Here is a 57,671-nt window from a genome sequence, read left to right as displayed (position 1 = left end):
CGGATCTGTATCCGGATACAGATATACCGGATGCAGCTGGTTGATTACCACCGCGTTATAAACCGATTTGTGGCAGTTCCGGCTCATCAGCACCTTATCTCCCGGACGGGTAAGGGCGCCAATACCGGCCAGAAGCCCGGACGTACTGCCGTTCACCAGGCAAAAGGTCCTTGCACCGCCGTAGAGGGCTCCCGCCTCCTCTTCCAGTTCCTTTAAAATCCCCTCCGGATGAGAAAGATTATCAAAGCCATCTATTTCTGTAATATCAATCCGGCAGGGATCGCACATCCCCATTAATACTTCGTTTCGTTTATGACCCGGCATATGCATGGGATAATAATCCCCCTCACCATATGCACTCAGGCGCTCATAAAGACTGTCCATTTTCCACCTGCCTCTTAACGATTCACTTCCCTGCGCGCATAGACATATGCCCGCCCTTTCATGCCAATCTGCTCCACCGCTCCCACGTAATTTAGCAGATGCAGTGCTTTTCCCGCAATCCGATCCGTGGTTTTCGCCGCCGCTTTATAATCCTTTACCGTAAATTCTTTCCCCAGTTCCGGCATCATATAGCGCTGATAATCCGCAGGGCCTTTTAAGATAATCTCCTGGATCAGCTCCCTGGGAATCCGGTCATAGCGGGAAGATCCCCGCTTTTTGTCCCGGCTCCAGCCGTTGAGCAGGCGGAATTCCTCCATATCCAGAAGCACAATCTTAAGGGTCAGGTTCTCCTCTGTCAGAAAAGGCTTGATCTTATACAGTTCATAAAACGCGTCCCAGGGTCTCCCCTGTTTGCCGGACTTTCTGGGTTTTGACATCGTCCCGTCATCGTCAATCCAGTATATCCATTTTCTCGAGGGAATAGGATAAATGACGGTAACCGGATAGCTGGGAAGAAATACTTCCAGCTTCTTTCTGAGGCGGTCAAAGGAGCGGGTCTGAATTTCCAGGATCTCCCCGTTTCCAGTAACCACATCCGCATAAAAGCCGTCCACCTTCTGTTCGTGACGGCTCTCATCCGGCTCATAATACTGTTTCAGCACCGCGTGGACGGTCTTCTCCCCCAGCGTGCCGATTCCATTCTTTTGTCTTTCCTGAAATACAATCCTGTCACAGGCTTCCCGAAATTCCACGCCTTGTTCCTTCCTCTCTAGGAAGCAGGCTCTGCTGCCGCGCTTTTATTTTTCTGCTCACAGATAATGCCCACCGCACTGGCAATGATAATCAGTGTGCCGATCAGATGGGAAATTCCCGGCATCTGTCCAAACAAAATCATACTATAAACCAGGGTAAACAGCGGGATCAGCAGCAGGAATACCTTCACAATCCAAACCGGGAACCGGTCCAGACAGATATAATATACCATGTAAATTAAAAACTGCATCACACCGCCTATCGCAATGCACACTCCGATATTGGAACTGGTAAATAGTGTTTTCACTTCCCCCTGTACCCCTATAATCAATGAGGAAGCCAGGAAGAGAAGCATGGTTATAAAGTTATTATAATACGCAATTATATTATTGGAAACCTTATGTTCACTGTGCTGTACACTCTTGATCGTAAAAGCGTTCATCGTTACAAAGAAGGCGCTTAATATAAAGAAAATACTGCCGGCATCAAATTTCAGATGGAGAGGATTAATTCCCAGTATCATAGCAACACCGGCCAGCATAGTAATTGTGAACAGCCAGTCCTTCTTGGTGAATTTTTCTTTAAAAATAATGACGGAAGTAATATTTGCCATCAACACATCTGTTTTCAGCAGAATAGTTCCTGTGTTGGCATCGGATACCTGAAATCCCATAAAAGATGTGGCATCTAACAGATAGCCCAGAATACCGATCAGGATCAATTTCCACCAAACACCTTTTATAGAAAACAACTTTTTTATTTCACCGGTTTTGACAATCGCCACCGTCAGCAGCAGAAACGTCAGGAAACGGATCGTCATGCCTACCACAAAGGGGTGAACCGCTTTATTTGCGATATTCAAAACTGTAAAATGGGTCGACCAGATCAGCGCCAGTAAGACCAGAAGTCCATATTTTTTCATTTGAAATTCCATGCTTTTCACAGCCAGGCCGTGAGACTGCCCGGGCAGATTTTAACGCCCTCTTCTAAAACAGGGGACTCCATTCGGGCATGCATGGCCTCCATCTCATAATTTTATCCCTGTTTTTTATGTATTCTGCATCAATACTTTGAAAATATTTCAACCTATTATTTCATTTTTCATTCTTCCCTCTTCCCCTTTTTGTTTCGCTCTATCTCTCATTTTAGGCCGTTTTTAAGCCTAATTGCGAATTCATACTGTTTTTTATTGTAGCTTCTTTCCTGCGAAAAGTAAACACTGATTTTTCATTTTTGTCTATATTTTTGGAAGAAACGATTGCGCCGTGCTGCGCTCTATGCTATCATTGATATTAGCAAAATTTTTGCGGACATATTTATAGAAGCAACCTTGCCATCGGCGGATCAGCAAAAGGATGGTAGACAAACGAAAGGAAGGTATCTCAAATGGATAGCGCAAAAAAAATGATGTTGGAAGAAAAGGCCAAACAAATCCGTTATTTGACCGTAGACTGTATCGCAACATTAGGTCAGGGTCATATCGGCGGCTCTCTTTCTATCGCAGATCTGCTTTCTGTTCTGTATTTTGATGTAATGAAAGTAGACCCGGAAAATCCGAAGATGGAGGGGAGAGACCGGTTGGTTTGTTCCAAAGGACATGCCGGTCCTGCTGTGTATGCGGCTCTGGCGGCGAAGGGATTTTTCCCGCTGGAAATGTTACATACATTAAATAAGCCTTACACCAATCTTCCCAGTCATTGTGATATGAACCGTACACCTGGTATCGACATGACAACCGGTTCCCTGGGACAGGGCGTGTCCTGCGCCATCGGTATGGCAAAAGCAGCCAAGCTTTTAAAAGAAGATTCCTATGTATATGCTATCATCGGTGACGGTGAAAGCGATGAGGGTCAGGTCTGGGAGGCCGCTATGGCCGCTTCTCAGTTTAAACTGGATAACCTGATAATTTTCCTGGATCATAACAACGCTCAGATTGACGGAACAACCGAGGAAGTTATGAGCCTTGGCGATCCCGCGGCAAGATGGGGTGCCTTTGGTTTCAATACCTATACCGTTGACGGGCATGATGTGGAAGCAATTGACGGCGCAATCGCCGAAGCAAAGGCCAAAAAGGGTGCTCCTTCCATTATCATTATGAACACCGTAAAGGGTAAAGGTGTTTCTTTCGTGGAGGGCACTGGAGTCACCTGCCATTATATGACCTTCACACCGGAAATGAAGGAACAGGCGCTGAAAGAGTTATCTTAACAATAGAAGAAGGCTGAAAGAAAGAAAAGAGAAAGGGAAGAGATGCGGACTGCCCTTCTTTCAGCCTGTTTTTATAGAAGCCAGCTTTGTTAGGCTTACGTGGGCAGATTCTGCAGTAATTGGTTCTGCAGAATGCATGGGTATAAAATCATGGCAAATAAAGAAATGCGTGTCGTTTTATGTGAGAAAATGATTGACCTGATGGGTAAAAACGATAAAGTTGTGATGGTGGAATCAGATCTTTCCCGTTCCAACGGTACATTCGATGTGAGAAAGCATTATCCGGACCGGGTCGTTGACTGCGGTATCGCCGAGGCGAATATGGCCTGTGTGGCGGCCGGCATGGCTTCCTATGGATTCATTCCCTTTACGACCACCTTCACCGCTTTTTCATCCAGAAGAATCTGTGACCAGATTACTCTGTCTATTGCTTATGCAGGCAATAATGTTAAAATCATCGGTACCGATGCCGGTCTTACGGCTGAGTTAAACGGCGGTACCCACATGAGTGTGGAGGATATCGCAGTGTTACGCGGTATTCCTAACCTGGTGATCCTGGATGTCGTGGACCCGGTTCAGCTGGAGCAGGCGATTGACGCCGTTGCCGTATATGAAGGTCCGGTTTACATCCGTATGAGCCGTAAACTTGTGGAGGATGTATTCGATCCGGCCATCTATCATTTTGATCTGTTTAAGGCAGATACCATCAAAGAAGGAAAAGATGTCTCCATCTTCGCCTCCAGCATTATGGTTGCTCAGGCTCAGAAGGCAGTTGAACTTCTGAAAGCAGAGGGTATTGATGCTGAATTAATTAATATCCATACCATTAAACCTCTGGATACCCAGACGGTCATTGCATCCGCTAAGAAAACCGGCGCAGTAGTCACCTGTGAGAACTCCAGTGTAGTCGGCGGCATGGGTTCCGCAGTAGCGGAAGCGCTTGCCAAGGAAGCTCCCACTCCCGTTGAGATGGTTGGTATTCAGGACCGCTTCGGCCAGGTTGGATTCCTGCCGTTCCTTCTGGAAGAATACAAAATGACGCCGGAGGATATCGTGGCAGCAGCCAAAAAGGCTATTTCCAGAAAATAATTAGCTTTTATTTTATAAAGGCCGCAGGCAGGGTTTGCGGCCTTTATAAATCCAATAAATATTTAGCCCCTGCTGCATCGCTGTTGGCAGAAAATACTGGAATCTTTTCATACTTTTGTCCATGAAATAGCTTCAATCGCTTTTATTTTTATGGAAATCCACAGTTTTTCAGAATAGGTGATGACTTTTCAAAAAAATGTGATACAATCAACAGCGAAAGAGGCAAGTTAAATTTTTAACAGTGTATAGACACAGCAAACAATGCCGGTTGGCTTCCTTAATATATAAATTCAGACGGTGTTGTCTGCTGTGTATATAGTTTTGCGGGGATTTCATCCTGCGGCAGCATAAAGAAACTATTGAACAAGCAAGGAGCACGGTATAGGGATAACACATCTCTTCCTTAATACCCGAATTTGTGGGGAAGCGTCACAAATTCAATTACTCCGCACCGCCTGGTGCGGATCTCCTGTTGTAACGCTTCGGAATGGAGGATATTATGTGGAAATATTTTCACCCGACAACTGTAATCTTTGAAGACGGCGCAATGGACCGTATCGGTAAAATTTTAGAGGAAAACAACTTAAAGAACGGTGTATTAGTCAGCGACCCTTTCTTTGCACAGAATGGGCTTGCCGACAAGATTATGAAAAATTCAGACGGACGCCTGATCAGCATTTACTCTGATGTAGAGCCAAACCCCACTGTTGTAAATGTAGATAACTGCGCGAACGTTTTAAAAGAGCAGAAAGCAGAATTTGTGCTGGCTCTGGGCGGCGGCAGCGCAATGGACTGCGCCAAGGCAGCTGCTACAACCTGTAAAACAGATGACTCTATTGTAAAATATCATGGAACCGGCGTTGCTCTTCCGGCTGAACATCTGCCTCTGATCGCTGTTCCTACAACCGCAGGAACCGGCAGTGAAGTAACCGGTGTTTCGGTACTGACCGATCATGATCTGAACAAGAAGGCCCCGGTTGTCAGCAACAATTTCTATCCTACTTATGCCATCATTGATCCTCAGATGACCCTGTCCGTACCGCCCAGGATCACTGCTTCCACCGGTCTGGATGTACTCTGCCATGCTGTTGAAGCATACTGGAGCGTAAATCATCAGCCGATCTGTGATGCTATGGCAGAGCACGCAACCCGCCTTGTGTTTAAATATCTGCGCCGTGTGGTGAAGGATGGCTCTGACGTTCATGCCAGAACCAAAATGTGCCAGGCTTCTGTTATCGCGGGCCTTGCGTTCAACCTTCCGAAAACCACTTCCAGCCACGCCTGCTCTTATCCTCTGACCAGCATGTTCCACATTGCACATGGCGAAGCCTGCGCGCTTACCCTGGACTATTTTGCCAGAGTAAACAAAGTAGATCCCCGTGTACAGAATTTTGCCAAGACAGTGGGCTTTGACAGTGTAGACGCTATGGCAGATGAGATTGCTCAGCTGAAGAAAGATGTGGGCGTACTTACCGATCTGAAAGAATTTAATATAGATGAGAAACAGCTGGATGAACTGGTTGCGGCAAGCCATCATCCGAATATGCTGAATAATCCTATTGAGATTACGGATGAAATCCTGTATGATATGTATAGAAAAATGATCTAAGCAGGAATCAGAAAGAATAATAGGAATTAAAATCCGGCAGAGGGCATTGGCTCTCTGCCGTTCTTATATAACCGCATGGCCCGGAAGGTGCCGGCGTTAACATTAGAGGGGGACGCATCATGCCAACAGCCAGCACCAAGAAAATAAGCCTTCTGGCCTCCGCCGGCCTGCTTTTAACCAGTATCATCTGGGGATTTGCCTTTGTTATCGTAAAAAATTCCCTGGATCTGATCCCTCCTATTTATATGCTTGCCTTTCGTTTTACCATAGGCGCTCTGGGCCTGGTTCTGATCTTTCACAGGAAGTTAAAGGCAATCAACATTCCTCTGCTGCGTTCCGGCGCGATTCTGGGTTTCTTTTTGTTTATAAGCTATGCTGTGCAAACGATAGGCTGTAAATATACAACCGCGGGGAAAAATGCGTTTATCACCACCATCTATGTGGTTCTTGTGCCTTTTCTGCATTGGTTTATCAACCGCAAAAAGCCCGACCTGTTCTGTCTGCTGGCAGCAGCTTCATCCTTTGCCGGGATCGCTCTTCTGTCTCTGGATGGCAGCGGGGGCGGGATAAATATCGGAGATATCCTAACGCTGCTCTGCGGGGTAGGCTATGCCATACATTTTGTCTTTCTTGACCGGTACGCCAAGCTCCAGGACCCGGTATGCTTAACTCTGCTTCAAATCGCCTTTGCGGCCATATTTTCCTGGATCTGCGCGCCAATTATGGACGGCGGCTTCCCGGCCAACGCGTTCCAGCCGGGTATAATAGCGGGTATGCTGTATCTGGGGCTTATGAGCACGATGACGGCATTTCTACTGCAGACGGTATGCCAAAAATACACTTCCGCCACTACGGCATCCCTGATACTCTCCACAGAGTGTGTCTTCGGAGTATTCTTTTCCATATTGCTGCTCGGCGAGCATATGAGCGGACGGATGGCGGCAGGCTGTGTCCTCATACTGCTGGCCATTGTGATCACGGAGACGAAACCAGATCTTAAGCGGGCGGGCAGGAAAAAGACGAAGCAGGATACCGCCGCATAAATAGAAAAAACGCACAAAGGAGCCTGCGCGGCAATCCGCACAGGCTCCTTATAATTTCTCAATTACTTTATACATTGGCTTAAATAACACCAATGTCAAGATAAAATTGCTGACACAGTGCATGACATCAAATGGAATCCCGCTTACCCAATAGGCCGCTGCCATTCCGGCTCCCCCTATAAAAAAATAAGGTATGGCGCTGAGCGCCCCGAAGGCCATTCCAAACGCTCCCGCCAGAACCGCCCACAGGACCGCCGATGTATTCTTCCTGCACAGCCAGGTTATCCCCGCAAGCAGGGGCCAGATGTACAGATAAACAACCCACCAAGTCCCTCCGAAGCCGTAGAGCAGTCCCTCCACCGCAACAAAGGTATAAATAACAAAAAGCACCTTTCCCTTTAAAACCAAGGTAAAGAGAATAACAAACAGAGTCACCAGCTCAATGTTGGGCAGAAATGCCAGCGCTTCTTTCCCGGCAATCATGACTCCTGTCATAAGCCCGATCTGCGCAATATCTTTTGCTTTCAAAACCCTCTCCTCTGCCTATGAATCATATCCTTCTTTCAGAGTCAGCTCATAGTGCTCCCCATCTGCAATCATCGTATCGTCCGCACCGGTCATCAGCATCTCTCCGTCCTTCGTGATGCACCACCACTGCTCTTTTGATTCATCCGCAGCAACCCCTCCGACAGAGGTAATATAGAAGCCCGGCTGTCCGTCCTCTCCTTCGATCAGGTCCCGCTCTTCCAGCGCTTCCCGGAGAGAAGGGGCATTTGTCTCGAGCCAGTACGTATCCTTAAGCACATCCGAGTATACGATTTCCACCGTGATTTTCTTATCAAAATCCGTCCCCTTCGGTTTCAAGTTCAGGTACAGAATGAGACATGCTGCAACAACAACCGTCAGTGCAGCTACCGCAATCAGGATTTTCTTCGTATTATTCTTTTTTGTTTCCATATTTACCTCATTTCTTATGTAATGAAAAGGAGGTGCCGCAATAAAAGAATTACAGCCCCCTCCATTTCCTCCTATATATTACTGTTTACCGCTTTTATTTTTTCTGTTGCCCATTCTATCATAATTTTCACTCGCTGGCAAGGAGACACGGAACAGTCTTTGACGCAGCTGTTTCCAGTTAAGAGGCAGCAGCGGGAAAATATAGCTCTTACCCGCTATTGTCTTATTCAGCACAATAGCCAGCACCACGAAAATCAGGCCGCCCACGTAGCCCCATATGCCAAACAGTCCGGTCAGAATCAACAGAATCAAGCGCATGAACTTTAATGCATACCCCAGCTCAAAGCTGGTCTGGCTGTAGTTGGCTATGGTGACAAAGGCCATATACAGCATGGATTCCGCGTTAAACCATCCGGAACTGACCGTATAGTCTCCGACTACAATACCGGCTATTACACTGAGAGGCGTGCTGAGCATACTCGGTGTATTTAAGGAAGCCATCCGCAGGCCATCCACCGCAAATTCCAATATTAAGAGCTGCAAAAGCAGCGGAACATAAACTTGTTCTTTGACCGTAATGAAGGATAGCCATTCCGGTATCCACTGTGGATTGTTCATCAGCAGAAGCCAGGTGGGTGTCAGCAGCAGTGTTACAATATTGATCAAGAACCTGGACAGACGAAGATAGGTTCCGGTAACCGGCGGAAAATAGTAATCATCTGCCGATTCAATTACATCAAAAATAGTAGTGGGGAGAATCATCGCTGCCGGAGAATTATCTACCAGGATGACGATGCTGCCCTCCAGCACAGAGGCTGCCGCCGCATCGGGGCGTTCTGAGTAGCGGAATTTGGGAAAGGGGTTAAACCATTTTCTCTCATACAGGCACTCAGCCAGACTTTCCTGATTCATCGTCAGGGCATCAATGGAAAGCTTCTGGATCTTGTTTTTTATCTCATTTAAAAATTCATGATTGACACGGTCCCTCATATAGCAGATCGCGATATCGGTCTTGGAACTGGTCCCTCCGGACATAATTTCCATGGTAAGCTCTGGGCTTCGTATTCTTCTTCGGATCAATGCGGTATTAAATACAAGTGTCTCTACAAAACCGTCCTTGGAGCCACGCATAACTTTATCTTTATCCGGTTCCTCCACACCCCTAGCAGGGTAAGTCCGAAAGTCCACGGCAATCAGCTGGTCATAGTTATCCACCAACATGCAGGGCACCCCGGCCAGGATAAAATGAACCGTCTGCTCTTCCTCATTTACCAGGCTTGTCTCTCCATATGGAATCAGCTTCTCGATCATCTCCTGGGGCGTGGCAGGAATAGAATCCGGTTTTAAGCCCATAAAAAAGTTCATCAGCCTGTTTAGGATTTCATCTCTGCACAATCCATCTACAAAATAAATGCAGGCTTTGACTCCGCCCATTTCAAATTCCCGGTTAATCAGATCAAAATTCTCATCTACATGAAACATTTCATCTAATTTCTTCTTATTTGTTTGGTAGTCCTTCACTAAAAAATCTGACATTACAATCTATACTCCTCTCAGATACAGTCTGCCGTTTTATCCTCGTTAACTGTTGGTAGTATTTCCAAAAATGGTAAAATTACTCCGTTTCCTGTCCGGTCCGTTCCGCTGAGGCACCTTCAGTCTAAAAGGCCGGCGCAAAACAGCGGAGGACTGCCTGGACAAAGCGCATAAGACCGTTTTTTTTACATTCCTCCGCTTTTACCTGACGGCTATCCTGAAATGTTTTTAACATGTCCTCTTTCAGCTTTAAAAGCGATTCTGTATCATACAGGACCGTCCCACATTCAAAATGAAGATAAAGGCTCCTGTAGTCCAGATTGCAGCTGCCCACCGTGCCTATCGCATCATCACAGGCGAAGCATTTAGAATGAAGAAAACCAGGGGTATATTCATAGATTTTGGCTCCCGCCTCCATAAGATCCCGATAATAGGACCGTGAAAGCCAGAAAACAAATTTCTTATCCGGAATACCCGGCATCCCGATTCTTACATCAACCCCTTTTTCAGCCGCCACTTTCAGTGCGTTCAGCAGGCTGTCGGTCGGTACCAGATAGGGTGTGAAGAGATAAATATATTCTCTGGCTCCGTGAATCATATTGATAAAAATATTTTCGCTCAGGTTTTCATTATCCAGCGGAGAATCCGAGTAGGGCTGTACGTATCCATCCGAGACCACGTTTTTGTCCGGCAGACCATCCGGCAGGAAATACGAATAGTCCTCCTCCATAGGACGGACTGCTTTCCACATCTGAAGAAACATAGCTGTAAAACTCCAAGCTGCCTCTCCCCGCACTCTTATGCCTGCATCTTTCCAATATCCGAACCGTTCAATCTCCCCGATGTATTCATCCGCCAGATTAAACCCTCCCGTAAAAACCGTATGACCGTCAATGCACAGTAATTTTCTGTGATCTCTGTGATTGATCGCCAAAGAAAAAATAGGAAGGTAGGGGTTAAAGGCCAGACAGTGAATCCCCAGCCGTTCCAGTTTCTTATAATACCGAAACGGCAGTCTGCCCAGACAGCCAACATCGTCATAAATCATATAAACACGTACCCCTTCCCCGCACTTTGCCTGGAGAGTCTCAAGCAGCCGGTTCCACATCTTTCCTTCCTGTACAATAAAATATTCCAGGAAAATATACTTCCTGGCATATTTCAATTCCTTCAGAATCGCCTCGTAACATTCCGCCGTCCCAGTGTAGTAGACCGTCTCTGAACCTTTATACACCGGATAGCCCGATACCCGGAAAACATATTCTGCCTGTCTTCCATAACCTTTATCCCAGTGCTTTAACTGTTCCGTAATCTCAGAATCCTGTTTCAGAACATCCATAGACGCACAATATTCCTTTTCCAGTTTTTTTCTGAACCGTCTGACCGGCCGTTTTGTCCCGTAAATTAAATAGAGCAGGCCTCCGAACAGTGGAAACAGAAGGATGGGAATCACCCAGGCCAGTTTGTAGCCTGCATTCTCATTCTTCTGTACGATACCGATAACCGCCAGAATACTAATGATTCGAAATGCGGTTCCCGCCACCCAGCTGAAATGGCTGACCGTCAGCAGAGCATAAATCAGCCATCCTAACTGAACAGCAAACAGCAGCCCTGTAATAACCAGCCGGCTGCACAATATTTTTATTATCTTCATTTATCTCACCTGTTTAAGTTAAAAGAGAGTATCTGTATAGTCTTTCTTATCTTAAAAAATTTATTACCTGTTTCTTCTTCAGGATCTGTCAAAATATACCCCACGCAGGCAGGTGTACTTATCGAAAACCCGCTGATTTCAAGGGTTTATGGGGATTTTAGTCGATGACTTTTTCTTGTCTTAGAAGGGAAGAATGGTATAATTTAGTATATGGAAAACATAGAAAATACATAAGGAGGTATCTTTGTGGCAGAGAACCGTTATATCATCTCAGACGCATCCAAGCAGGTTGATGTAGAGCCTCATGTACTCCGTTATTGGGAAGAAGAATTAGAACTTCCTATCGCGCGGAATGAAATGGGACATCGTTATTATACAGAATCTGACATTGAACTATTGAAAAATATTAAGACTTTAAAGGAACAGGGCTTTCAGTTAAAAGCAATCAAAATCCTTCTCCCCGATCTACATCATCTGGAGGAACTGGACATGCAGGCTATCAATAAGCTGAAAGAGGAACTGAACGAGGAAGCGGCTCCAACCGCTGAAGTGGCCTGCAGCGAACCAGCATCCCCTGCACCGGAAACCTGGGACAAGCTTTCCCAGTTCAAGCTCATGATGAATCAGCTGATATCCGGCGCCTTGCAGGAGAATAACCGGGCATTGTCCGAGCAGGTTATTAAAGAAATGGACTATATGTTCCGTGTCAGAGAAGAACAGGAAGAACAGCGCTTTAAACGCCTCGATGAAACCATTCGCGGCAGCCAGAAACGCCGAAAAGAAAAAGCAGTCAAGTCCGCTTCCAAGGAAAAGAAAGGTCTTTTCCGGAAGAAGAAACAGAAAGCTGCTGTTGCTCCCTGATTCAACATCCGCCTTTATCCTTTTTCATCTCATTCGTCTTCCTTGCCCCGAAATGAGCTGCGTCCGAAAGGCCAGCCCGTTCCGGGGCAATTTAAATTTAGCTGTAAATCAGGGTCAGAACAGGGTGTCAAACCAGTGCTTTGCACTGGTTTTATCCTATATATTGATATGTGAACTTGTTTACAATATCAATATATAGGATAAAGCATAGTACCAACGGTACTTTTGACACCCGTAATTATACAATGAAAAAAGAGCCTGAACTAGTTCAGACTCTTTTTACTGTTTCTATTTACTTAAACTTATTCAGCACTGATCGCTCCAGTAGGACAAGCAGCTTCACAAGCACCGCAATCGATACAGGTATCTGCGTCAATTACATATTTGCCATCGCCTTCAGAAATAGCGTTAACAGGACATTCTGCTTCACAAGTTCCGCAGCAAATACATTCGTCAGAAATAACATGTGCCATAATAGATATCCTCCTTTTTTATTAACAGGACAGCAAATATTGGCTGTCCTTATTTGTACCCCCATTCTATAATATTTCTCTTTATAATACAAGTGGAAAAGCTTTCTGTATCAAAAAAAATACGTAAAATTTTTTCCAGTTTTCATTTATTAAATGTTGACATCGGTTCTGAAAAGTGGTATATTATACAAGCACTGTCGTGATGAGTGCTCTTACATTGGGGTTTTTAGTAAGTGTTCGAATTGATTATTTCGTCTTTGATATCCGTTGATTTACTCCCGATGATTGCGCCCAGATAGCTCAGTTGGTAGAGCAGAGGACTGAAAATCCTCGTGTCGCTGGTTCGATTCCGGCTCTGGGCACTTTTTAAGACCTCAGGAAGCGATAGTTTCTAATAGCTTAAAGCAGGCTTTTGCCTGTTGCTTTGAGCATTTGATAATAATGTGTTTTTGATTTGGTTATACTACAGTTCAGGAGCATTTTTATATGGGATATTAGCTCAGTTGGTAGAGCACTTGACTTTTAATCAAGTTGTCCGGGGTTCGAATCCCCGATGTCTCATTAATAAAACAGGGGTTGTGTTCTTTCGAACACAACCCCTGTTTTATTTAGAAGTAACGAGGGATTCGAACCCCGTGGGTTCACAAGACCCGATGTTCCCTTTCTATTTGGCTGCTGTATCCACCAGTTTCCCGACAACAAACATTCTTCCGTTTTCCACTTCATAAGTACAGGTTGAAAGAATCATTATCTGATCATTCCCTGCTGCCTCTACTCCCGTTTCGTATAAAGCAAGTTCATGCACTTTACCGAGAAACTCTTCGTTCTCTTCTTCGCTTCCGCCAGTATACCGATGATAGGGCAGAAAGTTTCTTCCATTTTCATTGGCATCCGTCACACAGACAGCAAATATTTCAAATTTCCTGCTCCCAGACTGGTCTGTATAAGTAAAATAAGGATAGCGTTCTCTGAATTCGGGCTCCCGGTATTTTTTCAATTCGCCAAACATCTGGCCATTCTTCATATGATGTCCATACAACACCGTATTAAACGGATTACCTGACAGTTCGGCGTCAGCATCCGCAAATATTGCGCCATAACTGCTGACATTTTTATTAATGTCATGATTTAGATAAAATTCATTGTTATCAGTCTGTACCACCGGATAGTCCACAGACGTGCCCTCCGCCGTAATCCAGCCTATGATCTCATCATTAATGAGCGCCAGTTTGTCAAAGTCAATGTACCGCGGGCTCCAGTGTTCATCTGTCTGTTCCTCCCTGACGGGCTCATTCTCTTCCTGCAGCATCGGCATCTGTTCTGGTACCCGGACCGTCTCAGATACCAGCTCTTCATATATATTACTGTTTTTTTTGGCTTCTTGATGGTATCGGATTAAACGTGCCGCTGAGAACAGGAATATAACTAGCAATACGGCCATACTCAGATTTATGATCAGGTTCTTTGTTTTTTTGTGTTTCATGTCCGGTATCTTCTCCTTTTCTCTGTCCCTATTATAACGTAGATATCAGATCATTTCTACAGGGGGTTTTACCTCCTCTGGAAAGCAGGGTTATCCGCTTTCTTCCAGCCACTCACAAGCTTGCCTTCTCTTCGTTCCGGCTCGCTTTGCGGCTGCGCTTCTTTTCTTCCAGCCACGCTTAAGCTTGCCTTCTCTTCGTTCTGGCTCGCTTTGCGGCTGTGCTTCTTTTCTCCCAGCCACGCTTAAGCTCACAATCCTTCGGATTGTTTCGCTTTGCGGCTGCGCCGCATACCGCCAGGAACCCCAACCTCCTCTGGAAAGCAAGCTTTCCCGGAGGTTGGGGTTCCTGGCGGTGCATGGCTTGTTTATTAAAAATCTATAAACCCGTTTACTTTCTTTATGTTGTATTTTAAAATAGTGGTTAGAGTGCTTTTTTGCACAAGAAGGAGAACGATTGTTATGGCAAATCAAGTAAAAAAAGAAACAAATTTAGGAGAAGGCTCCGTAGGCAGGCTTCTTTTTAATTTGGCTGTTCCTGCTATTGCGGCACAGTTGATCAATGTACTATACAATATGGTTGACCGTATGTACATTGGACACATTCCGGAGGTGGGCGCCACTGCTCTCACCGGCGTGGGTGTATGTCTTCCGGTTATCATGATTATCTCGGCGTTTGCCGCTTTGATTGGAAGCGGAGGCGCACCCCGTGCAGCTATCATGATGGGCCGCGGTGATAATGATTCGGCAGAAGAGATTATGGGTAACTGTATTTCTACCCTTACGATTCTTGCTCTTATTCTGACTGCTGTCTTTTTATTTTTCGGACGCAGTATTCTGATGATATTCGGAGCCAGCGACGTGACGATTTCCTATGCTCTGGACTACATGAATATCTATGCGATTGGTACGATCGCGGTACAGTACGCGCTGGGTCTGAATCCCTTTATTACTACACAGGGCTTTGCAAAGACCAGTATGCTGACCGTTGCAATCGGTGCAGTGATTAATATTATCCTGGACCCGATCTTAATTTTTGGTTTTAATATGGGTGTAAAAGGCGCAGCTCTGGCTACTATCATTTCACAGGCTGTCTCCGCCGTCTGGGTTGTATGGTTTTTGTGCGGTAAAAAGTCCATTTTGAAAGTCCGCAAAAAACACCTTCATGTCAGGGCTGGTGTTATTTTACCGGTGCTTGCCCTGGGTGTATCTCCATTTATTATGCAGTCCACCGAAAGTCTGCTCGCCGTTTGTTTTAACACGTCTCTGTTAAAATACGGCTCCGATCTGGCCGTGGGTTCTATGACAATTTTAACCAGTGTTATGCAGTTTGCCATGCTTCCGCTGCTGGGTATGACCCAGGGGGCGCAGCCGATCATCAGCTATAATTATGGTGCCGGCAAGGCAGACCGTGTGAAAAAGGCTTTTCATCTGCTGTTTATCAGCTGTCTGGCCTACACTACTCTGCTCTGGGCGCTGGTTATGATCAATCCCGCGATGTTTGCAGCTATTTTCACCAACAATGCACAGCTGATCGAAATGACTTCCTGGACACTTCGGATTTATATGGCCGTTTCCTGTATTCTGGGCGCGCAGATTGCCTGCCAGCAGACCTTTATTGCCCTGGGCAACGCTAAGGCTTCTCTGTTCCTGGCGCTGCTGCGGAAAATTATACTATTGATTCCGCTCATCTATATTATGCCGAGTATTTTTTCGTCAGACAAAGTAAAGGCTGTTTTTCTGGCGGAGCCGATTGCCGATACGATAGCAATTACGGTCACTGTAATTATGTTCTTTGCTACCTTTAATAAAACATTGAAAAAACTGCCGTCCCATCATCCGGAGGGGGAAAATTAACGTGAAGCAGCAGCTTACCAAAGAATTCTTTAAGCAGGCTGTTCTCCGGGGCAATGCCCAGGAGGAAGAGTTTGTATCGGCTATGCGCAGCTTTCAGGAAATGATGATGCTCTATGAGTGTGCCATCAAGGAAGTTCGCACCAAGCTGGAAATCCTGAATATTGAATTTCAGGCCAATCATAAGCGCAACCCTATCGACACCATCAAAAGCCGGGTTAAGAATCCCATGAGCATTTTTGAGAAGATGGTCCGGAAGGGCTATGAACTGTCCCTGGAATCTATTCGGCTGAATTTGCATGACGTGGCCGGAATCCGTGTGATTTGTCCGTTCATCGACGATATTTATTTTGTAGCTAAAATGCTTTCTTCCCAGGATGATTTGAAAATAAAAGAGTGGGAGGATTATATACGCAAGCCCAAGGAAAATGGTTACCGGAGTCTCCACATGATCGTGGAGGTTCCTGTCTATCTGTCGGACCGGAAGCAGCCTGTACAGGTTGAAGTGCAGATCCGTACCATAGCTATGAACTTCTGGGCCAGTCTGGAGCATCAGATTCATTATAAAAAATTTGATGATGATAGATCGGCTTCCCCGATTATTCAGGAGTTAAAGGAATGTGCCGATACGATTTTTGAAACGGACACCCGTATGCAGGAGATTAAAAACCGGCTTGAAATGCTCCAGTCTGCCGCAGAGAATTCTATTTCACGGGACAATGAACAATAAACAGGGGCACACTTCGCGAAACGCCTCATAAAAAATGCGGGAACCTTCCAGTTAAGGTTCCCGCATTTTTTAACAGCTTTTCATTCTGCGGGTGAATACAGTGACAGCGATCAGAACCGTCATGAAAGCATATCCAAGCACCCACCACAAATGCCCGGACACGGCGTTTCCTGCCAAAAGCATGCGCTGGAGTTCAACGGAATGGGAAAACGGCAGAACATCCGCAGCCTTTTTAAACACCCCGCCCACCAGATTTAAATCGAACCAGGCTCCTGACAGCCAAGCTGCCAGATTGGTGAGCAGCGGTCCGCAGATTCCTGACGCCTGTTTATCATTAAAGACCGTACCGCACAGCAGGCCAAGCGCGATAAAGAAGAGCGAAACCGGTATTGACATCAAGACTGCATATACAACATGAACCGTTATTTTTAATCCCAGAAACGCAGCCGCACTATAGCATACTATTGTCTGGGCAAATCCTATTGGCAGCAGAGGAAGCATATAGCCGCAAATATAATCCGCCGCTGTCAGCGGGGTCGTATACAGCCGCTGAATCAGGGCTCCGGATCTGTCCTTGGAGACCAGCATGGCGGCAAACAGCGTCATAAAGGACAAGCCAAATACCGCTATACCGGGAGTCAGCTTTTCAATCTCGAATAGTGTCACAGGTATATTTGCCTGTATCGCAGTTAGAAGAAGCAGAATACCAAGCGGAAATCCAATGCCAAAAGCCATATATAAAGGGTCCCTCAGAATTTCCTTTAGCGTTCGTCCCGCAAATGTCATCATTCTCATATTGCCTCTCCCCTCTCCACCAGCTCGACAAACGCATGCTCAAAGTTATCCGTGCCTGCTTTTTTCTTAATTTCATCCACTGAGCCCACCGCAAGTATTTTACCCGCCTTCATAATGGCAACACGGTCGGACAGTTCTTCCGCCTCCTCCATATAGTGGGTTGTTAAAATGACTGTTATTTTTCCTTTCAGTGAGCGTATAAATCTCCACAATTCCTGGCGGGCCAGAACATCCAGCCCCAGTGTAGGTTCATCCAGAAACAAAATCTCAGGCTCAGAGATCAATGCCATGGCAATACTGAGTCTTCGCTGCCATCCGCCCGAAAGCTTTTTGGCTTTTTTCTCTGAGATGGACATTAAATCAAACTGTTCCAGCATATTACTTGCTTTGCTTTTTCTCATACCTTTATCAAGCCCATGTACTCCGGCCATGAGTTCCAGGTTCTCTTTTACCGTCAGATTGGGCGCAACCGCTGTCTCCTGAGGCGAAACGGCGATGATTGCCTTGACCGCCTGTGTATCGCGGGTGATACTCTTCCCATTTAAAACCGCGTCTCCTTCTGTTGGTCTGGCAAGACAGGATAGCATTTTAATAAGAGTTGTCTTCCCGGCTCCGTTGACGCCCAGCACAGAAAAAAGTTCTCCACCCTGAATTGATAGATTGACATGATCCACCGCCGTCAGGTCTTTGTATTTTTTGGTCAGGTCATTTACCTTGATTTCATTCATTCAGTTTCACTCCCCCTGTTCTGGTATCTCAATCGCATCCCCTCATAGGCATCGCTGAGCATCCTGCTGATCATAGCCCAATCCCAGCTCAGATACGATGTGGCGATTGTGACAGCAATTCCGTGGGCATAAAGCCACATTTCCACATGGAACAGATAGGCATCGTCCTGGCTTAGTCCTGTATTCTCCGCGATCAAAGCAATCAGGTCCGATAGCTTCTCTCTTTCTTCTCTTATCTCCTCACTGGTCCGGTCACGCATAAACAGCAGCTTAAATAGTTCCTTTTCTTCCAGCGCAAAGCGGATATAATAGATTCCGCTTGCTTTATACGGAGGGTACTGCGGATCGCTCATCCCCCGTTTCAGAAATTTCTGATACCGATCATCCGCTGCAGCAATAACTGACTCCCGGAGTTCGTCCATCGTACTGAAATTGCTGAAAACCGGTTGTGTGGAACAGTTCAGTTTTGCCGCCACCGCCCTCGCATTCAATGATTCCGCACCGGCTTCACGCACAATATCTAATGCCGCGGCAATAATCTCCGGTTTTGTGATCTTTGTTTTTGGCGCCATCGTACCTTACCCTCCATACGCTATTATATATCGTTTGTTATATATCATTAGTTATATTAACATATTACCATAATATTGTCAACACACCAGAAGGTAGGTTGTTGCATGAGAAAAGTGCAGGCTGCAGCATCTTTCGCTGCCTCCTGCACCTATTGGTTTATCATGGAAGTAGATAAGACTCCCACCTTTATAGGTGGTGAGTAAATAACAAATTCGTCTTGGTGGGAGCCCAGTCTCCTTCCAAGATAAAGCCTCCGGCGGATTGCAGAGCCGCACAGATGTATTATGTCATGCAAAGCATGACGTGCGGCTCGCAGCAAGTACGCCGAGGCGTACTTGAATGTTTAATTTCCTTCCAGGTTTGCAAACTTGGTAAACTGAGAAAGCCATGCCAGCTTCACCGTCCCCGTAGGACCATTTCTCTGCTTTCCGATAATGATCTCAGCCACGCCAGCTTCCTCTGTATCATGGTTGTAGTAATCATCCCTGTATATGAACATAACAACGTCCGCATCCTGCTCAATAGCACCAGACTCACGCAGATCCGAAAGCATCGGACGCTTGTCCGGACGCTGCTCCACCGCACGGCTTAACTGAGACAAAGATACAACCGGAACACTCAGCTCTCTGGCAAGCGCTTTCAGCGACCGGGAAATATCCGAAATTTCCTGCTGTCTGGACTCGGTCTTCCGGCTTCCGCTCATCAGCTGGAGGTAGTCAATAATAATCAGCCCCAGATTGTGCTCAATCTTGTATTTCCGGCACTTGGAACGAAGCTCCGCAACGCTGATACCCGGCGTATCATCAATGATTAGATTGGAATTACCAATGGTGCGGGCACTCTCCACCAGCTTCACCCAATCCTCATCCTGCAGGTTACCTGTACGGATTGACTGGGAATCTACCTTGGAGTGCATGGACAGCATACGTTTGATCAGCTGATCCTTGGACATCTCCAGGCTGAATATAGCGGTGGGCACGTGGCTTCGGATTGCCACGTACTCAGCAATATTCAGGACAAAGGCCGTTTTACCCATGGACGGTCTGGCCGCGATCAAGACCAGGTCCGAAGGCTGCAGTCCCGCCGTCTTATAATCCAGATCATAAAAGCCTGTGGCGATTCCTGTGACACTTCCCTTATTCTTTGCCGCAGCCTCGATGCTTTCCAGGGAATGAATAACCAGATCCTTGATGTCTACGTAATCTCCGGCATCCCGGTTCTGCACTACATCAAAGACCTTTTTCTCCGCATCCTCCAATATCAGATCCAGCTTATCCTTACCCAGATAGCATTGGTTGGAGATATCCTCCGTAACCTTGATCAGTCTTCTTAACACAGACTTTTCGCGTACTATTTCGGCATAGGAACGCACGTTGGCAGAGGTCGGTACTGCCGTAATCAGATCCCGGAGAAATTCTGCACTATAGACTTCCGGCGGAAGAGACTTTTCTTTTATTTTATCCTGAAGCGTTACCAGATCTGCCGGCCGGCCCTCATTATAAAGTTCTACCATTGCGTCAAAAAGCGCCCCGTACTGACTCTGATAAAAATCGTCGCCGGAAATCACTTCCGTAGCCACGGTTATCGCATCCTTGTCCAGCAGCATCGAGCCGATCACCGACTGCTCCGCCTCATTGCTGTAAGGAAGAGTACGTTTAATCAATGCTTCATCCATATTTTTTCTCCTGTCCTGTCTCATCCTCCGATGTTTCGGGTCTTATCTATGACAACAAACGACGGCACGCTTCGCGGGCCGTCTTATTGTAATACAAGCACCGGATCTGTCGCCAAGTCCGGTGCCTGCCAGCTAAAAGCATGCTTTTATCTTTCTTCTTCCACTTTCACTTTCAGTTCCGCCGTTACCTTAGGGTGCAGTTTGACAGGCACATGGAATACCCCAGCGCTTTTAATAGGAATCGTCAGCTGCATTTTTTTCTTATCAATCTCCATTCCCAACTGATCCTTAGCCGCCTGTGCAATTTCTTTCGTAGAAACGGAGCCAAAAGTTCTTCCGCCTTCTCCGCAGCGGATCGACAGAACCACTTCCTTGGACTTGATTTCCTCTCCAAGTGCTCTGGCCGCCTCCAGTAATTCCTGCTGCTGCTTTTCTTCTTTCGCTTTCTGAAGCTTTAAATCATTCAGGTTTTTGGCTGTAGCCTCCACGCCTAATTTTTTAGGTATAATAAAATTCCTTGCGTAACCGTCATTAACCTTAACCTTCTGACCCTTTTTCCCCAGGGTCTTTACATCTTCCAATAATATAATATCCATAATTATAAGTCTCCTTCCTGCTGCATCTGATCCAGAACTGCCTTGACTTTCTCCTTGGCCTCTGATAAGGTACAGTCTTTCAACTGCGCCCCGGCCACACTCGGGTTGCCTCCCCCGCCAAGCTTCTCCATAACCAGCTGTACATTCAGCTCGTCAATTGATCTGGCACTGATATATATTTTATTGTTAAAGGGTGTCAGAACAAAAGATGCCTTGATACCCGTAATATCCAGAAGCTCGTTGGCAACCTGTGCCCCCAGAATGGTAGGACTCTCCACGCCCACATGGTCGCAGTCTCCGATTGCATAATGCTCCAGATAAATCTCCGTATTGCGTATCGCCTCTGCTCTTGCCCGGTATTCCGTCATATCACTGCGGAAGGCTTTTCGTATTCTGGTAACATCCGCCCCGTTTCTCCTAAGATATGCCGCCGCCTCAAAGGTCCGGACACCTGTCTTGGTAAGGAAATTATCCGTATCAATCATAATACCGGAATAGATGGCATCCGCCTCGGTCTGCCGGAGTTTAATACCCTCGCCTGTATATTGCAGAATTTCCGCCACCATCTCGCAGGCGGAGGAAGCATAGGGTTCAATATAAGACAGGACTGCATTCTTAACCGCTTCGCCTGTTCTTCGATGGTGATCCAGCACCACAATGGTGTTGGTCATACTCAGAAGATCCGGGCACTCCGTATAATTCGGCCTGTTTACATCCACAATGACCAGCAGCGTATTCGCCGTCATGAGCTCCTTCGCCTGTGCACTGTTAATAAACATATCCTCTTCATAATCCGGATTATTCGTAAACCGGTCAAGAACCGGCTTTACACTTCTTGTAATTTCATTAATAACAATATAGGCCCGCTTATTCAGCGTTTTTGCAATCCGGTAAATACCGATCGCCGCACCCAGGGAATCCACATCTCCGATTGCATGGCCCATAACAACCACTTTTTCCTTGGCCTCAATCAGCTCCCGCAGGGCATGGGCCTTTACTCTGGCCTTCACACGGGTATTCTTTTCAACAGAGACATTCTTGCCTCCATAATATAAAATCTTCTCCCCGTCACGGACAACCGCCTGGTCTCCGCCCCGGCCCAGCGCCAGATCAATAGCTGCCCTGGCACTCTCGTATCCTCCCAGATAAGTCTCTCTGTTAACGCCGATACCCACACTTAAAGTAACGGCAATCTCATTGCCAATACTGATCGAACGGACATCCTCCAGCACCGCAAATTTATTAGCCTGCATCTCACCGAGATATTTGGCCTTAAAAATCAGGATATATTTATCCTTCTCCAATTTTTTCACGATACCGTCATAGTTCTGCATGTATTTATTGACCTTACGGTCTACCAGAGCGATAAGAAGCGATCTTCTGACCTCATCAATACTCTCCAGCACTTCCTCGTAATTGTCAATGTAGAGAAGGCCGACAATCATCTTCTCTTCTTTATTTTCTTTAATATAGTGCATCAGTTCCGTTTCATCGTGCAGATAGATGGCAATCACATTGGTATTATTCTCAAATACCGCCATGTCATCTCCCCTGCGTCCCAGCGACAGATCTTCCTGTCTCAGCCGCATCCGGCGAAGCACTACATTGTAGCTCTTATCCTGAATTGTAGTATGAATCTGTGTATCAAATTCCGTGTCCGGAATCTTATTCCAGTCAATCCCGGTTATCACATGAGAAATATTCTTCTTAGCCTTTGCCTGATCCTGGATTACCTCCATAAAATCGTCATTACCCCACAGCAAGCGGCCTTTTTCATCTAATATACCAAATGGCAGTTCCAGTTCCTTCAGCAGCTTCGTCTGAAGGCAGTGATAATTGCCCGCAAACTTAACCAGATCCTTCAACACCCTGTTTCGTCTGCAATAATAATAAACAACCACAGCGATCAGGTAAACGGCAAAATAAGCCGATATTAATGCAGCAAACCGCTTGTCCACAAAAAACGCATGGACATCCAGCACAATCCACACCACAGCTACAATCACCGGCCAACGGAAATACTGGTTCAAAGCTCCCTTTATTTTGTTTTTCTTTCCATCCATACTGCTACTCCTGTATCGGAAAGCATGCCCGATCACCATCGGACATAACCAACCTCTCTCTGTAAAACAACTTCCCGCATCTAGCCATAAAAGCAGAACACCTCCGGCAGCTGCGTCCCCTTCCGGAACAAATATCGCTCCGGCACGATATAATACCTTTCGATATTCTTCCGATATTATATCATTAAAGCGCGATTTGCACAACTAATACCATTCTTCGTTAGGGTGATATGATTCCTGGTGTGTTTTCTACATTAATGTGGTAAACTATAAGGAATAATCAAATTAAAAAGGCAGAGAGTTCTATGAATAATATATTTATAAAAGAATTAAAAGAGGAAGAAATAAAGAAAGCGCTGGCATTAGTCTGGGAGGTATTCCTTCAATATGAAGCTCCTGACTACAGCCAGGAAGGTATAGACGAATTCTATAAAAGTATCCACGACTATAACTATTTAAAGAATCTTCGTATCTTTGGCGCTTATGTAAATGATGTATTGGCTGGGGTCATTGCCACCCGCAGTGAGAGCACCCACATTGCGCTGTTTTTTGTCGATAGAAAATATCACAGACAGGGAATTGGAAGGCATTTGTTCCAGACAGTTATACAGCACAATTCAAGCGGTAAAATAACCGTGAATTCCTCACCCTATGCTGTTCCTGTTTATCATAAACTGGGGTTTCGTGATACCTCAGCGGAGCAGATCGTAAATGGTCTGAGGTTCACCTCAATGGAATGGAGACCCTAATCCTGCAAAGAGGGCAGTATGACCTGTCCGGTCATACTGCCCTCATATCACTCTTTCTTATTCAGCAGTATACGGCATCAATGCAACGTGTCTTGCTCTCTTGATGGCTACTGTTAAAGCTCTCTGATGCTTTGCGCAAGTTCCTGTGATTCTTCTCGGAAGGATTTTACCTCTCTCGGAAACGTATCTTTTCAGTTTAGCAACATCTTTATAATCGATTCCTGTATGATTCTTATCTGCACAGAAAACACAAACTTTTTTTCTTCTGCGGCCCATGCCTCTTCTTCTCATCGGAGAATCGGATCTGTCGCCTCTGTCACTCTTATTATATGGCATTGTTATGACCTCCTATCTGCTGCCGTCTAATTAAACGGCAATTCTTCGTCTATTCCATCCGGAATATTCATAAATCCATCACCGACAGCCTGACTGGGCTCCGGTTTCTGGGTCTGATAATTATTATTATTGTAGCCGCCGGCATTCGCAGATGCATTCTTGCTCTCCGCAAACTCCTGCTCTTCCACTACAACTTCCGTCGTATACACTTTCTGGCCTTCCCGGTTAGTATAAGATCCGGTCTGGATTCTGCCGCAGATCGTAACACGCATGCCCTGTTTAAAATAAGACTCTGCAAATTCTGCAGACTTACCAAACACAACACATTGGATAAAATCAGCATCCTGTTCACCGGAACGCTTAAACCTGCGGTCCACAGCCAGTGTATATCTGGCAATTGCAAGTGAATTCTCACCCTGAGAATAACGAATCTCGGGATCTCTGGTCAAACGACCCATTAATACAACTTTATTCATAGAGGAATTCCCTCCTTACTCTACGCCTCTTGTTTCACGCACAAATATCTGATGACGTTATCCAAGATACGAATTCTCTGCTCTAATTCACCTGGGCATGTTGGTTCTGCGTCAAAGTGAATAAAGTAATAGAATCCTTCCTGCATCTTCTGAATCTCGTAAGCCAATCTCTTCTTGCCCCACTCTTCCACATCAACGATCGTACCGCCAAATCTGGTGATATACTCTTTCGTTTTTTCTACTGTGGCAAGTCTTACTTCATCATCAATTTTTGCATTCACAACTAAAGCTAATTCATAACGATTCATAGTTGTCTTGCACCTCCTTTTGGTCTCTGGCCCTTCATCTTCGGCAAATTCAGCCGTCATAAGAGCAAGGAATTGTTCAATGTATCACAATTAAAAATAATACCACAGCATTTTCCAATTTGCAAGGAGAAGTTAAGAGAAGAAGGAAGAAGGAAAAATGAAGAATGAATAATGAATAATTAAGAACGTAAAAAGGAAAAACGAATAGGGAAGAAGGAAAAAGCAATGAAACAGGATCGGGCGTCAAAACAGTGCTCTGCACTGGCTCTATATCATATATGGATAGGCAAGCTTGTTTGCCTATCCATATATGATATAGAGTATAGCACCAAAGGTGCTTTTGACACCCTAATCCAGCGAAGCAAAGAAAAGAATATTCGCATTACTCAATCTTCATTCTTCATTTTTCACTCTTCATCGCCCTTCCTGATTCCCCTGATATTCTTTTCTACCTGCTTTCTCGGTATCATAATCTGATGGCCGCAGCCCATACACTTAAGACGAAAATCCATCCCCACGCGCAGTACCTCCCACTCGGAACTGCCGCATGGGTGCTGTTTCTTTAACTTAATAATATCACCTAACTGAATATCCATAAAACACCTCTCTCATGTAACAGGAAGAATGAATAATAAAAAAGGAAGAACGTGGCAAGAACTAACTTTAGCCTCATTTTCATCCGATAATCATTCTTCCCTCTTCATTTTTCATTTTCATTATTCATTCTTCACTCTTCATTATTCACTCTACATTATTCACTATTCACTCTACATTATTAACTGCCCTTCCCATCACTTCTCCGATCTTCTCCTGTATGACCAGGTCCGCCATATTTTCACGTCCGGTATCCGAGCGATTGATCAAAACAAGCTTATGACCGTTATAATAGTCGATCAGCCCTGCTGCAGGGTAAACGACCAGTGATGTTCCGCCCACGATCAGCATATCACAGCTGCTTATATATTCTGCCGCACGGCGCAGGGTTTCCTGATTTAGGCCCTCTTCATACAGAACCACGTCCGGTTTTATCGTTCCGCCGCAGCTGCATTTGGGAACACCATCTGTGTGCAGTATATAATCCAGATCGTAAAATCTATGGCATCGTTCGCAGAAGTTCCGGTGGATACTGCCGTGCAGTTCCAGCACTTCCCGGCTTCCCGCCATCTGGTGCAGCCCATCAATGTTCTGCGTGATGACTGCTTTCAGTTTGCCCAGCCGTTCCAGTTTGGCCAGAGCCAGATGCGCCTGATTTGGCCTTGCGTTCGGTACTATCATCTTGTCCCGGTAAAACCGGTAAAATTCCTCTGGATTTCTTTTATAAAAGGAATGGCTGATAATCTGTTCCGGCGGATAGGAATATTTCTGATGATAGAGGCCGTCTGTGCTCCGAAAGTCCGGAATTCCGCTCTCGGTGGACACACCGGCGCCGCCGAAAAATACAATATTGTCACTTTCCTCCATCCAGGCTTTTAACTGCGATATCTTGTCCTCCATTTCTTCAGCCCCTTTTCTCTTTTTTCTTTATTTTACTATCAAGGTCACTGGTTTTCAATGTTTAACTTAGTTACTCACCGTCTGTCGAGCAGAAGTCATCTCACGTCTGCTATGCGCATTATGTAAAAAGGCTCCTGACGAGGACAAAGTGTCCATGCTTTCAGGAGCCATCTATAATGAAATACCAGTTGTTCTGGTATGTAGGGAATACTTTATTCTATGTGCATTCCCTACATCTGTGAATAAATTACTATAATAATTCTGTCTGCCAGCACAAAGAATCCCGCTTGCGGGATTCTCCGCCTGCGGCGGGTTGCTCTGGCAACACGATTCCTTTCCGCCGCAGTGCGATCCCCCGGAGGGTTTTGTACTTACATAGGAAAGTTTGGAGAACTTTCCTATGTAAGTACAAAATAATAGCCATTCCGGTATGGTGGAATGACTATTATTTGGGTTTTTAATTTAAGAGCAGCAGCGGATTGACCGGTTTACCATCTTCCATAACCTGGAACCACAGATTACCGCCTTCCTTTGTATAATAGGAAGTAGGCTCGGCAATATAACCGATCAGATCGCCCTCTTTAATCTGAGATCCTTCTTTTACTACAATGTCAGTCAGCTGACCATATAAAACTTCATAGTCATTTCCAATAGATGTTGTCACCGTTAAGCCGGTTTCTTCCCGATTTTCAACTTTGGTTACGACAGATTCTGCCGCAGCAAAGACCGGATTGCCCACTCTTCCTTCAATCAGCAGCGCAGGATTGCATTTATACTGATTCAAAGTTTTAAAATAGACAACACTATCCATATTGTAGTCCAGCAAAATATTACCTGTTACAGGCCATGCCAGACCTTCTTCCTCGTTAAAGGTAAGATTGATGTTATTGCCGAAGGCACCTGCTGCTTCCATGTCATTATCATCTTTGACATCCGCAGTTTTATCAGGTTTTGCTTCTTCCTTCGGTTTCTTTTCTTCCGCCTTTTTCTCCGGCTCCGCGTCTTTTGTGTCTTCTTTCGGCACTTCTGCTAAATCCACCGGATCATTGGGCACGTCGTAATCTAATTCCACGTCATTGAAAAGGGCATCATTATATGCAGAATCATTTACGTTATTTGTTTCATTGATTTGATCTGAGCCATCCGCTACTGATATGTTTTCCTCTGGTAATTTATTCTCAGGCAGGCTGTTTTTCTGGGTATTGTAAAATGCTGTGCCCACAGCAACCAGCATCAGACATCCGAGAATCAGAGAAAGATAAAGTCCTTTTTGATTTTTCACTTTCATCACCTCTAGTAACATTTTCTCCACTAAAGCAATGATTATACATAAAGACTCTCTCCAAATTTATTAATAAAATACCCAAAAAGCCGCCTGTATTCCGGCTTTTTGCGAAATCCAGGCGGGCAAAATACAAAAATTACTATACGGTGTCTATCCTTCTTTTAATTCTGCGCCATGATGGAATTTAAATCCAGCATAAATGGAAAATATACCCCGTTGAGGTTGCTCATCAGCAGGACGTCATCGGAAACAGGAATGTTTAAGCTGGAGCGCATCATCTCCTGTCTCTTTATAATTCGTGCATAAACCTCTGGATACTCATTTTTCAGCGCATCTCTTAACTGCTGATCCGCAATAACCACCGTATCCTCGCAGATCGCGCACATAACCGGATCGGATGAGCTGGCAATAATGTCGCACTGCATATGTGTACCGCTGTGCACCGGTATTTCGGAATTTTCATAAACCGGAGAATTGGACCATTCGTCTGTCCCGATATTATGTCCGGGATTTAAGGTCATTCCGAATTTTTCGCCGCCGATAATATCAGTAACATTTTTATAAAGCTCGCCGCCCGTTACACCGGCTTTTATTGTTTCATACCATTTGGCGATTGCCCGCCAGTGTTCCATATAGAAGGCTTCCAGCTCCGGCTTTAGTTCCTCCGGATATTTTTCAAAGGAGCTTGCGGCCACACCAGTCCTGGAAATCAGGCTTCCCCGGAAGCTATAGCATACATTGCACAGATCGCCGTCCGTCAGGAAGACCCTGTCGCTGGGGCTCTTTAATCCCACCGGAATAGAGTCTCCGAAATTCAGCATGGGGTGAACATTAATCGGTGTATAATCAAGCTTCCCGCAGACGGACGCCTCCAGCTCGCTCATACCGGGCTTTAAGCTTTTTAAAATACGAAGTACAATATTGGCTGCTTTTACAGCCTTCTGCTCGATGACCGCAATTTCTCTGGGGCTGCGGATCGTCATACGAAGACCGTCCGGAAGGCCAGTGATTTCCTCCGTAAAGTTTATAACATTGCTTGTTACCTGCATCAGTTCAGCCAGCAGATAGGCAGGCACATCATGGTGGCGTTCCGGATGTGCATAATAAGCAGGATAAAAATATTTGTAGCCTACCAAGCCTACTTTGCTGTCCGGCGTCATGCCCACATCCTCAAAAATTTCAGTTAAGGTTACAATTTTATCTCTTGGCTGACCCTGAAGGCTGAAATTCTGATACAGAATTCTTTCTATATCATAGGGAATCAGAAAGCTGTAAGCCATCCCTTCATTGCCCACCAGGATATATTTTTGTCCGGTTCTGCTCATAATAAACAGGCCTTCCTCAAACCTGCAGTCATATTTTGTAAAATATTCAATATTGGAAAAATGCTCCCGGTCGCCGTAGATACACACATAATCCAGACCCTTTTCTTCCATTCTCGCCTGCAGCAGATCCACACGCTGTATGTAATCCTCATCTGCAAGCTCTATGATTCTTCCTTCCGGCTCTTCATTCAGATAGAATTCCGGACAGGGAATAATCTTAATATCACTCATTTGTTTCCTCCTTATCAATCGGTATATTGTTTCCTATTATACTTAAGAAAAATGGTTTCGCATAGTAATTTCCAATTATTTTCTAAAGTTTTTATGAAATCCCTTGCATTTTTTACAGCGTGATTATATATTATACTATATTACATGGTTTTAAAAACCGCATCAACGGTTTACTGGTTCTATTACATGGAACCTTGGGCTGAAAGATAAAAATCAAGAATGGAGGCCATGCATTATCCTTCTTTCAGTCTGATACAAATCCAGGCATGGAATATATTATATGGAATTACGAATCAAAGATCCAGGAAGCGCGATCACCCATTTTATCGCTATGGTAGGAGCCATATTTGCGGCAATACCGCTGCTGATCCGCGCCGCTTCTTCTTTCAACCCCACCAAGACCGCCAGCCTCGGCATCTTTATGCTGAGCATGGTTTTATTATACGGAGCAAGTACCGTTTATCATACGTTTGACCGTTCGGAAAAGGTAAACCGTGTTTTGAAAAAACTGGACCATTCCATGATATTTATTTTAATTACAGGTACCTACACACCAGTCTGCCTGATTGCCCTGAAAGGCCCCGTGGGCTACACCCTGCTCGCTTTTGTCTGGGCGGTGGCTATTATCGGAATCGTAATTAAGTTGTTTTTTGTCTATTGTCCCAAATGGGTTTCCTCCGTGCTCTATATTGCGCTGGGCTGGGCCTGCGTCTTCGCTATGGCCCCCATCACCAGGGCACTGCCGAAAGCCGCCTTTGGCTGGCTTCTGGCAGGAGGTATCATCTACACGGTAGGCGGCGTAATTTATGCCCTTAAGATGCCCTTGTTTAATTCCAGACATAAAAACTTTGGTACCCATGAAATATTCCATCTGTTCTGTATGGGCGGCAGCTTCTGCCATTTCATGCTGATGTATCTATATTTGGCTAAGATGTGAGCTAACACCTGTTTTTACCCGAATTCCGTTTCTAAAGCAAACGCCGCCATACTCTTTTCCGAGATGGCGGCGTTTATCATAATCTTAATTACTTATAATACAGATACCCATACCACAATTATTTGATTTCTTTGTATTTCTTTTTATATATCAGCAGAGCACCAAAGCCTGGGAGGGACACCATCATCAGCAGCATCCACAACAACATATTCCCAGCGTCTCCTGTCTGCGGAATCGCAGGAGAAGTGATTGTGATGCTTACGGTAAAGGACACGCCGTCTACCGTATAGACGGCGTCAGTCTTGCCTCTTTTAATCGCCTTGAAGGTGCAGCGGCCGCCGTCCTCGGTCATTTTCAGCAGATCTTTATCATAGTCCCAGCTTCCTCCCGGCGGTGTGGGTTTCCAGGTGATACTCCGGCCAGGTTGAAGAGTGCAGCTTTCCGGCAGACCGGCTATAACAGTCTTTTCTGTCATCTCTGCTACCGCATAGGGTGACAGGCTGGAAAACGTTCCCTTAACAATTCCTTTTTTCACCGTGGCCTTCCGGCTCTCAAGCACTTTCTCTTTACAATGCAGGAAAATCACGGTCTGGCCATTGTACTTTTTGCCCACCGGGATCTCTACTTCCAAATCGCCTCTGTAGCGTCCGGAAGCCAGCGAAATATCATAAAGCACAAGCAGCTCTCCTCTGTTCTGCCGTTCACGGATATCGTCGCATACCGTACAGGTATCCTCCGGATGGAGCTGCTGCTCCTTCACCTTAAGCTTTGCATCCTCCGTAAAGCTGCCGCTTACCCGCACGCCGGATGCATCCTCGAGGGTCTTCCATGTATAGGATGAATCCGAACCGTCACCGGTATAGCGGAAATTAGCAGTTATAGTAACAGTATTTGCAGACATTGTAAAAGTAGTACCCGGACTTTCTGCACTTGCGAAACTTCCGCCTCCGGTACTCGTCCAGCCCTCAAAAACATAGTCCGGATCGGCCATTGCTTCTATAGAAATAGCCGCCCCCGGCGCATAGTTTCCACTGGTTCCCTGTACAATCCGGCCACCCGTTCCTGCCTGAATGGTAAGCGGGTAGACAACAGGCATGATAGGATAAGCCGATTTTTTCTCCACCTGCAATACGAGCTCCACCGGAGTGCTGGCAAAATCGGTAACATTGTCGCCGTTCACCTGTTCATTGAAGACAAGCAGCTTGTATTCACCTTCCGCCAGGTTATCTGGCAGCCTGAAGCTGGCAGTGCCTCTGCCGCTGGTTTCACAGTCTCCTGGTCTGCCGTAGTAGAGGAGATCACCCGTGGTCTTATCCGCTATCAATACCGAGACACTATGGCCTGGACCAGTCTGTGCCCGATCATAGACGAAGCTTGCCATGCCTCCTATCTCAGCTCTGACAGGTCCGGCAGTTGACACGTCCACCGATAGGTTTGTGTCGTCCCTAACTGTGAGTTTGATAGCCCCCACAGGTATACTGTACGTCTGCAGGCCACTTCCCACACTAGCCTTTCCCCCTGTTGCGGCAGAGGTAAAGAGCACAGAATCCATACTTAACGTTAATGCAGGGCGGCCTCCCCTTGGCTTAGTCACGTCGCTGGTACCGATGTATCCTGTGCCATCTACCGCGCCTGCCATAAAATCATTGGCCGGAAACGGTACGCGGAGCCACCATATAGAATCGTTCTGACGAATTGTATTCTCCGGCAGAACGGAAGCCTCTGCTGCGGACAGCGGCCAAACAAAATGATCACCGATCAGTATGCCCTCTGTACCGCCAGCCAGCCGCACGAAATCCAATTCCCAAGGCAGGATCAGATCTCGTTCCTGGGATAGGAGAGGCGAGCCGCCGCCATCGTAGAACTCTTCCATTTTTTGCTGCAGCAGGCTGCCGCTGTATTGATTGTTCGCTGTGCCACCCCGGTTGGCGCCGGTGTCAAATTCTGTGATAAACAAGTTGTCTTTGGAAAGCAGGGTCATCGTACCACTTTGGGAATTCACCCCGTCTCCATCGTGTCCATCGTGTCCAATAACCCACCACTCATATCCGCCATATCCTATCACCGAATCATTCACCGTAATATTTTTCAGCGGGCTGCCGGGCCGGGCATTAACCGTCAAATCAATCTCTATCGGGGTGCTGGCAAAATCGGTATAGTTATCACCATCAACCTGCTCATTAAACAACAGCAGCTTGTATTCTCCCGCTGCAAAGCTGGAAGGAATTTGAAAGTGTACGGTACCGTCTGCGTTACCAGCAGCACAGTCAACCATGCGGCCATAGTACATCGGTTCATCTGTCGCTCTGTCCACAACCATTACCGACACGCAGCGGCCTGGACCAGTAGCTGCTCCGGTATACGCAATATCCACTTTATCGCCCACCAGCACGGTTACAGGATCGTTAGACACCACATTAAGGGACAAGTTCGCATCGTCCTTCATCGTAAATTTTATGGTTCCCGACGGTGTACTGAATGGATGCAGGCCGCTCCCCACATTCGGTTTTCCATCTATGGCATCAGTCATAAAAAATACAGAATCCAGGTTTAGCGTTAAAGCAGGTCTGCACCCTATAAGCAAATCCAGATACCGGAAAGGACCATTCTTGAAATTGACTATATCGGCTTCGGCATCAGCGGAGCCGAAAGGCGAACGGAGCCTCCATGGAGCTGTCCCAGAGATATTCCCGGACAGCGAACCTGCTTCATCCGAAGACAAAGGCCAGACAAAATGATCACCAACCAGTGTACCGTCTGTGCCGTTATCTAATCGTACACCGTCTAATTCCCGGGACAGGATCAGCCTCCGTTCCTGAGGCAGGATAGGCGAACTGCCGCCATTGTAGAACTCTTTCATTCTTTTCTGCAGCAGGCTGCCGCCGTATTGATTATTCGCCGTATCGCTTCGGTTGGCGTCGGTGTCAAATTCACTATTAAACAAGATTTCCTTGGAAAGCAGAGTCATTGTTTCACTCTGTGAATGAATGCCTGTACCGTTTTGTCCGATTACCCACCATTCTTCCCCGGCAAAACCTATGGCATCCAGGTTCACACCGAAAATCGTCCTGTGACCGGTATCCAGTGCCGCATAACGGCTTTCGGCCGTACTATCGGTATGCCTGCCGTCTTGTTTCACCACCGTAGCTGCAGCCGCTTCCAAAGGCTGCAGTATAGCAAACAGAAGACACAAGCTCACCGCAAGCAGCCGGTTGATCCTTTTCCATCTCTTCATTTAATATTCCTCCTTTCGATCGGGCCGCCCTGTATTTATCATAATCCGTCTATACGGCGTTTCCCTATCCCTTTGACAACAAAACAAAAACAGAAAGCCATAGATATAGCTTTCTGTTTTACGGGGCCTTTTAACCCCCATCTATATTATACAATATCCTTCAGAAAAAGCGACAAGGTTGCCAAATTGTAACCTTTTTATTGTTTCCGTTCGAAGCAGTACCCCGATCCCCATCCCGATGTAATGGTATAGCCGCTGCCAGCCAGCTTCCTACGCAGCCGGGATACTGTTGTTTTCGCGGCGCTTACGCTGCCATTGGCAGGCAGTCTCCACACCTTTTCATAAAGCTGTTCCGCCGAAATTCCCTCACCTTCATGTTGGATTAAATAGAAAAGCGCGGCATACTCCCGAGGCTGCAAAAGTATATCTTCTCCGTGAAGAAATGCCCGCTGGGCCACCAGGTCCAATGTCAGCAGGCCCCGCGTCAGCTCGCTCTTTCCCCGCGCCGCTTCCTGCCGGTGCAGCAGTGCCGCCATTCGTGCCAGCAATTCTTCCACCCGATAGGGTTTCGTCATATAATCGTCCGCCCCGCCAGTCAATCCACGCACCATATCCGCATAATTCCGTTTGCTGGTAAGCATGAGTACCGGCGCCGCCGTTTTCTCCCGAAGTTCCGGGATAAAGTCCAGACCGTTTCCGTCCGGAAGCAGGATATCCAGAACTACAATATCAATGACCGGACGCTCTGCAAGCACCTGCCGCGTATCTGCCAGGCTCGCCGCCGGCAGTACCTTGCAGCCCTCCCTTTCCAGTACCGAGCGGTTAAGAGCCAGCACATGCTCATTGTCCTCCACCATCAGCACTACCTTTCCATTCATCCTCTCACCTCGTCTGTCATCACCGGGACAGTAAACCGCACAGAGGTCCCGTCTCCGACTCTGCTTTCCACTGTAATCTGACCGCCATGGGCCCGGACAATCTGCGCGCAGATATACAGACCCAGCCCATTTCCTCCCGCCGACCGGTTTTCAGGATACCGTTCAAACAGGTTGACAAGCAGTTCGGGGGCGATACCCTCGCCGGAATCCCGCACCGTCACCGCCACTATATTTTCCTCTTTCCCCGCCGTCAGAATAATGCTGCCGTTCTTGGTGTGCCTGACGGCATTGGAAACCAGATTGAGCAGTACCTGCAGCAGCCGCTCCCGGTCGCCGTACAGGGCAGGCAGACTGTCCGGCACGTCTATCGTCACGGTATTGCCATTGTTGTCCATCAGCGGAAAATGAACACTGGCTACAGTATCTAACAGCTCCGCGATATCCACCGCCCGCCGGTCCAGTACAAAACTGCCATTCTCAATAGCTGCAGCATCCAGCAGCTGCACTACCAGCCGTTCCATCCGTCCCGCTTCACTGTCCACCCGCCGCATATTATCCCGTACAACAGCCCGGTCAACTATCTCGTCGTCCATCATACGCCCGGTAAGCTGTGCGAATCCTGACACCACCGTAATAGGCATCTGCAGTTCATGGGAGAGGTTATGTAAAAAAGCTTCCTTCATATCTGCCAGACTCCGTGCGCTGGTCAGCGCTTCTTCCTTAACTGCCTGCTCGCGGGCATAGCGCAGGCAAATCACAAGAATAATGCAGAAGGCAGCGCATAAAAGTCCCAGCAGTGTACGGGTCAGGACATAGCTCACCTGCCGGGCATTTAACATCCCAGGCGTTGCTACCGCGATCACCAGATAAAAGAGCGCCATGGGCACCCAGGCGATTTTCCAGATTTTCTGATCATTCACGTCCATCACCGGCTCCAGCTCCCGGCGCATAAAGCGAAAAATAAAGGGATATGCCGCCAGGTAAAACACCAGTGTGGCAATATTCGCCGTCAGCAGACCGCCGCCCAGCCGCTCCATGACAAATTGAGAAATGCCGATACTCACCGTCATAAGATTGTACGACATCAGATAGACAAAGAAGTGCTTGACAAACCGCTCTTTGATTATGACGCAGGAAAGCGGGAAAAAGATCAGGATAGCCGCGCTGCAATAAATATTCATCGAGGAATCCCGGGAATAGCCGAAAAGTACCAGGCTCAAAGCGATTCCGCCCCAGACCGCGGCGATAATTATTATCAAGCCCCACAGAGGAATTTTTAACTTTTTACGGAAGGGGTAGTAACGCAGGAACATCGGTCCCACGAACTGCAGGACACACCAGAGCCATTCCATCCACATCAATATGTCTGTTTTTCTCATATCTCTTCTACCTTCAATTCTCCTTCATTCGCCGGTCAGCCGGACATTTTTCGGCAGAAAGAGTGAGCCGGCCGCGCGCCGGGCGGAACGTACCCCCGATACGTCCATCCTGGCAAAGCTTCTGTACAAACGTTCCAAACATACCCGCTTTTCCGCTGTCTTCCCCATTGTCATGTGTTCCATCGCCTCTTCCTGTCCTGTACTTTTCTTTCATTATATGCGGGTCGCCGCATATAAGCAAGAACGTTAACGTATGGTACACCGGCGCTAAGTTCATACCAGCATTTTTGCTTCTCCACTTGTCATTCTCCTTTTACAGTTTTATTATATATGGTATATTAGAAATATCTTAAAGGGGACGGGGTTTATACAAATGAAAAAAATAGTACAATGGTACAAAACTCACACTACCACTGCGATCTTTATCGGCCTGCTGCTGGGTATCGTGGTGGGTCTTTTTGTGGCCGGCCGGTTCGAAAAAGTCCTGGTAGTCACCGATCTGGTAGGCGGTATCTACATGAGCGCACTTCAGATGATGATCTTTCCTATGGTATTTTGCTCAATTGTAGTGGGTATCGCCAGTATCGGCAATATGAAAACAACGGGCAAGATCGGCGGACAGGCCATACTCTATTTCGTAGTCACTACGGCTATGGCAAGTATTCTCGGCCTTGTCATTCCAAGACTGATCGGTCTGGGAAAAGGGGTACAGATCGAGATGGCCGCTGCGGATGTGGAGGCGACCAAGTTTACCAGTCTGCTGGACACATTAAAAAGCCTGATACCTTCCAATCCTGTGGCTTCCTTTACCCAGGGCAACATGCTGCAGGTACTGGTATTCGCTGTCATTTTCGGTTTTGCTGTTCTGGCTGTGGGCGAGAAGGGAAAAGCAGTTTTAAATGTCATCGACAGTCTGAATGAGATTTGTATGAAGATCGTTACGGTTGTTATGAAATTTACTCCGTTCGGCGTTTTTTGTACAATCGTACCAGTTGTTCATTCCAATGGAATCTCTACGATACTTTCGCTCTCCGTGGTATTGATCGCCTGCTATCTGGCGTTCTTCGGACATTCTCTGATTGTATACGGCGGTGCGGCTAAATTAATAGGCAAAATGAAGGTGGGACATTTCTTCAAAGCGATTATGCCTGCTGCGCTGAACGCCTTCGGTACCTGTTCCAGTTCCGCAACCATACCGATCAGCAAGAAATGTGCGGAGGACGGCTTGGGGGTATCCAACAAGATCACCAGCCTTGTGCTGCCGCTGGGGGCTACTATCAACATGGACGCGGTATCCATATTGATGTCCTTTATGATCATGTTCTTTGCCAATGCCTGCGGTGTCCATGTGAGCATTTCCATGATGATCGTAATTTTACTGTCTAATGTGCTGCTCTCCATCGGAACACCAGGTATTCCCGGAGGTGCTATTGCCTCCTTTGCGGCTCTTTCCTCCATTGCGGGACTGCCCGCGGGAGTTATGGGTGTTTATATCAGCATCAATACGCTGTGTGATATGGGTGCTACCTGTGCTAATGTAATGGGCGATCTGGCCTGCTGCGCGGTTCTGAATGAAACGCTGGATCTGGATTAAAGCATGATGGGACAAATGTTCAAAGGGAACTGCAAATCGCTGCAGTTCCCTTTTTGTTATGTTAAAATATTCCCGCATCCAGCTCGTAAATTGAGCCTCATGCTTGCTTCTTATTTCCTGTTGTCCGTTATATATAGTTTATCGCCTGGATAGATCAGATTTAGATTTTGAAGTCCATTTCGTTCTGCAATTTCTCCTGGCGTAGTCTGATATTTCTTCGCAAGTTTAATCAGATAATCTCCTTTCTTCACCGTATAGAGGATTTCTTTCTCCTCCGGAATAACTTCCTCCAGTTCTCCCGAGATCTTTTTCTTTACCACGATAGCACAGGTGAATACAGGAATGTCTCCCGCACGGATTTCCAGCTTATCCTTTCCAGGTGTTACCGCTTTTATTACGGCAGTCAGTTTTCCTGTATTTCTGCCCGTCACGGCAACCTGCTTCTTAACTGTCTTCCAGGTGAGGGACTCGGTTTTATAGCCCTCCGCAAGAATTGTATAACGGTAATTCTTGCCCTGCTTCATACTGGCCGCCCCAGCCGCCAGCCTGACAGATGGTTGTTTCACCGTCACGGTGACCGGAATCGTCCGGACGCTTTTATCCTTCGTCTCTATCGTCACTGTAATCACCGCTGTCCCTGGCTTCACCGCAGATACTTTTCCACTTTTATTCACTTTTGCCACGTCCGGCCGGTTGGAGCGGTAGGTAATAATTGCTTCTGTTCTGCCGTCTTTTCCTCCATTCTTGCTGAATTTCGTTACCGGAACCAAGCGTTCGGGCAGTTCCATTTTAATCTTGAAATCCGTGTTCTCCACGTATGGACGGAGTTCCTTCTTTCCGGCTGCATACAGAGTTTTTGTCTCCGGCCCCGCCGTTATCTTCGCAAGCAATTCCTTTGCATTTCCGATGATCACACCGGTTACAGGCGTTTTCTTTGCTACCAGGGCATACCCGGAGAAACAGTCTGTTAAAAACTCGCCCTTTGTACCGTCCTCATTCAGCGTCACGGGAAGCTGAGATAATTCTCCATTATGGCTCCGTATCACCAGGATATCCTCTGCATTGCGGAATTCCTCAGGAATTAGAAATCCGATCCGGATTGGGTTCTGCGTATTGGAGATCTGGGATGTCTGCGTGGGCTGTTCTTCTTCTCCGATCGTGCGGGTCACCTGTTTTTCCAGGCTGATATCCAGGTCCAGTTTATCAAAGTATTGTGATTTCACCAGCTTGTTGAATTCCTGGCTCTCTGGTATCTTTTCATCCTCCTTTTCGACTTCCCGGATTTTAAGCAGCGCTTTCACATCCACTGAAATATTAGGGTCCTGGTCCAGCTTCTGCTCCTCCGATAAATCTATGGCATTTAAAATTGCGGCCTCATCAGCATCGGCTGATATTCCCGTCTCATCCACCACCCGCCCGCTGTAGGCAGAATTCAGTACGATAATCTTCAGTTTATTGGTATTTGCACTTCCAAGCGTAAACGTTAAGTCAAAGACAACCGTTTCTTCTGTACGTCCATTCAGATCCAGCGTTATCTCCAAGCATTTATCTGTGTCGTTGGTCTGTATCTTCACGGCTGTGTCTGAACATTCTGCCCTCATCTGCTGGGGCAGGCTGCTGAAATCAGGGCAGAGCCGTACATAAGCTTTATTATCATAGCTTGTTATTACATTAAGGACATAGGCGCCCGGCTGTTCCTGGTCTGCCATTGCACTGCACTCCTGGATGCTTTCGGACTCCTGATCTTCTTTTAACGTCAATTGTGCCTGATATCCAAATATAACGATATCCTCATCTGACGCGACAGACTGTCCTGTTGTTTTAAAATGCCATTCTGACCTGCCTCCGAACGGCTTTCCCGCTGTCCCGGCCCGGTCGGTTACAAATCCCTCATCAACTTCAACATAATAGTCTGCATGTTCATCCAACAGTCCGGAAAGCCGGATATTCACCTCACTGCCGCTTACATATACCAGATTATTGCTGCTGTGAAGTCTGCAGATTCTCTCGCCGGTTGCCGACCGGTACAGGCTGAAATATCCATCTCCTTTTTGAACAGGCTCCGAGTACCGGATCGAAACCGCAGGAAATACGGAATTGCCTTCGCTGCCATTGCCCGGCGCCACCGCTTGTATAGCAGGCGCCGTATCGTCATAAACCAAGTTATAAACAGCAGGCGTACGTAACACATTTCCTGCCTGGTCCACAGTCAGTAATTCCAGCTGAACGGAGTCTCCTGAAATTATAACGGTTATCCGGCCATTCTCCGGAGTAAGCAGTGTATCTCCGCTTTCTGTCCGTATCCGACAGCGAATTTCCAGCGGGCTCTGTACCGCCGGATCTTCCTTCTGCCCTGCGGGCAGCTTCACGTTGAATTCTATCTCTCTTTTATTATAGTAGGAAGTGGCGTCTAATATAGAGCCGCTTCTGTACAGTACCGGTATAATCTCCGGGACATCCGTATCAATGTTGATATACCTGCTTTCCTCCGTCACATTTCCGGCCCGGTCTTTTGCCTGAACGGTTATGAGATATTTACCGCTTTTCAAAAATTCAATTGTTTCATCATAACTGTTGTAAGCCTGTTCACTGCCAGGTGTATAGCTTCTGCTCAGCTCTTCATCTCTGATATAGTCTGTCCCGTTAAAGCGTTTCGTATCAACCGTCACCCGTGCCAGCCCGGATGCGGACTGTTCATGGCCTGCAGGGTCGGCTGCCTGAATACGAATACGCTCCCCCTGTAACCAATTCTCTGGTTCTGCCATGGCCATATTTCCGGTCCAGCTTATTACCGGTCTGGTTTCCTCCAGAAGGATTGAGCCTGTGCGCTCCGGCAGGGAACTATTTCCCGCCTTATCCACAGCCGTTATTTCCAAAGTATCCTCCGTCCCAAGCGGAAGTTCAAATACCGCGGTTCCAGACTCTGCCGAAGCGCGGGAGGACTGTTCCCCCTTAGACAGTTTCCAGCTGATATAATCAGGTCCGGAGGACGAATCCTCCACCTGTACCGTGACTTCGATTGCCCTGTGAAAGAACAGTCCCCCGGAAAGTGTATTGACTATCCTGGCAAGAAAACCAGTATTGGTCTCCCGGTAATTTACCGACATAATCTCCGGGGCCACAGAATCCATCTGATAAACAATAATATAGGGTGAGATGCTTCCTGTCTCCGTATTCTTCATATAGATCGTAATTTCCCGGCTGCTCCCCTGTTCACACTCATCGGGACCAAATCTCACTGTCTCTCCAAAAACACCTCCGATTGTCTTGCTTACCGACCACCCCTCCTGGGCAGTTACTTCAATATGATCGCTGTACCAGCCGTTCTGTTCCGGCTGCGCACATTCTGCGGCGTTCTCCGGCACATCCGCGTAGACTATTGTGAACATTCCTGCTTCTTTTTCTCTGATTTCTCCGGTAATATCCGTATCAAAGCGGAAATTCTGATTCAGAAGTTTTATGATCACCTTGTAAGTTCCTGCTTCCACAGGCGATGCAGTCCGCTGATTATCTTTTTCATAGACTACCTCAAAATCGCTTCCTGTGTTCAGCGTCAGAGTTTGATCTTCCGCAGTGCCCTCTGCCCGGACCGTCTTGGCAGTCCCGGTATAGACCTGATCCTGATCAGAAATTGTAAATACAGCCGGTGCCTTTTGTATGGTATAAGTGATCTCTGTCTGATCCGGAAGCTTATAGTTAGAATTGTCAAGGGATACTGCTCTGGCCGTATGAGTCCCTGCTGCCGTCTCAGTTCCGCCGGACACAGATACGCCGCACCGGTCACTGCCCAGCAGAGAATCCGAAGCCACATCAGCCGTAACCGCAGAAGGCCTGCCGTCGTAGACCCTGGACTCCGCATTGCCCCAGACCAGTTCTGCCGTCCGGGGTAATATTTCAAAATCAATTTCTACAATGCTTTCTTCCTCCCAGCTGAAAGCATCTGTGGTAAACTGAAGCATTGCTTTATACTCACCGGCGTTGACCGGCTTCACCGTGCTCTGCTCATAAATAGTCGCGTTCCGTCCCGCATAGTAAATCTTAGTATAGTAATTCATAGAAGGTTCTACCGTCTTTACCGGTGCGCTCCAGTCCTCCCCATAGGCAAATGGTCCCGGCTCCATGGAAATTGTCCCTTGGATCTGCTGTTTTAACACAAGATTGCCCTGTCCATTCAAAGCCAACACCATTTTTCTGCCGTCCTGGGTCAGGAAGGCTGGATTATCCAGGCTGAATCCCTGTATCACTTCATCCGTCAGAGGTGCATTGTCTTCTCTCTTTGCCAAGATTTTGGCACTGCCCGCGGAAGCAGAGGGAGCCCCAGTCCAGCAAATTCCGATATTACCGCTGAAGCTATTCCGGATCTGCACGTAGGAAGCCTGGTCCCGACCATTCAGAGCCAGATTAGCAGGCCCATCCTCCGAATAATTATCCGTCACCCTTATATTTCCATCTACATAAAGCCCGGAATAAGATGTTGTAGAAGCATAGCTGCCATTGCTATAATTGATTCCTCCCACAGACGGACTATAATTATGCCGGATCTGTGTATCCCCGCACAAAGTCAGCCCTGATATGGTGGCTACCTGAATTCCCCCGGCATCCAGAGTACCCAGATTTTTTGTATTTACATTATTCTGTATAACTACATTATCAAGTACTACCTCACTTCCATATCCCACATTAAGAATCGGACCAGTATTCTTAATCCCGGTACTCTCTAGGGGATTATTCTCGTTCCACACTGCCCCTCCGTCCAGCACCAGATTTTCAATTTTAGCATGGATAACTGCTCCCGCATTTACATAAAACTGCAGAATTCCCTGCATGGTCTTGGCCGCCGTAATCTGAAACCGGCTCCCCTCCGTACTTTTCAGCCGTATATTATAGGTAATGGGATCTCCCCGGTTGTCAATATAAAAACTAATATATGACTCCAGAGAAATATCCCGCAGAACTTCAATCACAATTTCCGAGCCATCGGTAATCTGCTCTGCCGCGTCAAATGCTTCCACTAAGGTGGAATAGTATGTTTCGTTCAGCTTCGCCTCATACTGTTCTGTACCCCGGACACCCGGGTTCACATCCGAACCGCCGGTAAAGGAAACAGTTACATAGGGAAGTATACCCTGATATTGCCAGCCGGCCTCAAGCACCGGTTCGAAGGTATAGACCGCACTGTCATTTTCCGGCTGCGCGTCATAGACACTGCCTCCAAATCCATCGTCCATACACTTCCAGGTGACCGGCACAGCAATCTCCCCCTGATCCGTCCTTCCTGTAAGTTCGGAAGGCAGCGGAAGTTCTTCCAGGGGGGTACCCCATTTTACTTCATAGGAAAAAAGCGGATTGATCCCGTCGTCTGCGTCAAAGCCCAGTATAACGTGCGGCTGTGTATTATCCTGCTGATCTTGTTGTTCTGCTGCTTCCGGAGCCGCTTCTTCGGCCGCCGCCTCTGCAGGCGGACAGATTTGCAGCACCATCAGCACTACCATGATCCATGCCGTGATTCTCTTCCATTTTTTCATAAAAATCTCCTCCCGTCCGGTATCCAACATGCGGTTTCATCTATCTTCATTATAGAAAACAAAGCCGGGTTACGCTTGATATCCGGCTAAACTTGAGGAAATCTTGAGAAATCGCCACCCTTTTCCATCGGCAAAGGACGGCTCATTATGATATACTAAATAAAAATGGCCGAGGGGATAATGATGCAATGTACCAGGTATTAATGGTGGACGACGATCCTGACATTATTAAAGTAAATAAGCACTTCTTTGAAAATAAAGGCTACCGTGTATTTTGTGCAGAAAACGCCGGACAGGCCAGAGAAATTCTGGCTTACACCTCGCTGGACTGCCTGATCCTGGATGTGGATCTTCCGGATGCCAGCGGGTTCGAGCTGTGCAGGGAGGTCCGGGAGAACACCGATCTTCCTATCCTGTTCCTGTCCGCGTTCACACAGGAGCAGAGCCGGATACGCGGCCTGCTTGTGGGCGGGGACGATTACATCTGCAAGCCTTACAGCCTTCCTGAACTGGAACTGCGCTGCCGCATCCGCATCCGGCGCCGCCGCGGAGAGGAGCCGGCGAAAATCATGAAATTCCCCGGCCTTACTATTGATCTTGGGCAGTGTATTGTCACCAACGGGAAGGAACAGGCCAGGCTGACCGCAGTGGAGTTTAAAATTTTAGTCTTCCTGGCCGGGCATCCGGGACAAGTATTTTCTTATGCCCAGCTATACGACCGTATCTGGAACGCGCCGTTGGGAGACAATATTCACAATATGCACGTACATATGTCCCGCATCCGCCAGCGGCTCGACGCCCTCTGTCCTTCCCACAGCTATATCTGTACTGTGCGGGGCAGGGGTTATCAGTTTGTACCGCCGGATTGTCAGGGGGTGCCTCCCGATGAAACATAGTTTCCGAAACAACAAACGATCCGTTATTCTAATCGTTGGCTCTCTATTGGGGGCAATTCTGATATTCAATCTTCTGTTTCACTTGGATAATAAATATACCCGGGATGGCGTCAGAGGCCAGAACGGCACCCTTGTTGTGACAGACGGGGACATCCGTTCTCCTTTGTTTTTAATCGACGGCTGGGAGGCCAGCCCTGGATTAGTCCCTCCTGATCAATTCTCCGCCTCCGGCCGGTCCGTTACTTTTATCGGGGAATACTCCAATTTCACCTGGCTCACAGGGTCCCCCTACGGGGAGGCCACCTACCGGCTGACCGTATCCTATACAGGGAAAGAAGAGGTGCTGAGCCTATATTTTCCTGAGCTTTTGTGCGCCTCTGCCGTGTGGATAAACGGAGAACAGGCGGCAGGAGCCGGTACACTTGATCCCTACCATCCCCTTGTCCGGGATCTGACCGTTTCATTTCCCGCCTGTCAGGAGACAGAAATCGTGGTGCAGACGGCGAATCACACTCATTATTTCGGAGGTATGTTTTATCCTCCGTCTCTTGGAACGTCTGATACGATCCAGCGTATGACAGGGACAAGACTTCTTTTTTATGGCTTCTGCTGCTTTACAGCACTTTCCATCGCGTTCCTATGTCTGGGGTTCTGGCTGTTTCACCGGGATCTTCGCACCGGATACCGGCTGGGAATATTTGCTTTGTTTTTTGCAATTCACACAGCGTATCCCTTTTTCCGCCTACTGGGAGCCCCGCTCACATCTTCCCTCTACGCTCTGGAGGATGTAAGCTTTTATCTGATGCTCGGCTCGGCAATATCCGTCTGCACACAGCTGTGTGGTTTTTCCCGCAGCCGATGGTACCGCAGCCTGATAAGACCTTCCGTCTGGTCCATGTGCCTGATCAGCATTGTAATCCCTCCGCTGCTGCCGGTTCTTCCCGGCTTTTTGCCCGTATATTCCTGGATTGTGACCATCATTCGGATTCTCTGCGCACTTTACCTGCTCCTCTGCGCCTGGTTTGGACGGTCTAAGAGCGGCTTACAGTATTCGGGACTAGTCCTAAGCGGCTGTACAATATTTTCCGCATTACTGTTAGCAGGAACACTTAGTATTAATTATTTTGAGCCGACCCGCACCGGATGGCCGGAAGAGTACGGCGGGATGGTTCTTATTTTATTCTACGCCTTTCTCGTGGCACTGGAATCCAGAAGGCTCATAGCAGAAAATCGGGTGCTTACGGCAGATCTTCAGCAGGAAGTAGAGAAACAAACCGAAAATCTGTCCCTTCAGCTTCAGGAGAGAAAACATTTTCTCTCGGAATCCATCCACGATCTGAAGGCCCCTCTGACCACATTAAATAACTACATCCAGGCAATCCGTTTTAACGAAGTGGAACTGGATGATGAGCTGTTGGAATACCTGGAGGTAATCGAACAAAAATATGAAGATATGAAGGATAAAATCTATGAACTGCAGGCCTTTTCGGCAGCGGATGAAGCTCCGTTTTGTCCGGAACCGGTCTGTCTGAACGATTTCCTATCCGAATATCATCGTTTAAATAAGCCCGATATCGAGGTAATCGGTGCCGACTTTCACCTTTATCTTCCCCGGAAAGAGCTGTATATCCGGGGAGACAGGCGCCGGCTCACCCATATGCTGGAAAATCTGGTCTACAATGCCGCAGGTCTCATCGGAGAGGGCGGCAGCATATCCCTCCGGTTGTCCAGTCAGGAAGAAAATGCTGTCCTGACCGTCTCGGATACGGGCCCCGGTATTTCACCGGAAGACCTGCCGAAAATCTTCGACCGTCATTTCAGCAAACGGGCCGGAGGCAGCGGCCTTGGTTTATTCATTGCCCGGTCTGCCGTATTGGAGCACAGCGGAACGATATCTGTCTCCTCGGAGCCCGGAACCGGCACGATCTTCACCATAGTGCTGCCGCTCATGCAAATGAATACAGAAGATATTTAGACGATAACAAAGAGGATGTTGCAAAATGAAACATTTTGCAACATCCTCCTAGTTTCTGGGTATGATTTATCTTTCTGCAACAGCCCCTTTGTGTATCTCAGAATCTCTGATATTATTTATTTCCTCTTGTAAATCGGTTCCATACCGGACCGGTAAGGGTAAACACTCCCGCTGTCAGGAGAATACAAATTGTGACTCCTGCCGCAACATCCGCCCGGCTGTTTCCGGCATTAACAGCCGGTATATTGACAGCCGCACCGGGAACCGCAGTATCACGGGCTGCAGTTTCTTCCTGTCCAGCCTGCTCTGCACTATTTTCATCGGGCTCTTTGACAGCGCTGCCGGCCTGCTCTTTCTGTCCCGGCACACCGCTGTCCGTTCCGTCTGTTCTCTGAACATCTGGCACAGTCCTGTCTGAATCCAGCATCGCTTTTTGCTCTTTCTCCGCCTGTTCAGAACTTTCCAGCGTATTATAAATCTCATCCTCCTGCTCTGTTACTGCCTGGCCATCCGTTCCATCCTTCCATGGAAGGTCCTTCAGCGCCGGCATCGCAATATCCTCTTTCTGTTCCTGTTCTTTGGTGTCCTCCTGCTCTCTCTGCGGGGGTATCACTCCGGTCCCTCCCCCTCTGTTTCCTCCGGCATCTTCATTCTCATCCGGCTTTGCAACGTTCCCAACCGTCTCTTCCGGTATCATAACCGCCTCTGAGATGCCCTCGCTTGGGCCGCCCTCCACCACAAGCCGGTATAATCTCGGCTGAAAGTCCGGCACCGCGGTAAACCAGCTTTTTGCAGTCTCCGGTGACTGGATAATTTCCTCTTCCCACGTTTCACCCCCGTCAGAAGAACATTGAACCTTCAGCAGGCTGGCACCCGCCGGCGTGTCAAAGAATATCGTCACCGCTCCCCAGCCGCTTGCCGCCCTGCGGAAAGTAAAACTTGTTATCTGAACAGCTGCGGCTCCTTCCGCATAGCAAAGCTGCCACTGTGCAGCTCTTATTTCCCCCTTTAAGTTCTCTCCGGGCACAAAAACAGGAATCTGCTCTCCCCCATCGTTATATAGCAAGGGTACAATTTGAAAATCATTTCCCGCCGCCAGATCTTCTTCATACTGCTCCACCGGGAATTTTGCTGTCAGGCTCTGCCTTATTCTTTCCCCATTCTTAACAACCCATATATCTATGCTCTGAGGCAGCTTTTCTTTCAATGTCTCAGCAGAATCTCCCGGTTGAAACCATATTATGTCATCCTTTTCCTGCGCCATCTCACCGGCAACCGGACAGCCATAGCGGGCGGGAACCGGCTCTCTTACCGGATCTAAAATACCGGCTTCCTCACCTGCTGCCGGGTCCGTTTGCCCCTCCCGCATCAGAAAAGAATCCCCATGAAGATAGATCCCCCCGTCCTCCTGTACAACCGCCACACCTTCACCATTTCCCCGAAAGCAAACTTCTGCAAGTTGAAGATAGCCTCCGGGTTTTACCTGGAAAATACCCTCTGTGGTTAAGTCACCTTCTATATTGATCCTCTGCTCTTCCGATGCATATTGGGCATCCAGCACCAGCTCCGCGTCCTGCCCCACCACGATTTGATATCCATTTGTCTCAATCGTAATCCCTCCGGGGTAATCCCCGTAAGCCGTCTGTACACGGAGGACTCCATCAATCAAAATATCCTCTGTGAGCGACAGCACTCCGGTCTGCTTTGCTTCCTCCAGCAGGGATTCAAAGGGAGACAGCAGCCCATTTCCCTCAAGGGCCCGGGAAGTCTGAGCACCAAACGTGCTGCCGGCAAGAATGGTAAGCAATGCGCACATCAATCCAATTCGTACTTTTCTCATCTGTAACTTCATCCCCCATTCTATGCCCTTTCCTCCGCGTTTTCTTTTAGTTTACTCAAATCAGACTATGAAAGCAAGAAAAAGAGAGGAAAAGACATCGCTCTTCCTCCCTCTTCATTGCCGCCATATTGGCATGGCTTACATCCGCCTGCTTCTCCCCTGAATACAGCCGTCTGCTATCTAATTCTGTCCGTAATAGGCATTGGCGCCGTGTTTTCTGAAAAAATGCTTATTTTGAATATTCTGCGGAGCCTCCTGCACCTGCCGGTTTAACATCTCAGTCCTGCCTGCCATCTTGGCCACCTCTTCCAGGACAACCGCGTTGTGTACCGCTTCTGCCGCATCCTTCCCCCAGGTAAAGGGGCCGTGGTTTTTGCACAACACCCCCGGACAGTACACCGGGTTATTCCCGGCAAAGGTTTCTACGATAACAACACCAGTATTTTTCTCATATCCTTCTTCTATTTCTTCCCCGGTCAGATTCCTTGCGCAGGGAATCTCCCCATAAAAATAATCCGCATGGGTCGTTCCATAGCATGGAATACTCTTTCCCGCCTGGGCCCACGATGTTGCCCAGGGGGAATGGGTATGTACAATACCCCCGATATCCGCAAACGCCTTATAAAGTTCCACGTGCGTCAGCGTGTCGGAGGAAGGATTGAGGAGTCCTTCTATCTTATTGCCGTTTAAATCCATGACCACCATATCCTCAGGGGTCATTTTATCATAGTCCACACCGCTGGGTTTAATGACAAAGTATCCGGTCTCCCGGTCAATCTGGCTTACATTTCCCCAGGTGTAGGTCACAAGCCCCCTCCGGGGCAGCTCCATATTCGCTTCATATACAATCTGCTTTAACTCTTCTAACATAACTGCTCTTATGCCTCCCTGCGGGCGTCCGCTTTGATCTTCTTAAGCCGCTTCATCACATCGTTGCCTCCCCGCCCGAAATAATCGTGGAGAAGTTTAAACTCCTGATACAGCGCCTTGTAAGCCTCAACATTTTCCGGAATAGGCCTGTAAGTCTTTTCTTCCACATGGCCCATCACCTTAGCCGCGTCAAAGATAGAATCGTACCCGCCCTTTTCTTTTCCGGCCGCCACCGCTCCGAACATGGCAGAACCCAGGGCCGGAGTCTGATCCGAAGCTCCGATAAAGATCTCCTTGCCGGTTACATCCGCGTAGATCTGCATCATCATCGGATTTTTCTTGGAAATTCCGCCGCAGGCATAGAGTTCGTCAATCGGTACCCCCGACTGTTCAAAGGTCTCAATAATCATATTCTGTCCATAGGCTGTGGCCTCAATTAAAGCCCGGTACATCTCCTCCGGTTTGGTGGTCAGCGTCATGCCTAGCATCATTCCGGTCAAATCCACATCCACCAAACAGGAGCGGTTTCCATTCCACCAGTCCAGTGCCAGAAGGCCGCTCTCCCCTATTTTCAATTTGGAAGCCTTCTCGGTGAGAAGCTGATGAATATTCATCCCCTTTTGTTGTGCTTCCTCATAGTAGGCCTTCGGCACACAGTTTTTCACAAACCAGTCAAAGTGATCGCCCACACAGGACTGGCCCGCCTCATAGCCATAAAATCCCGGCATCACACCGTCCTCGACCACGCCGCACATACCCGGAACCATCTTTTCCTCGGTTCCAAGGAGAATACAGCAGGTAGATGTCCCCATAATCATCAAATACTTGCCTGGCTCGGTAATTCCCACCGCGGGCACGGATACATGGGCATCTACATTGGCTACGCCCACCGCTGTTCCAGGCAGAAGCCCGATTCTCTCAGCCATTGCTTCCGTCAGTTCCCCTGCTTTTTCACCCAGGGAATGAATATCGGTGCTCAGTTTGTCTTCCACTACATTTTCAAGCCTTGGGTCCAGCGCCTTAAAGAAATCCTTAGACGGATATCCCTTCTGCTTGTGCCAGATAGCCTTGTACCCGGCTGTACAGCTGTTCCTTACTTCTTTTCCCGTCATCTGCATGGTTACCCAGTCGGTAGCCTCCATAAACCGGTCCGCCATCTCATAGATTTCCGGCGCTTCATCCAGAATCTGCATGATTTTCGGAATCATCCATTCTGAAGAGATCTTGCCGCCGTACCGCACCAGGAAGTCTTCTCCCCGCTCTGTGGCAATCCGGTTCAATTTGTTTGCCTCATACTGGGCGGCGTGATGCTTCCATAATTTGATCCAGACATGAGGAACCTTCTCAAGCCCCTCCTTCATGCACAGAGGCGTACCTTCCTGATCCACCGGAAGCATAGTGCAGGCCGTGAAATCTATGGCAATGCCGATCACATCCTCCGCCTTTACCCCGGTCTGCTTCAGCACAGCCGGTATCGTCTCTTCCAGTACCAGAATATAATCCTTCGGGTCCTGCAGCGCCCAGTCCGGCTCCAGTCTGGTACCGTCCGGAAGGAACTCTTCCATCGCTCCATGTGTATATTCTTTTGTTGCCTGGGCAATCACTTCCCCATTGGAAACATCCACCAGTACCGCCCTGCCCGAAAGTGTTCCATAGTCCACTCCAATTGAATATTTCTTACCCATTCCGCTCATTCTCCTTTATATTATATCCCCGGCAGCTTCCTGCCCGCGGGCTTCATTCCGTATCCGCGTGGAATCCCTCACAATTAATTCCGGCTGAATCATTCTCTCCACCCTGCTCTGTTCCAGCGGGATATGATTCATCTGTTCCAGCAATAACTCGGCAGCCATCTCTCCCAGTCTTTCCTGCGGGTGGACGATGGTAGTCAGATTGATAATCCCATTCTCCGAAATTGCAGAATTATCATACCCTGTCACCGATACATCCTCCGGTATGCGAACCCGCTTTTCCCTCAGGGCCTTTATAACCTCCAGGGCAATCTGATCATTATAGCAGACAAATCCGTCCGGCAATCTGCCCTGCTCCGCCATCCGCACAGCCATCAGGGCCGGTTTGGTTCTCCGGTCCTCCGTGTGAAACCAGACTACCATATCCGGATCATAGGGGATTCCCGCTTCCTGAATGGCCTGCACGTATCCCTTGTGCCGCTCGCTCCCCTGACTGTCGTCCGCTTTAAAGATACCCGCGATCTTCTTATGCCCTGTATCCAGAAGGTATTTTGTAACCAGATAGCCGCCCCGGCAGTCATCCATCAGGATATGGGGCTTTTCCTCCATCTGGGGATAAAAGCCCTGAATAAAGATATAGGGAATCTCATATTCATCCAGAAGTCCATACAAGTTCATATGGCGGCATAAAATCTGGCTTTTGCTGGGCTCGATGATAAGTCCATCAATATCCTTTGTCAAAATGTCTTCCAGCGCCCTGGCCTCATTTGTCCGGCTGTTCCCGGTATTTTTTAAAATGATACTGTATCCGTTCGCCGTCAGCACCCGGTCAATCCCCTGGATCAGCCGGGGAAATATGTAATCAGAAAGATATGTGGTAATGACCGCGATATTGCGGGACTGCTTCATATGGCGCATCCGCTCGGAACAGAACGTTCCCCGCCCGTGTTCTGCCACCACATATCCCTCATTAATCAGTATGGCAAGCGCCTTGCGAACCGTATGACGGCTTAAGTGATACCGGTCGGAAAGCTCGTTCTCCGAGGGCAGCTTCTCTCCCGGCTTAATTTTCCCCGAAGTAATATCCTCTTTCAGCTGCTCCATCAGAGAAAAATACTTTGTCTTTCCTTTTTCATTTGTCATATCAAACTTTTCTCCATCATCTATGGGCCTTTTTTCCATTTTACAACTTGTATGCTTCTCTCTACAAGTTGTTCATCCATTTTACGGCTGCGGGCTCACTTTTTTATCTGCACCGATGCTAGTCGATGGACAAGGGAATACTCGCCTCAGCCATGGTATTTTACGGGTTTTCTGCATTATCCTCAATCAGCGTGCTCTTTCTCGACAAAATAATGAGTAAGTATCTCCCCACATTCTGGATTCAGACCATTTTTATACAAGCTTTCTATCACCTGCTGTTCCTCTATGTACCCGAGCAGCTCCCACATGGTTTCCGCCCTGGAGTCCAGCAGGTCCGCAGGCCCTTTCCCCAGCATTTTATTTTGCAGGTTCCTCTGATTATAGGTCACGCTCACCTGGTAATCCGCCACAATATCCGCCGATTCCACACCGCAGAGAAGATAAACCAGGGCTGCCAGTATACCGGTACGGTCCTTTCCCGCCGTACAGTGGAACAGGACTGCTCCCTCTGGCAGGCACCCGCACACGCAATTTAAGATTTCTGCTATACGTTCCTTATTCTTAGATAAAATATTGGTGTAGCCCTCCATCATACTGTGCATAAAACCACTCTCCGCCAGATAGCGGTCCATGTTTTTAAAATCCATATCTTCTTTCTGCATAGGCAATGAGATAACTCTGATCCCTGTCCCGGCAGTTTCATAGCACTGCACCTGCCGTTCGCCGTAAGACCTCAGATCAATCACCGATCTGACCCCACAGGAGAAAAGCAGTTTCCATTCATCCTCCGACAGCATATGGGGACTGTCCGCCCGGTATAGCCTATGATAACGGGTCATTCCTTCCCGGCAGGGGTAACCTCCCATATCTCTCACATTATAAGCATTGGTAAGCGGCAGCCTTCGGTAGTTTTTTATCATTTTACTTTTCCTTTCCTTCCTTTTCTCTTTTTTTCGTTTTCTGTTCACAGTAAGGCGGAAGCCTTTTCCCCTCATGATGTTCTCTGCACTCGTCGCATTTTCCAAACCTTTTACACTTCACCCGTTTACAGGGGCAATCCATCTTCTGCATCGTTAGTCTAAAACCTCCTCATTGTCCCGTTCACCTCAATATTTACCGCCATACAGATTTTTCTATAGCAAGAGGGCCGCGGCAAAATCCCCCCGGCCCTCTTATCACGTTTCATTTAAATATTATGGCTCCACAATTTTAAAATCCCAGAACTCTGCCAGCTCCGCTGCCACAGTCCCCTTCCTGCAGATTGCAGTGACGCCGGCAAGCTCTTCCTCACAGCTGAAAACTCCCTTTCCATACTGCTTCAGGCTGGAGGGCAGTGTAATCTCTTTCAGCAGATGGCAGTCTGCAAAGGCGTAGTCACCGATTTTCTCTGTCCCCTCCTCCATCGTCACCTTTGCCACCGATGAGAAGAAGAAAGCCCGGTCCTCTATGGTTTTCACCGTTCCCGGTATGATAATTTCTTCGATCTGGGAGTCGGCAAATACTTCCGACGCAATTCTGGTTACCGTCTCCGGAATCACTACTTTCTTATCCGTACCCTTGTAGACCAGCAGTGTGCCGTCTGGCGCCGTAACAAAATCTGAGCTGTACTTTTCCACCCATTTTGTTCCTTCAAACGGGTTGTAGCCATAATCCACCTCACCGGCAGGAAGAACAACCTGTTCCAGACTCGCGCAGGAAGCAAAGGCTCTGCCGCCCACGGACTTTACACTGTCGGGCAGCTTCACACTGCGCAGCTTTTCCGCTTCAAAAAAGGCATATGTCCCGATTTCTTCCGTACCGTTTTCAATCGTCACACTTTCCAGGACGGAACACTTCTCAAATGCATGCATCCCGATCTCACGCACTGTAGAAGGAATGACAACATAAATCAAAGTGTCATTATCGTAGAACGCATACGGCGCTATCCGCTCCACACCATAGGGAATAGAGACGCTACGGTCTTTGCCCGTATAGGCCGTCAGCACATGATTGATCATCAGGAACCGGTCCGGATAGTTTTCCAGATAAGCCGTTCCATCCAGAATGTATTCCCCGACTGTCTGTACTCCCTTCATGCCCTCTATTACTTCCAGCTGTGTACAGCCCTTAAATGCCCGGTCTTTTATCTCCGTCACCGAATCCGGCACGCTTACCTGCGTCAAGCCGGTACAGTTCAAAAATAATTCAGTTTCTATCACTTTAAGTCCGGCAGGAAGTATCACTTTTTTCAGGGAAGCACAGCCGCCGAAAGCGCTGCCGCCGATTGTCCGGATACTCTCCGGCAAAATAATGGATTCCAGCTTGACACAAAGATAAAAGCTGGCTGAACCAATAGCTTCCAGTTTTTCAGGGAGACTTACCTGAACCAGTTCGCTGCAGTTCATGAAGGCACTCGTCCCAAGGCTGACTACTGATTTGGGAAGTACCGCTGTTTTTAAACTGGTGCAGTTCATGAAGGTTTCATCTTCTATTTTCTTAATCCCGTCGGGAAGAACAATCTTCTCCAACGCACGGCAGCTCTTAAAGGCCCCCTTTCCCAGGGTTTTTAACTTGCTTCCGGATTTTATCGTCACTGTCCTCAGGCCGGTGCAATAACAAAACGCCTCGTTGTCAATCGTCCTGACGCTTGCCGGTATTGTGATTTTCTCCAGCTTTTCGCATCCCATAAAGGCATATCGGTCAATGGTTGTCAGCCCTTCGCTCAACGTTACCTTTTTCAGCTTTTTGCAATTGGCAAATGCATTTTCTCCAATTAATTTCACGCTCTTTGGAATTTTTACCTCAGTAATTTTCTCATTTCCCAAAAAAGCATCCTGATAAATACTCTTTACCGTAGAAGGGATCGTAACTTTCCCGCCCTTACCATTATATTTGATCAGAATCCCATTTCCAGCTACAAGGAATTCCTTTTTGCTTTCTTTCAGCCACTTTGTATTATAGAACACATCCTGGGCAATCGAGGTAACTGTCTTAGGAATGGTTATGCCTGATAGTTTCCTGCAATCATAGAAAGCTCCAAATTCCAGTTTCCGCACTCCGGACTGCATGGTTACAGTCTGCAGCTTCGGGCAGCCGTAAAACGCAAAGGTTCCTACTGTCTTCACATTTTTTGTAATCGTCACTTTTTTCAGGTTTTTATTATATGCAAAGGCCTTTTCGCCGATCACCTCTACCTTGGACGGGATTGTTACCACACTCCCCTTTCCCTGATAGGCAAGCAGAATCCGGCCGCCGAGAATAACAAAATTGTCCTTGCAGCCGTTCATCCACTTTGTCTTTGCAAATGCATTTTCCTCTACCTTGCTGATACTCTTTGGCAGGGATATTTTGCTCAGTGCCGTGCACCCATAAAATGCCTGCGCGCCGATCTTTTCAACTCCGCTTTTCACCGCGGTTTCTTTTAACTTCGTGCAGCCGTAAAATGCACCCGTGCCGATTTCCTTCACAGAACCCGGTATGGTCACCTTCGTAATTTGTTTATTATCCCGAAATGCCCAGGCTTCGATTCTGGTAACGCCCGATGGAATCGTAACCGATGTCTTTTCGCCGTTATACTCTTTTAAAACACCTTTTTCAATAATAAATTCTGCTCTGTCAGCTTCTGCTGCGTAAACACGGGACGCTCTGTCTCCAATTACGATAAAACTCAAGGCCAGCACACATAGAAAAGCTGCCCTGAGCCAGAATCTATTTTCTCTCTTACCCTTTTCAACCTCAATATCCATTCTGACGCTCAATCCTTTCTGCCGTATAAGCATCACCAGTTAACTATTATCACACGCTCCCGCAAGGCCTATGACCTTTTTATCATCTTATAATCGTAACTTGTCAAAAAAAGGTCAAAATATAGAACAAAAACTTAACTTATCCACACTCCCGCAAACATATAGGAAGCAATCCGTTCCCCCCTCTGATCCAGGTAGGAAGTCGTTCCCAGAGGCAGTCCATAGAAGGTAACGGTGTCCCCCTCTTTCAGATGGTCCAGATTATCCAGATAAATACAGTAGGCAAAGGTTTCCTCTTCCCCGGGAACCGTAAAGATACAGGACGTAATCGTCCGTCCCCAAACCGGCGTCTCTTCAATTATTTGAAGTACAGTAAATTCCCTGCTGCTAAACAGCTTGTCCCCATATTGTTCTGGGTCCGCTGCCAGTTCCTGATACAAGATTTTCTCATCCGTACAGTCTGCCGCTTCCTTTTCTGTATCTGCGGGGAACAGGTTCTCATGTTCTTTTAAAAATTCTCTTGCCTTCTCACTGGGATGAAATTCCAGCAGCGCAAAGGTTCCGTAACAAGCATAGAATTCTTCTGCCGTAGGAAGAAATTCCCCATTTACATAGGTTCCCTCCCGGAGCTTATAGAATGGGTCATCATACTCCATCTTTCCTTTTCCGTTAAAAATATCGTTCTCCCATTCTCCTTCGTAGGTATACCAGTCATACATATTATTCTGGGCCCGGAATGTACCGTATCCGCTTGCGACCCCATCCACCGCCTGCCCCTCATATGTACCGATCCGGTCTGCATCCACATAATGAACATGAAATTGATCGCAAAACAGCTCGCCGGCACCTTTTAGCATCCCTTTTTCCCACTGGCCCTCATACTCCAGTTTCATTGGGGCGGTTTCATCCGACCGAAAGGTGCCTGTCCCATCCGGCAGCCCGGAACGGATATCCCCGGTATAGGTTCCTGTAATCTGCTGTTCCTTATAATTCAACGTAAATACCATGTCCTCTGTCCACTTTTTTCCGCTGCATCCCGTTAAAGCAAATAGAAAAAAGCCGAGCAGAAACACCACTGTTTTTCTTTTCATGGGATCACCCGCTTTTTCCTGTATTTTATCATACGAATGTAAAAAAAGACAGCACCTCTTTTTTCCTGCATTTTGCAGATTAAGCTTACGGTGTCAAACCAGTGTATCCCAAACCAATTAAAGATCAAAGAGGCTTTCCTGATAGTAATCCATCCGGCGTTTCAAAAGGCAGGGTTCCCGATGAAGGTATTCCTCCGTTCTTTCTTCATTAAAAAGCCAGTCTGTCACGGCCTCCCGTTCCAAAATCAAAGGCATACGTCCATGGACAGGGCTGACAGATGGGTTCGCAGCCGTGGTAAGGATCACAAACCGGCTCTCCTCACCAAACCTCTGATAGCACCCTGCCATAAACAGGCTCTTCTCATCTGTCCGTTCAAATGATACTTTATTCTTCTCCTTATCCCACTCATAAAATCCTCGGGCCGGTATCACACAACGCCGGTTCCTCACATTATCCCGGAACATCCTTCGATCCATGGCGGTCTCGGCCCTGGCATTGATGATCAGCTTCTTCCCCTCAAACCCCGGAAAGCCCCAATTCTGCCAGTCCAGCGACAGCTTGTCCTGGTTTGGCACCAGAACAGCCGCGGTATTGCTGGGATATACATCCCTCCTGGCAAAGTTTGTCTTTAACCTGGCATCCACCTCTTTAATGATCTCTTCAATCTCTTGCGCTGTTTCTTCATCTATAAAATATCTTCCGCACATTCTCATTCACCTCTTTACCTGCTGTTCCGCCAGGAGAATAACTATACTCCGGATAAAGGAACAGCTCCCGATTTATACGGGAGCTGAACTTGTTTCAATAGAGGCGACAGCCGGATTTGAACCGGCGATAAGGGTGTTGCAGACCCGCGCCTTACCACTTGGCTATGTCGCCACGTTAACTATTATATGTATGTCTTAGCCTGTTTATTACGGCAAACTGTTTTTTTCATTATAACAATGCGTGATTTATTCGTCAAGGTTCTCCGTGAAACCTATTTTAAAGTTATTTTTAGAAGGGAGCGTTTTCACGCTCCCTTCACTTTTTACAATAAGCACAGAATGTTTCGTTTTATACTTATGGTTCTAAATTTTCTTGTATGTAGTATTGTTACGGTGCCTCTACTGGATCAGGGACTGCAGTTACCTTTAACGTGGTTACTACATTATAGTCACCAGGGGTTACTACCGTTGTCGCCGTCTTGGCCTGTCCATATACTTTCAGACTAAGCTTATCTCCTGGTACCAGGTTATCTCCCAGCTGTTTGGCTGTCATTCCTACAGACAACTTGTTGTCCATTGCGGCTGTTATATCCAGTTTATCCGGTGCCAGCGCCAGGTCTACCAGATCTAACAGTTTTCCGTCGTCTCTTACTTCTGCCAACTCGATCTTCACCTTCGTTGTGGAATTGTTCGTAATTGTTCCTGTTGATGAGATAATTTTATCAAAATATCCATCCGTTGCTGTAGTCCCGATCTGGAAGTTAATACTGGACGGCAGCACCACGCTGATTAAGGATGCCCCCGGCTCTCCTACCGTTCCCTTTAACGTCATGTCATTGCTGGTTCCATCCTTGGTCACTTCTGTCGTGCTCTTGTCGGTTACATCCTTTGCGAATACCGTGCTTCCCATGCTCATGGT

General features: G+C 47.4%; 48 protein-coding genes and 3 tRNA genes (1 of these 51 running past the window's edge). 14 read left to right on the top strand and 37 right to left on the bottom strand.

The features are described 5' to 3' along the window. The 3 genes in view from ABCW47_RS12635 to ABCW47_RS12625 are tightly spaced (at most 17 nt apart) and all read right to left on the bottom strand, a layout consistent with a single transcriptional unit that may run on beyond the window. On the bottom strand, positions 1-384 hold the beginning of the coding sequence (locus tag ABCW47_RS12635) for an aminotransferase class I/II-fold pyridoxal phosphate-dependent enzyme (RefSeq protein ID WP_343210298.1). It extends 1,017 nt beyond the left edge of the window; the window shows 384 of its 1,401 coding nt (coding positions 1-384); its start codon is at positions 382-384; its stop codon lies off the left edge, out of view. A 14-nt stretch (positions 385-398) separates the two neighbouring features. Then, entirely contained in the window at positions 399-1,136 is a 738-nt protein-coding gene (locus tag ABCW47_RS12630) for a DUF8091 domain-containing protein (RefSeq protein ID WP_343210297.1), read from the bottom strand. A 17-nt stretch (positions 1,137-1,153) separates the two neighbouring features. Next, positions 1,154-2,059, bottom strand: a complete 906-nt coding sequence (locus ABCW47_RS12625) for a DMT family transporter (protein ID WP_343210296.1) — start codon at positions 2,057-2,059, stop codon at positions 1,154-1,156. A 464-nt stretch (positions 2,060-2,523) separates the two neighbouring features. Between ABCW47_RS12625 and ABCW47_RS12620 the strand changes: the two genes are divergently transcribed. From ABCW47_RS12620 to ABCW47_RS12605, 4 genes are all read left to right on the top strand, one after another. Continuing rightward, positions 2,524-3,345, top strand: coding sequence for a transketolase (locus ABCW47_RS12620; protein WP_343210295.1), 822 nt, complete (start codon positions 2,524-2,526; stop codon positions 3,343-3,345). 150 nt (positions 3,346-3,495) lie between these two features. Next, positions 3,496-4,434 carry a transketolase family protein gene (locus ABCW47_RS12615; RefSeq protein WP_343210294.1) on the top strand — a complete coding sequence of 313 codons (939 nt, stop codon included), beginning with the start codon at positions 3,496-3,498 and terminating at the stop codon, positions 4,432-4,434. A gap of 499 nt (positions 4,435-4,933) precedes the next feature. Then, positions 4,934-6,043: an iron-containing alcohol dehydrogenase family protein gene (locus ABCW47_RS12610; protein ID WP_343210293.1), complete on the top strand. Its 1,110-nt coding sequence runs from the start codon at positions 4,934-4,936 to the stop codon at positions 6,041-6,043. A gap of 119 nt (positions 6,044-6,162) precedes the next feature. Beyond that, complete coding sequence (locus ABCW47_RS12605) at positions 6,163-7,086, top strand: DMT family transporter (protein WP_343210292.1); 924 nt, start codon at positions 6,163-6,165, stop codon at positions 7,084-7,086. A 48-nt stretch (positions 7,087-7,134) separates the two neighbouring features. Here ABCW47_RS12605 and ABCW47_RS12600 read toward each other — a convergent pair whose 3' ends face one another. From ABCW47_RS12600 to cls, 4 genes are all read right to left on the bottom strand, one after another. Then, a complete protein-coding gene (locus tag ABCW47_RS12600; protein WP_343210291.1) occupies positions 7,135-7,614 on the bottom strand; it encodes a hypothetical protein in 480 nt (159 codons plus the stop codon). A gap of 15 nt (positions 7,615-7,629) precedes the next feature. Further along, entirely contained in the window at positions 7,630-8,043 is a 414-nt protein-coding gene (locus ABCW47_RS12595; protein ID WP_343210290.1) for a DUF4430 domain-containing protein, read from the bottom strand. 78 nt (positions 8,044-8,121) lie between these two features. Beyond that, the gene (locus tag ABCW47_RS12590; RefSeq protein WP_343210289.1) at positions 8,122-9,579 is read right to left on the bottom strand and encodes a spore germination protein; all 1,458 of its coding nucleotides are present in this window, start codon (positions 9,577-9,579) and stop codon (positions 8,122-8,124) included. Between the two features lie 124 nt (positions 9,580-9,703). Then, positions 9,704-11,233, bottom strand: a complete 1,530-nt coding sequence (cls, locus tag ABCW47_RS12585; protein WP_343210288.1) for a cardiolipin synthase — start codon at positions 11,231-11,233, stop codon at positions 9,704-9,706. Positions 11,234-11,479: 246 nt separating this feature from the next. Here cls and ABCW47_RS12580 point away from each other — a divergent pair, with 246 nt between their 5' ends. Continuing rightward, positions 11,480-12,094 (top strand): helix-turn-helix domain-containing protein, encoded by a 615-nt coding sequence (locus ABCW47_RS12580; RefSeq protein WP_343210287.1) that lies wholly within the window; start codon positions 11,480-11,482, stop codon positions 12,092-12,094. 302 nt (positions 12,095-12,396) lie between these two features. Here the strand turns inward: ABCW47_RS12580 and ABCW47_RS12575 are convergent, their stop codons facing one another. Further along, positions 12,397-12,567, bottom strand: a complete 171-nt coding sequence (locus ABCW47_RS12575; protein ID WP_343210286.1) for a DUF362 domain-containing protein — start codon at positions 12,565-12,567, stop codon at positions 12,397-12,399. 289 nt (positions 12,568-12,856) lie between these two features. Between ABCW47_RS12575 and ABCW47_RS12570 the strand changes: the two genes are divergently transcribed. Together ABCW47_RS12570 and ABCW47_RS12565 are read left to right on the top strand one after the other, a co-directional pair. Then, positions 12,857-12,929, top strand: a tRNA-Phe gene (locus tag ABCW47_RS12570). 126 nt (positions 12,930-13,055) lie between these two features. Further along, positions 13,056-13,128: transfer RNA gene (locus tag ABCW47_RS12565), tRNA-Lys, on the top strand. Positions 13,129-13,231: 103 nt separating this feature from the next. On the opposite strand, the gene srtB is transcribed toward ABCW47_RS12565, so the two are convergent. Then, positions 13,232-14,050, bottom strand: a complete 819-nt coding sequence (srtB, locus tag ABCW47_RS12560) for a class B sortase (protein ID WP_343210285.1) — start codon at positions 14,048-14,050, stop codon at positions 13,232-13,234. A gap of 459 nt (positions 14,051-14,509) precedes the next feature. On the opposite strand from srtB, the gene ABCW47_RS12555 reads away from it, so the two are divergent. Next, a complete protein-coding gene (locus ABCW47_RS12555; RefSeq protein ID WP_343210284.1) occupies positions 14,510-15,904 on the top strand; it encodes an MATE family efflux transporter in 1,395 nt (464 codons plus the stop codon). Position 15,905: 1 nt separating this feature from the next. Next, the gene (locus ABCW47_RS12550) at positions 15,906-16,631 is read left to right on the top strand and encodes a GTP pyrophosphokinase (RefSeq protein ID WP_343210283.1); all 726 of its coding nucleotides are present in this window, start codon (positions 15,906-15,908) and stop codon (positions 16,629-16,631) included. A gap of 69 nt (positions 16,632-16,700) precedes the next feature. Here ABCW47_RS12550 and ABCW47_RS12545 read toward each other — a convergent pair whose 3' ends face one another. The 6 genes from ABCW47_RS12545 to ABCW47_RS12520 form a co-directional block, all read right to left on the bottom strand. Next, entirely contained in the window at positions 16,701-17,426 is a 726-nt protein-coding gene (locus ABCW47_RS12545) for an ABC transporter permease (RefSeq protein WP_343210282.1), read from the bottom strand. Next, positions 17,423-18,154 (bottom strand): ABC transporter ATP-binding protein, encoded by a 732-nt coding sequence (locus tag ABCW47_RS12540; protein ID WP_343210281.1) that lies wholly within the window; start codon positions 18,152-18,154, stop codon positions 17,423-17,425. The genes ABCW47_RS12545 and ABCW47_RS12540 overlap by 4 nt, the downstream gene beginning before the upstream one ends. After that, positions 18,151-18,726 (bottom strand): TetR/AcrR family transcriptional regulator, encoded by a 576-nt coding sequence (locus tag ABCW47_RS12535; RefSeq protein ID WP_343210280.1) that lies wholly within the window; start codon positions 18,724-18,726, stop codon positions 18,151-18,153. Before ABCW47_RS12535 ends, ABCW47_RS12540 begins: the two co-directional genes overlap by 4 nt. A gap of 344 nt (positions 18,727-19,070) precedes the next feature. Continuing rightward, the gene (gene dnaB, locus ABCW47_RS12530; RefSeq protein ID WP_343210279.1) at positions 19,071-20,402 is read right to left on the bottom strand and encodes a replicative DNA helicase; all 1,332 of its coding nucleotides are present in this window, start codon (positions 20,400-20,402) and stop codon (positions 19,071-19,073) included. 146 nt (positions 20,403-20,548) lie between these two features. Then, positions 20,549-20,998 carry a 50S ribosomal protein L9 gene (rplI, locus tag ABCW47_RS12525; protein WP_343210278.1) on the bottom strand — a complete coding sequence of 150 codons (450 nt, stop codon included), beginning with the start codon at positions 20,996-20,998 and terminating at the stop codon, positions 20,549-20,551. 2 nt (positions 20,999-21,000) lie between these two features. Beyond that, positions 21,001-23,061: a GGDEF domain-containing protein gene (locus ABCW47_RS12520; RefSeq protein ID WP_343210277.1), complete on the bottom strand. Its 2,061-nt coding sequence runs from the start codon at positions 23,059-23,061 to the stop codon at positions 21,001-21,003. A gap of 305 nt (positions 23,062-23,366) precedes the next feature. On the opposite strand from ABCW47_RS12520, the gene ABCW47_RS12515 reads away from it, so the two are divergent. Then, the gene (locus ABCW47_RS12515; protein ID WP_343210276.1) at positions 23,367-23,810 is read left to right on the top strand and encodes a GNAT family N-acetyltransferase; all 444 of its coding nucleotides are present in this window, start codon (positions 23,367-23,369) and stop codon (positions 23,808-23,810) included. A 57-nt stretch (positions 23,811-23,867) separates the two neighbouring features. Here the strand turns inward: ABCW47_RS12515 and rpsR are convergent, their stop codons facing one another. The 7 genes from rpsR to ABCW47_RS12480 form a co-directional block, all read right to left on the bottom strand. Next, positions 23,868-24,146 carry a 30S ribosomal protein S18 gene (rpsR, locus tag ABCW47_RS12510; protein ID WP_343210275.1) on the bottom strand — a complete coding sequence of 93 codons (279 nt, stop codon included), beginning with the start codon at positions 24,144-24,146 and terminating at the stop codon, positions 23,868-23,870. A 26-nt stretch (positions 24,147-24,172) separates the two neighbouring features. After that, positions 24,173-24,622: a single-stranded DNA-binding protein gene (locus ABCW47_RS12505; RefSeq protein ID WP_343210274.1), complete on the bottom strand. Its 450-nt coding sequence runs from the start codon at positions 24,620-24,622 to the stop codon at positions 24,173-24,175. A 20-nt stretch (positions 24,623-24,642) separates the two neighbouring features. Further along, positions 24,643-24,930 carry a 30S ribosomal protein S6 gene (gene rpsF, locus ABCW47_RS12500; protein WP_343210273.1) on the bottom strand — a complete coding sequence of 96 codons (288 nt, stop codon included), beginning with the start codon at positions 24,928-24,930 and terminating at the stop codon, positions 24,643-24,645. 407 nt (positions 24,931-25,337) lie between these two features. Continuing rightward, positions 25,338-25,526, bottom strand: coding sequence for a DUF951 domain-containing protein (locus tag ABCW47_RS12495; protein WP_343210272.1), 189 nt, complete (start codon positions 25,524-25,526; stop codon positions 25,338-25,340). A 166-nt stretch (positions 25,527-25,692) separates the two neighbouring features. Beyond that, positions 25,693-26,424, bottom strand: coding sequence for an NAD-dependent protein deacylase (locus tag ABCW47_RS12490; RefSeq protein WP_343210271.1), 732 nt, complete (start codon positions 26,422-26,424; stop codon positions 25,693-25,695). A gap of 457 nt (positions 26,425-26,881) precedes the next feature. Beyond that, complete coding sequence (locus ABCW47_RS12485; protein WP_343210270.1) at positions 26,882-27,706, bottom strand: peptidoglycan DD-metalloendopeptidase family protein; 825 nt, start codon at positions 27,704-27,706, stop codon at positions 26,882-26,884. Between the two features lie 164 nt (positions 27,707-27,870). Further along, positions 27,871-29,265 (bottom strand): hypothetical protein, encoded by a 1,395-nt coding sequence (locus tag ABCW47_RS12480; protein ID WP_343210269.1) that lies wholly within the window; start codon positions 29,263-29,265, stop codon positions 27,871-27,873. A 280-nt stretch (positions 29,266-29,545) separates the two neighbouring features. Between ABCW47_RS12480 and trhA the strand changes: the two genes are divergently transcribed. Further along, on the top strand, positions 29,546-30,202 hold the full coding sequence (gene trhA / locus ABCW47_RS12475) for a PAQR family membrane homeostasis protein TrhA (protein ID WP_343210268.1): 657 nt from the start codon (positions 29,546-29,548) through the stop codon (positions 30,200-30,202). Positions 30,203-30,320: 118 nt separating this feature from the next. On the opposite strand, the gene ABCW47_RS12470 is transcribed toward trhA, so the two are convergent. The 4 genes from ABCW47_RS12470 to ABCW47_RS12455 form a co-directional block, all read right to left on the bottom strand. Beyond that, a complete protein-coding gene (locus tag ABCW47_RS12470) occupies positions 30,321-33,437 on the bottom strand; it encodes an InlB B-repeat-containing protein (protein ID WP_343210267.1) in 3,117 nt (1,038 codons plus the stop codon). A gap of 197 nt (positions 33,438-33,634) precedes the next feature. Then, positions 33,635-34,315 (bottom strand): response regulator transcription factor, encoded by a 681-nt coding sequence (locus ABCW47_RS12465; RefSeq protein ID WP_343210266.1) that lies wholly within the window; start codon positions 34,313-34,315, stop codon positions 33,635-33,637. After that, positions 34,312-35,694 carry a sensor histidine kinase gene (locus ABCW47_RS12460; protein ID WP_343210265.1) on the bottom strand — a complete coding sequence of 461 codons (1,383 nt, stop codon included), beginning with the start codon at positions 35,692-35,694 and terminating at the stop codon, positions 34,312-34,314. Before ABCW47_RS12460 ends, ABCW47_RS12465 begins: the two co-directional genes overlap by 4 nt. 24 nt (positions 35,695-35,718) lie before the next feature. Beyond that, complete coding sequence (locus ABCW47_RS12455) at positions 35,719-35,877, bottom strand: hypothetical protein (protein WP_343210264.1); 159 nt, start codon at positions 35,875-35,877, stop codon at positions 35,719-35,721. A 190-nt stretch (positions 35,878-36,067) separates the two neighbouring features. Between ABCW47_RS12455 and ABCW47_RS12450 the strand changes: the two genes are divergently transcribed. Then, positions 36,068-37,288 carry a dicarboxylate/amino acid:cation symporter gene (locus ABCW47_RS12450; RefSeq protein ID WP_343210263.1) on the top strand — a complete coding sequence of 407 codons (1,221 nt, stop codon included), beginning with the start codon at positions 36,068-36,070 and terminating at the stop codon, positions 37,286-37,288. A gap of 110 nt (positions 37,289-37,398) precedes the next feature. Here the strand turns inward: ABCW47_RS12450 and ABCW47_RS12445 are convergent, their stop codons facing one another. Then, positions 37,399-42,813, bottom strand: a complete 5,415-nt coding sequence (locus ABCW47_RS12445) for a LysM peptidoglycan-binding domain-containing protein (protein WP_343210262.1) — start codon at positions 42,811-42,813, stop codon at positions 37,399-37,401. Between the two features lie 188 nt (positions 42,814-43,001). Between ABCW47_RS12445 and ABCW47_RS12440 the strand changes: the two genes are divergently transcribed. Further along, a complete protein-coding gene (locus tag ABCW47_RS12440) occupies positions 43,002-43,709 on the top strand; it encodes a response regulator transcription factor (protein WP_343210261.1) in 708 nt (235 codons plus the stop codon). Further along, a complete protein-coding gene (locus tag ABCW47_RS12435; protein WP_343210260.1) occupies positions 43,699-45,684 on the top strand; it encodes a sensor histidine kinase in 1,986 nt (661 codons plus the stop codon). The genes ABCW47_RS12440 and ABCW47_RS12435 overlap by 11 nt, the downstream gene beginning before the upstream one ends. A gap of 112 nt (positions 45,685-45,796) precedes the next feature. On the opposite strand, the gene ABCW47_RS12430 is transcribed toward ABCW47_RS12435, so the two are convergent. From ABCW47_RS12430 to ABCW47_RS12385, 10 genes are all read right to left on the bottom strand, one after another. Further along, the gene (locus ABCW47_RS12430; protein ID WP_343210259.1) at positions 45,797-47,524 is read right to left on the bottom strand and encodes a hypothetical protein; all 1,728 of its coding nucleotides are present in this window, start codon (positions 47,522-47,524) and stop codon (positions 45,797-45,799) included. A 180-nt stretch (positions 47,525-47,704) separates the two neighbouring features. Next, entirely contained in the window at positions 47,705-48,394 is a 690-nt protein-coding gene (locus ABCW47_RS12425; RefSeq protein WP_343210258.1) for an L-ribulose-5-phosphate 4-epimerase, read from the bottom strand. Positions 48,395-48,402: 8 nt separating this feature from the next. Then, entirely contained in the window at positions 48,403-50,079 is a 1,677-nt protein-coding gene (araB, locus tag ABCW47_RS12420; RefSeq protein WP_343210257.1) for a ribulokinase, read from the bottom strand. Positions 50,080-50,094: 15 nt separating this feature from the next. Then, positions 50,095-51,228: a GntR family transcriptional regulator gene (locus tag ABCW47_RS12415; protein ID WP_343210256.1), complete on the bottom strand. Its 1,134-nt coding sequence runs from the start codon at positions 51,226-51,228 to the stop codon at positions 50,095-50,097. Positions 51,229-51,410: 182 nt separating this feature from the next. Then, complete coding sequence (locus tag ABCW47_RS12410; protein WP_343210255.1) at positions 51,411-52,148, bottom strand: tyrosine-protein phosphatase; 738 nt, start codon at positions 52,146-52,148, stop codon at positions 51,411-51,413. Positions 52,149-52,421: 273 nt separating this feature from the next. Further along, entirely contained in the window at positions 52,422-54,953 is a 2,532-nt protein-coding gene (locus ABCW47_RS12405) for a leucine-rich repeat domain-containing protein (RefSeq protein WP_343210254.1), read from the bottom strand. Positions 54,954-55,087: 134 nt separating this feature from the next. Beyond that, entirely contained in the window at positions 55,088-56,044 is a 957-nt protein-coding gene (locus tag ABCW47_RS12400) for an MORN repeat-containing protein (protein ID WP_343210253.1), read from the bottom strand. Between the two features lie 117 nt (positions 56,045-56,161). Then, positions 56,162-56,758 (bottom strand): SOS response-associated peptidase, encoded by a 597-nt coding sequence (locus ABCW47_RS12395; RefSeq protein ID WP_343210252.1) that lies wholly within the window; start codon positions 56,756-56,758, stop codon positions 56,162-56,164. A gap of 95 nt (positions 56,759-56,853) precedes the next feature. Beyond that, positions 56,854-56,924, bottom strand: a tRNA-Cys gene (locus tag ABCW47_RS12390). A gap of 216 nt (positions 56,925-57,140) precedes the next feature. After that, on the bottom strand, positions 57,141-57,671 hold a 531-nt coding region (locus ABCW47_RS12385), incomplete at its 5' end, for a hypothetical protein (RefSeq protein ID WP_343210251.1).

Source organism: Anaerolentibacter hominis (assembly GCF_032380675.1).
Taxonomy (GTDB): domain Bacteria; phylum Bacillota; class Clostridia; order Lachnospirales; family Lachnospiraceae; genus Anaerolentibacter; species Anaerolentibacter hominis.
This window is presented reverse-complemented; position numbering and strand designations above follow the sequence as displayed.

Excerpts from the sequence above, each read along its gene's own strand:
- ABCW47_RS12625 (WP_343210296.1), bottom strand. The coding sequence starts at position 2,059 with ATGAAAAAATATGGACTTCTGGTCTTACTGGCGCTGATCTGGTCGACC.
- ABCW47_RS12620 (WP_343210295.1), top strand. The coding sequence starts at position 2,524 with ATGGATAGCGCAAAAAAAATGATGTTGGAAGAAAAGGCCAAACAAATC.
- ABCW47_RS12615 (WP_343210294.1), top strand. The coding sequence starts at position 3,496 with ATGGCAAATAAAGAAATGCGTGTCGTTTTATGTGAGAAAATGATTGAC.
- ABCW47_RS12610 (WP_343210293.1), top strand. The coding sequence starts at position 4,934 with ATGTGGAAATATTTTCACCCGACAACTGTAATCTTTGAAGACGGCGCA.
- ABCW47_RS12605 (WP_343210292.1), top strand. The coding sequence starts at position 6,163 with ATGCCAACAGCCAGCACCAAGAAAATAAGCCTTCTGGCCTCCGCCGGC.
- ABCW47_RS12595 (WP_343210290.1), bottom strand. The coding sequence starts at position 8,043 with ATGGAAACAAAAAAGAATAATACGAAGAAAATCCTGATTGCGGTAGCT.
- ABCW47_RS12590 (WP_343210289.1), bottom strand. The coding sequence starts at position 9,579 with ATGTCAGATTTTTTAGTGAAGGACTACCAAACAAATAAGAAGAAATTA.
- cls (WP_343210288.1), bottom strand. The coding sequence starts at position 11,233 with ATGAAGATAATAAAAATATTGTGCAGCCGGCTGGTTATTACAGGGCTG.
- ABCW47_RS12575 (WP_343210286.1), bottom strand. The coding sequence starts at position 12,567 with ATGGCACATGTTATTTCTGACGAATGTATTTGCTGCGGAACTTGTGAA.
- srtB (WP_343210285.1), bottom strand. The coding sequence starts at position 14,050 with ATGAAACACAAAAAAACAAAGAACCTGATCATAAATCTGAGTATGGCC.
- ABCW47_RS12555 (WP_343210284.1), top strand. The coding sequence starts at position 14,510 with ATGGCAAATCAAGTAAAAAAAGAAACAAATTTAGGAGAAGGCTCCGTA.
- ABCW47_RS12545 (WP_343210282.1), bottom strand. The coding sequence starts at position 17,426 with ATGAGAATGATGACATTTGCGGGACGAACGCTAAAGGAAATTCTGAGG.
- ABCW47_RS12540 (WP_343210281.1), bottom strand. The coding sequence starts at position 18,154 with ATGAATGAAATCAAGGTAAATGACCTGACCAAAAAATACAAAGACCTG.
- ABCW47_RS12535 (WP_343210280.1), bottom strand. The coding sequence starts at position 18,726 with ATGGCGCCAAAAACAAAGATCACAAAACCGGAGATTATTGCCGCGGCA.
- dnaB (WP_343210279.1), bottom strand. The coding sequence starts at position 20,402 with ATGGATGAAGCATTGATTAAACGTACTCTTCCTTACAGCAATGAGGCG.
- rplI (WP_343210278.1), bottom strand. The coding sequence starts at position 20,998 with ATGGATATTATATTATTGGAAGATGTAAAGACCCTGGGGAAAAAGGGT.
- ABCW47_RS12520 (WP_343210277.1), bottom strand. The coding sequence starts at position 23,061 with ATGGATGGAAAGAAAAACAAAATAAAGGGAGCTTTGAACCAGTATTTC.
- ABCW47_RS12515 (WP_343210276.1), top strand. The coding sequence starts at position 23,367 with ATGAATAATATATTTATAAAAGAATTAAAAGAGGAAGAAATAAAGAAA.
- rpsR (WP_343210275.1), bottom strand. The coding sequence starts at position 24,146 with ATGCCATATAATAAGAGTGACAGAGGCGACAGATCCGATTCTCCGATG.
- ABCW47_RS12505 (WP_343210274.1), bottom strand. The coding sequence starts at position 24,622 with ATGAATAAAGTTGTATTAATGGGTCGTTTGACCAGAGATCCCGAGATT.
- rpsF (WP_343210273.1), bottom strand. The coding sequence starts at position 24,930 with ATGAATCGTTATGAATTAGCTTTAGTTGTGAATGCAAAAATTGATGAT.
- ABCW47_RS12495 (WP_343210272.1), bottom strand. The coding sequence starts at position 25,526 with ATGGATATTCAGTTAGGTGATATTATTAAGTTAAAGAAACAGCACCCA.
- ABCW47_RS12490 (WP_343210271.1), bottom strand. The coding sequence starts at position 26,424 with ATGGAGGACAAGATATCGCAGTTAAAAGCCTGGATGGAGGAAAGTGAC.
- ABCW47_RS12480 (WP_343210269.1), bottom strand. The coding sequence starts at position 29,265 with ATGAGTGATATTAAGATTATTCCCTGTCCGGAATTCTATCTGAATGAA.
- trhA (WP_343210268.1), top strand. The coding sequence starts at position 29,546 with ATGGAATTACGAATCAAAGATCCAGGAAGCGCGATCACCCATTTTATC.
- ABCW47_RS12470 (WP_343210267.1), bottom strand. The coding sequence starts at position 33,437 with ATGAAGAGATGGAAAAGGATCAACCGGCTGCTTGCGGTGAGCTTGTGT.
- ABCW47_RS12465 (WP_343210266.1), bottom strand. The coding sequence starts at position 34,315 with ATGAATGGAAAGGTAGTGCTGATGGTGGAGGACAATGAGCATGTGCTG.
- ABCW47_RS12460 (WP_343210265.1), bottom strand. The coding sequence starts at position 35,694 with ATGAGAAAAACAGACATATTGATGTGGATGGAATGGCTCTGGTGTGTC.
- ABCW47_RS12455 (WP_343210264.1), bottom strand. The coding sequence starts at position 35,877 with ATGGAACACATGACAATGGGGAAGACAGCGGAAAAGCGGGTATGTTTG.
- ABCW47_RS12450 (WP_343210263.1), top strand. The coding sequence starts at position 36,068 with ATGAAAAAAATAGTACAATGGTACAAAACTCACACTACCACTGCGATC.
- ABCW47_RS12445 (WP_343210262.1), bottom strand. The coding sequence starts at position 42,813 with ATGAAAAAATGGAAGAGAATCACGGCATGGATCATGGTAGTGCTGATG.
- ABCW47_RS12440 (WP_343210261.1), top strand. The coding sequence starts at position 43,002 with ATGTACCAGGTATTAATGGTGGACGACGATCCTGACATTATTAAAGTA.
- ABCW47_RS12435 (WP_343210260.1), top strand. The coding sequence starts at position 43,699 with ATGAAACATAGTTTCCGAAACAACAAACGATCCGTTATTCTAATCGTT.
- ABCW47_RS12430 (WP_343210259.1), bottom strand. The coding sequence starts at position 47,524 with ATGAGAAAAGTACGAATTGGATTGATGTGCGCATTGCTTACCATTCTT.
- ABCW47_RS12425 (WP_343210258.1), bottom strand. The coding sequence starts at position 48,394 with ATGTTAGAAGAGTTAAAGCAGATTGTATATGAAGCGAATATGGAGCTG.
- araB (WP_343210257.1), bottom strand. The coding sequence starts at position 50,079 with ATGGGTAAGAAATATTCAATTGGAGTGGACTATGGAACACTTTCGGGC.
- ABCW47_RS12415 (WP_343210256.1), bottom strand. The coding sequence starts at position 51,228 with ATGACAAATGAAAAAGGAAAGACAAAGTATTTTTCTCTGATGGAGCAG.
- ABCW47_RS12410 (WP_343210255.1), bottom strand. The coding sequence starts at position 52,148 with ATGATAAAAAACTACCGAAGGCTGCCGCTTACCAATGCTTATAATGTG.
- ABCW47_RS12405 (WP_343210254.1), bottom strand. The coding sequence starts at position 54,953 with ATGGATATTGAGGTTGAAAAGGGTAAGAGAGAAAATAGATTCTGGCTC.
- ABCW47_RS12400 (WP_343210253.1), bottom strand. The coding sequence starts at position 56,044 with ATGAAAAGAAAAACAGTGGTGTTTCTGCTCGGCTTTTTTCTATTTGCT.
- ABCW47_RS12395 (WP_343210252.1), bottom strand. The coding sequence starts at position 56,758 with ATGAGAATGTGCGGAAGATATTTTATAGATGAAGAAACAGCGCAAGAG.